This window comes from Flavobacterium branchiarum, from assembly GCF_030409845.1.
Classification (GTDB): Bacteria; Bacteroidota; Bacteroidia; order Flavobacteriales; family Flavobacteriaceae; genus Flavobacterium; species Flavobacterium branchiarum.
Genome location: NZ_JAUFQQ010000005.1, coordinates 288,358 through 346,028, shown reverse-complemented (window position 1 = coordinate 346,028; position 57,671 = coordinate 288,358). Strand labels below are relative to the sequence as shown.

At 32.4% G+C, this 57,671-nt stretch carries 47 protein-coding genes (2 of these 47 only partly in view); 24 read left to right on the top strand and 23 right to left on the bottom strand.

Annotated features, from left to right (window positions below; genetic code table 11):
- A protein-coding gene (locus tag QWY99_RS13525; RefSeq protein ID WP_290266012.1) for an alpha/beta hydrolase crosses the window boundary here: on the top strand, positions 1-84 show its 3' portion. 783 nt of this gene lie to the left of the window's left edge; the window shows 84 of its 867 coding nt (coding positions 784-867); its start codon lies off the left edge, out of view; its stop codon occupies positions 82-84.
- A gap of 165 nt (positions 85-249) precedes the next feature.
- A complete protein-coding gene (locus QWY99_RS13520) occupies positions 250-780 on the top strand; it encodes a hypothetical protein (RefSeq protein WP_290266011.1) in 531 nt (176 codons plus the stop codon).
- Between the two features lie 59 nt (positions 781-839).
- Here QWY99_RS13520 and QWY99_RS13515 read toward each other — a convergent pair whose 3' ends face one another.
- From QWY99_RS13515 to QWY99_RS13505, 3 genes are all read right to left on the bottom strand, one after another.
- The gene (locus tag QWY99_RS13515; RefSeq protein WP_290266009.1) at positions 840-2,531 is read right to left on the bottom strand and encodes a T9SS type A sorting domain-containing protein; all 1,692 of its coding nucleotides are present in this window, start codon (positions 2,529-2,531) and stop codon (positions 840-842) included.
- Between the two features lie 474 nt (positions 2,532-3,005).
- Positions 3,006-3,971 (bottom strand): TerC family protein, encoded by a 966-nt coding sequence (locus tag QWY99_RS13510; RefSeq protein ID WP_290266008.1) that lies wholly within the window; start codon positions 3,969-3,971, stop codon positions 3,006-3,008.
- Positions 3,972-4,597: 626 nt separating this feature from the next.
- Positions 4,598-5,614, bottom strand: coding sequence for a glutamine synthetase beta-grasp domain-containing protein (locus QWY99_RS13505; RefSeq protein ID WP_290266007.1), 1,017 nt, complete (start codon positions 5,612-5,614; stop codon positions 4,598-4,600).
- Positions 5,615-6,021: 407 nt separating this feature from the next.
- On the opposite strand from QWY99_RS13505, the gene QWY99_RS13500 reads away from it, so the two are divergent.
- The 12 genes from QWY99_RS13500 (at position 6,022) to QWY99_RS13445 (ending at position 17,676) form a co-directional block, all read left to right on the top strand.
- The gene (locus QWY99_RS13500; protein ID WP_290266006.1) at positions 6,022-8,211 is read left to right on the top strand and encodes a glutamine synthetase III family protein; all 2,190 of its coding nucleotides are present in this window, start codon (positions 6,022-6,024) and stop codon (positions 8,209-8,211) included.
- A gap of 401 nt (positions 8,212-8,612) precedes the next feature.
- Positions 8,613-9,302 carry a hypothetical protein gene (locus QWY99_RS13495; protein ID WP_290266005.1) on the top strand — a complete coding sequence of 230 codons (690 nt, stop codon included), beginning with the start codon at positions 8,613-8,615 and terminating at the stop codon, positions 9,300-9,302.
- Between the two features lie 119 nt (positions 9,303-9,421).
- Complete coding sequence (locus tag QWY99_RS13490) at positions 9,422-9,907, top strand: hypothetical protein (protein ID WP_290266004.1); 486 nt, start codon at positions 9,422-9,424, stop codon at positions 9,905-9,907.
- Positions 9,908-9,911: 4 nt separating this feature from the next.
- A complete protein-coding gene (locus QWY99_RS13485) occupies positions 9,912-10,649 on the top strand; it encodes a CsgE family curli-type amyloid fiber assembly protein (RefSeq protein WP_290266002.1) in 738 nt (245 codons plus the stop codon).
- Positions 10,650-10,731: 82 nt separating this feature from the next.
- Positions 10,732-11,178: a curli assembly protein CsgF gene (locus QWY99_RS13480; protein ID WP_290266001.1), complete on the top strand. Its 447-nt coding sequence runs from the start codon at positions 10,732-10,734 to the stop codon at positions 11,176-11,178.
- Between the two features lie 74 nt (positions 11,179-11,252).
- Positions 11,253-12,629, top strand: coding sequence for a CsgG/HfaB family protein (locus QWY99_RS13475; RefSeq protein WP_290265999.1), 1,377 nt, complete (start codon positions 11,253-11,255; stop codon positions 12,627-12,629).
- Between the two features lie 82 nt (positions 12,630-12,711).
- Entirely contained in the window at positions 12,712-14,202 is a 1,491-nt protein-coding gene (locus QWY99_RS13470) for a carboxypeptidase regulatory-like domain-containing protein (protein WP_290265998.1), read from the top strand.
- Positions 14,203-14,357: 155 nt separating this feature from the next.
- Positions 14,358-15,536 (top strand): AIR synthase related protein, encoded by a 1,179-nt coding sequence (locus QWY99_RS13465; protein WP_290265996.1) that lies wholly within the window; start codon positions 14,358-14,360, stop codon positions 15,534-15,536.
- A gap of 96 nt (positions 15,537-15,632) precedes the next feature.
- Positions 15,633-15,989, top strand: a complete 357-nt coding sequence (locus QWY99_RS13460; protein ID WP_290265995.1) for a hypothetical protein — start codon at positions 15,633-15,635, stop codon at positions 15,987-15,989.
- Between the two features lie 75 nt (positions 15,990-16,064).
- Positions 16,065-16,697, top strand: coding sequence for a SatD family protein (locus QWY99_RS13455; protein ID WP_290265994.1), 633 nt, complete (start codon positions 16,065-16,067; stop codon positions 16,695-16,697).
- A 1-nt stretch (position 16,698) separates the two neighbouring features.
- Positions 16,699-17,046, top strand: a complete 348-nt coding sequence (locus tag QWY99_RS13450) for a hypothetical protein (RefSeq protein WP_290265993.1) — start codon at positions 16,699-16,701, stop codon at positions 17,044-17,046.
- 33 nt (positions 17,047-17,079) lie between these two features.
- On the top strand, positions 17,080-17,676 hold the full coding sequence (locus QWY99_RS13445; RefSeq protein WP_290265992.1) for a GNAT family N-acetyltransferase: 597 nt from the start codon (positions 17,080-17,082) through the stop codon (positions 17,674-17,676).
- A gap of 153 nt (positions 17,677-17,829) precedes the next feature.
- Here QWY99_RS13445 and QWY99_RS13440 read toward each other — a convergent pair whose 3' ends face one another.
- Entirely contained in the window at positions 17,830-18,450 is a 621-nt protein-coding gene (locus QWY99_RS13440; protein ID WP_290265991.1) for a M949_RS01915 family surface polysaccharide biosynthesis protein, read from the bottom strand.
- Between the two features lie 284 nt (positions 18,451-18,734).
- Here QWY99_RS13440 and QWY99_RS13435 point away from each other — a divergent pair, with 284 nt between their 5' ends.
- Positions 18,735-21,026 (top strand): GH92 family glycosyl hydrolase, encoded by a 2,292-nt coding sequence (locus QWY99_RS13435; RefSeq protein ID WP_290268225.1) that lies wholly within the window; start codon positions 18,735-18,737, stop codon positions 21,024-21,026.
- A 141-nt stretch (positions 21,027-21,167) separates the two neighbouring features.
- Positions 21,168-21,611, top strand: a complete 444-nt coding sequence (locus tag QWY99_RS13430) for a hypothetical protein (protein ID WP_290265990.1) — start codon at positions 21,168-21,170, stop codon at positions 21,609-21,611.
- A gap of 61 nt (positions 21,612-21,672) precedes the next feature.
- Here the strand turns inward: QWY99_RS13430 and QWY99_RS13425 are convergent, their stop codons facing one another.
- The 10 genes from QWY99_RS13425 to QWY99_RS13380 all read right to left on the bottom strand — a co-directional run bounded on the left by QWY99_RS13425 (position 21,673) and on the right by QWY99_RS13380 (position 30,789).
- Positions 21,673-22,887, bottom strand: coding sequence for a peptidylprolyl isomerase (locus QWY99_RS13425; RefSeq protein WP_290265989.1), 1,215 nt, complete (start codon positions 22,885-22,887; stop codon positions 21,673-21,675).
- A gap of 39 nt (positions 22,888-22,926) precedes the next feature.
- Positions 22,927-24,021, bottom strand: a complete 1,095-nt coding sequence (locus QWY99_RS13420; RefSeq protein ID WP_290265988.1) for a peptidylprolyl isomerase — start codon at positions 24,019-24,021, stop codon at positions 22,927-22,929.
- 24 nt (positions 24,022-24,045) lie between these two features.
- Positions 24,046-24,684 carry a gliding motility-associated peptidyl-prolyl isomerase GldI gene (gene gldI, locus QWY99_RS13415; protein WP_290265987.1) on the bottom strand — a complete coding sequence of 213 codons (639 nt, stop codon included), beginning with the start codon at positions 24,682-24,684 and terminating at the stop codon, positions 24,046-24,048.
- 5 nt (positions 24,685-24,689) lie between these two features.
- Complete coding sequence (locus QWY99_RS13410) at positions 24,690-25,694, bottom strand: DHH family phosphoesterase (protein ID WP_290265986.1); 1,005 nt, start codon at positions 25,692-25,694, stop codon at positions 24,690-24,692.
- Between the two features lie 183 nt (positions 25,695-25,877).
- A complete protein-coding gene (locus QWY99_RS13405) occupies positions 25,878-27,113 on the bottom strand; it encodes a voltage-gated chloride channel family protein (RefSeq protein ID WP_290265985.1) in 1,236 nt (411 codons plus the stop codon).
- Positions 27,114-27,158: 45 nt separating this feature from the next.
- The gene (locus QWY99_RS13400) at positions 27,159-27,545 is read right to left on the bottom strand and encodes a RidA family protein (RefSeq protein WP_290265984.1); all 387 of its coding nucleotides are present in this window, start codon (positions 27,543-27,545) and stop codon (positions 27,159-27,161) included.
- A gap of 322 nt (positions 27,546-27,867) precedes the next feature.
- The gene (locus QWY99_RS13395; protein ID WP_290265983.1) at positions 27,868-28,788 is read right to left on the bottom strand and encodes a phytanoyl-CoA dioxygenase family protein; all 921 of its coding nucleotides are present in this window, start codon (positions 28,786-28,788) and stop codon (positions 27,868-27,870) included.
- Between the two features lie 55 nt (positions 28,789-28,843).
- The gene (locus tag QWY99_RS13390; protein ID WP_290265982.1) at positions 28,844-29,395 is read right to left on the bottom strand and encodes a hypothetical protein; all 552 of its coding nucleotides are present in this window, start codon (positions 29,393-29,395) and stop codon (positions 28,844-28,846) included.
- Between the two features lie 178 nt (positions 29,396-29,573).
- Positions 29,574-29,879 (bottom strand): chaperone modulator CbpM, encoded by a 306-nt coding sequence (locus tag QWY99_RS13385; RefSeq protein ID WP_290265981.1) that lies wholly within the window; start codon positions 29,877-29,879, stop codon positions 29,574-29,576.
- On the bottom strand, positions 29,872-30,789 hold the full coding sequence (locus QWY99_RS13380) for a DnaJ C-terminal domain-containing protein (RefSeq protein WP_290265980.1): 918 nt from the start codon (positions 30,787-30,789) through the stop codon (positions 29,872-29,874). The genes QWY99_RS13385 and QWY99_RS13380 overlap by 8 nt, the downstream gene beginning before the upstream one ends.
- A 293-nt stretch (positions 30,790-31,082) precedes the next feature.
- Here QWY99_RS13380 and QWY99_RS13375 point away from each other — a divergent pair, with 293 nt between their 5' ends.
- Complete coding sequence (locus QWY99_RS13375) at positions 31,083-31,805, top strand: hypothetical protein (RefSeq protein ID WP_290265979.1); 723 nt, start codon at positions 31,083-31,085, stop codon at positions 31,803-31,805.
- 89 nt (positions 31,806-31,894) lie between these two features.
- Here QWY99_RS13375 and QWY99_RS13370 read toward each other — a convergent pair whose 3' ends face one another.
- The gene (locus QWY99_RS13370) at positions 31,895-33,148 is read right to left on the bottom strand and encodes an MFS transporter (RefSeq protein ID WP_290265978.1); all 1,254 of its coding nucleotides are present in this window, start codon (positions 33,146-33,148) and stop codon (positions 31,895-31,897) included.
- A gap of 934 nt (positions 33,149-34,082) precedes the next feature.
- Between QWY99_RS13370 and guaA the strand changes: the two genes are divergently transcribed.
- The 4 genes from guaA (at position 34,083) to QWY99_RS13350 (ending at position 40,094) form a co-directional block, all read left to right on the top strand.
- Positions 34,083-35,612, top strand: coding sequence for a glutamine-hydrolyzing GMP synthase (gene guaA / locus QWY99_RS13365; protein WP_290265977.1), 1,530 nt, complete (start codon positions 34,083-34,085; stop codon positions 35,610-35,612).
- A gap of 61 nt (positions 35,613-35,673) precedes the next feature.
- Positions 35,674-37,596: a LysM peptidoglycan-binding domain-containing protein gene (locus QWY99_RS13360; RefSeq protein ID WP_290265976.1), complete on the top strand. Its 1,923-nt coding sequence runs from the start codon at positions 35,674-35,676 to the stop codon at positions 37,594-37,596.
- Between the two features lie 66 nt (positions 37,597-37,662).
- The gene (locus tag QWY99_RS13355) at positions 37,663-39,693 is read left to right on the top strand and encodes a LysM peptidoglycan-binding domain-containing protein (RefSeq protein WP_290265975.1); all 2,031 of its coding nucleotides are present in this window, start codon (positions 37,663-37,665) and stop codon (positions 39,691-39,693) included.
- Entirely contained in the window at positions 39,693-40,094 is a 402-nt protein-coding gene (locus QWY99_RS13350; protein ID WP_290265974.1) for an OsmC family protein, read from the top strand. Before QWY99_RS13355 ends, QWY99_RS13350 begins: the two co-directional genes overlap by 1 nt.
- Before the next feature lie 61 nt (positions 40,095-40,155).
- Here QWY99_RS13350 and QWY99_RS13345 read toward each other — a convergent pair whose 3' ends face one another.
- The 7 genes from QWY99_RS13345 to QWY99_RS13315 all read right to left on the bottom strand — a co-directional run bounded on the left by QWY99_RS13345 (position 40,156) and on the right by QWY99_RS13315 (position 53,667).
- Positions 40,156-42,024 (bottom strand): glycoside hydrolase family 35 protein, encoded by a 1,869-nt coding sequence (locus QWY99_RS13345; protein ID WP_290265973.1) that lies wholly within the window; start codon positions 42,022-42,024, stop codon positions 40,156-40,158.
- A gap of 92 nt (positions 42,025-42,116) precedes the next feature.
- Complete coding sequence (locus QWY99_RS13340) at positions 42,117-43,466, bottom strand: Gfo/Idh/MocA family protein (protein WP_290268223.1); 1,350 nt, start codon at positions 43,464-43,466, stop codon at positions 42,117-42,119.
- Positions 43,467-43,558: 92 nt separating this feature from the next.
- Positions 43,559-44,857: a DUF3472 domain-containing protein gene (locus tag QWY99_RS13335; protein WP_290265972.1), complete on the bottom strand. Its 1,299-nt coding sequence runs from the start codon at positions 44,855-44,857 to the stop codon at positions 43,559-43,561.
- Between the two features lie 140 nt (positions 44,858-44,997).
- Complete coding sequence (locus QWY99_RS13330; RefSeq protein ID WP_290265971.1) at positions 44,998-46,695, bottom strand: RagB/SusD family nutrient uptake outer membrane protein; 1,698 nt, start codon at positions 46,693-46,695, stop codon at positions 44,998-45,000.
- Between the two features lie 12 nt (positions 46,696-46,707).
- On the bottom strand, positions 46,708-49,767 hold the full coding sequence (locus QWY99_RS13325; RefSeq protein WP_290265970.1) for a SusC/RagA family TonB-linked outer membrane protein: 3,060 nt from the start codon (positions 49,765-49,767) through the stop codon (positions 46,708-46,710).
- 775 nt (positions 49,768-50,542) lie between these two features.
- Positions 50,543-51,766: a purple acid phosphatase family protein gene (locus QWY99_RS13320; protein ID WP_290265969.1), complete on the bottom strand. Its 1,224-nt coding sequence runs from the start codon at positions 51,764-51,766 to the stop codon at positions 50,543-50,545.
- A 203-nt stretch (positions 51,767-51,969) separates the two neighbouring features.
- Positions 51,970-53,667 carry a RagB/SusD family nutrient uptake outer membrane protein gene (locus QWY99_RS13315; RefSeq protein WP_290265968.1) on the bottom strand — a complete coding sequence of 566 codons (1,698 nt, stop codon included), beginning with the start codon at positions 53,665-53,667 and terminating at the stop codon, positions 51,970-51,972.
- Between the two features lie 386 nt (positions 53,668-54,053).
- Between QWY99_RS13315 and QWY99_RS13310 the strand changes: the two genes are divergently transcribed.
- Positions 54,054-54,704: a sugar-binding protein gene (locus QWY99_RS13310; RefSeq protein ID WP_290265967.1), complete on the top strand. Its 651-nt coding sequence runs from the start codon at positions 54,054-54,056 to the stop codon at positions 54,702-54,704.
- A 1-nt stretch (position 54,705) separates the two neighbouring features.
- Here QWY99_RS13310 and QWY99_RS13305 read toward each other — a convergent pair whose 3' ends face one another.
- Positions 54,706-55,746, bottom strand: coding sequence for a substrate-binding domain-containing protein (locus QWY99_RS13305; RefSeq protein ID WP_290265966.1), 1,041 nt, complete (start codon positions 55,744-55,746; stop codon positions 54,706-54,708).
- 411 nt (positions 55,747-56,157) lie between these two features.
- Here QWY99_RS13305 and QWY99_RS13300 point away from each other — a divergent pair, with 411 nt between their 5' ends.
- Entirely contained in the window at positions 56,158-57,237 is a 1,080-nt protein-coding gene (locus QWY99_RS13300; protein ID WP_290265965.1) for a GHMP family kinase ATP-binding protein, read from the top strand.
- A 24-nt stretch (positions 57,238-57,261) separates the two neighbouring features.
- A protein-coding gene (locus QWY99_RS13295; RefSeq protein ID WP_290265964.1) for a sugar phosphate nucleotidyltransferase crosses the window boundary here: on the top strand, positions 57,262-57,671 show its beginning. 466 nt of this gene lie beyond the right edge of the window; the window shows 410 of its 876 coding nt (coding positions 1-410); it begins with the start codon at positions 57,262-57,264; its stop codon lies off the right edge, out of view.

The window sequence follows — 57,671 nt, the reverse complement described above, 5'->3', positions numbered from 1 at the left end:
TGGGAATATTGGGAAAATGCATTGCCGTATCATGTATTGTATTTTAACAAAGTCTTGACTAAAAACGGAGTTGTAGTAAATTAAAAAGAATATTCTTTAAAATAATTGAGATTTTTTAAAGTTTTTAACATTGGATTTCAGTGCGTTATATGTTTTTTTGATTTTTTTTATGAATATTTCAATGCGGATTATTTTTTTTGGTTTGATTTTTGGAATACCTTTATATATAAAACATAAAAATAAAAAAACATGAAAAAGATAATTACACTTTTTGCAATTATAGGATTAGTTGCATTTTCAAGTTGCGAAGGACCAGAGGGGCCAATAGGCCCTCCAGGATTTGATGCTCCTCTACCTCAGGCATTTCAAATTAACAATGTTGATTTGGTGAGAAAAACAAACTTTAAATATGAATTTTCTAATGCATTTGCTGCGTATGTAGATGGAGATTTATTTAATGATGAAACTGTTTTGATTTATAGAAAAATTGGTCAAATAAATTCTGCAACTCCAATTTGGCAATTAATACCAAAAACAACTAATTTTGATAATGGTGATGTTGTCGATTACTTTTTTGATTTTAGTAAAGTTGATTTTTTAATTACTGTAATTGGTTCTTTTAATCTTAATGAAGTGCCTGATTTTATTAGAAATCAAACTTTTCGAGTAGTAATAATGCCTTCAGCTTTAATGAAAGCTTCAGTAAATAAAAATAATTACTCTGAAGTTATGTCTGCTTTAAATATTAAAGAAAGTCAAGTTCAAAATATTAATTTCTAAGTGTTAACTTTTAATATTACAACAAAAAAGGGAATCGTAAGATTCCCTTTTTTGTTGGTTTACTTTTTTATAAAAGTTAATTGTATTTTATTACGAATTCTTCTTGTGTCTTGGTATTCAATGATTAAGTAGTATGTTCCAGTAATTAAATTTGCAACATTTAGAGAAATTAAACTTGAATTGATTACAGAAACATTATCAGGTATAATTATACTGCCTGTAGCATTTACTATACTTATTTTAGCATCTGCTAAATTATCTTTAATACTTTCAATATTTAAAATTGATGTTGTTGGATTTGGGTATAATATTGTTAGAGGTTTTTCATTCGTACGCGTTAGATCGAAATTTATTTTGACGGTATTACTCGTATGGTAATTATTATACTCGTAATCAATTAGAATGCGTCTGTAGTATTGTATTTTAGATTGATTGTAATTATAAGGTCTCCGATTCCCATTGTTTGATGGGATATAAAAAGGTGAAAAATCTTTACTATTTGCTCCAAAAATATCTTCCCAGTTTAACCCATCTTCTGAAACTTGCCACTGATTAAAAGATGAAGCATAAATATAATCGCCAACAATGGTATCTGCTGTGTCTCTAATTGCTGTTGTTAATGTTTGATCACAACAAATTATATTTTCTTTGTGATTATTAATAATAGGGACTATACTTACTACATTACTTGAGGAAGAGTTTCTGGTTTTTGATTCATTTAATGGATTTTCAAGGATTAACCTTCTATATTCCATACCTCTAATTGTTTTTGGAGGGGTATAATTTATTTGTGTAGCTCCAGGAATATCTTTCCAACCGTATTGGTAAAAATACTGGTCATTTAAGATATGCCAGGTGAGTGGGTATTTAATTCTAGTTTGCCATTGGTAATTATTTAATAAATTTGTAACTATTTTAGAGTAACGTGTGCCTGGCATATTTTCTATATGAGTTTCGGAGGCTTGGTTTCCTATGATAGTATTGGGAGTTTCTTCATTACTTAAATATTGATTTGAGTTAATTTTATTATCTACATTTAAACCTTTATACTGAGAAAGAAAATTAACAACATAAGTTGCGATTCTTTCACTGTAGATTATTCTTCCATCTTTAAAAGTTGTTTCTATTCTTAATTCCGCAGTGCCTGGGGTGTATAGTCTTGTGTCGTCTGTTATGTATTTATATGGTCTGTAGTTTGTAATTGCCCAATTTTGATGGTCAATGTCTGTGAAATTTATATATTCAGGTAATAAAGGAGTGCCTCCATGTGGTATTATTTGAATGTCATTTTTTGTATTTGGTAGAACTTGCGGAGGCTTTATTCCATCTTTTGTGATACTAATGTTATTGCTTTTGTAAGTTACATTAGTTGCGTTTTTATACTCAGCATATAGATACCCTCCTGAAGTAGTAAAATCGCTCCAGTTTAAAGATATTACAAATTGTCGACTTGCTACTTTTCCTCCTCCAAAAAAAAGTGAACCTCCATTACCACCAGATGGTATATTGCTTCCCAGTGCAGTAGCTTTAACATAATATACATTTATAGTTCCATTGTTTCCTGTGGCAGTAGGAAATTCAACTTTAACCTCTAATGATACGCTTGATGTAGAGGTTGATTCAAGGTTTATAGGTCCTGAGGTGTAGCCTCTGCCATTTACAACTAGAGGGGTAAGGGTTACTTTTTGCCCAAGTATAATAGTTGTATTAAATAAGAATAATAAAATGTAATAAAAGTATTTCTTTTTCATAAGTAAATAAATTAATAATTTGTAGCTAATTTACGAATTTATTTATTATTAAAATAATTTTAAGTATTCTTTTTCTTATTTTTTTAATATTTGAGGTCGTGAAAAGACAAAATGAAATAGTATAAATACCTTTACTATTTAATAGAATTTGATGCTTTATCGTTAATGAAAATCAGTGTTTATCTGTGTTTCGCGATAGCGAATCTGTTCAATCTACGTTCTATTTTTACAGAACTAGGTAAGATAGATTGAGCTTAAAAATTTAAATGAAATTTCACGGTTTTAAAAATCCGCGTTAATCTGTGTTTTCGCAATAGTGAATCCGTTAAATCCGCGTTGCATTCTTTACACAAACAGGCTAAGCAAGACAAGACTTTAGTGGTAATGTGTTTTTGTAACAAAGTAAATCCATGTTTCCGCAATAGCGAATCCATCCATCTGTGTTCTATTTTTATTTAAATAGGTTAAATAAAATCAATCTTCAGGTTCGGAAACTTTTTCTGTTTTTGTACCCGATTGCAAAGAAGCCATAATTCCAATAATCAATGAGAGACCGATAAAAGCAAGTGAGCCCCATTCGGGTATTTCGATATAATCGTGAAGTAACATTTTAACACCTACAAAAGTTAAAATTGCAATTAAGCTATATTCTAAGTGTCTGAATTTTGCCAACATGTTGGCAAGGAAAAAATACATGGAACGCAATCCAAGAATTGCAAAAATATTTGAACTGAATACTAAGAACGGATCAGAGGTAATTGCAAGTATGGCAGGGACGCTATCAACAGCAAATAACACATCCATTACTTCAATTATGATTAACGCAACGAATAGGGGAGTTGCTGCTTTTCCTTTGGCTGTTCTGATGAAAAAATTTCCATTATCAGTTTCAGAAGTGATAGGTACTATTTTACTTAATGTTTTATAGGCAAAAGAGTCCTTTGGATGAAAATCCTCTTCATTTCCTGAGAATAGCATTTTCATTGCAGTAAACAATAAGAAACCTCCAAATAGATAAGTTGTCCAAGTAAATTTATTGATTAGCATTACGCCAAAGAATATCATAATACCTCTAAATACAACTGCGCCTATGATTCCCCAAAACAATACGCGGTGTTGGTATTTTTGTGGAATCTTAAATGAGGAGAAAATGATAGCTATTACAAATATATTATCAATACTTAATGATAGTTCGATTAAATACCCTGTGATGAATTTTATTGCTGCAGCGGAAGGTTTTAATCCGTCCGGATTTCCGATATAGTTGGTGGTGTACAACCAATAAATTACTCCAGAGAATATAAAGGAAACGCTTACCCAGATAAGTGTCCATTTACTGGCTTCTTTGGTACTTATAATATGTGGTGTTTTATTAAATACTCCGAGATCTAGAGCGAGTATACCTATTATACCTATTAAAAATAGAATCCAGACTGTCATAAACTATTTTTTTTGAATGTCTTACAAAGATAGTTGTTTGGCTTTTGACTTAAGATGCGTATTGTCAATATTTTAATTGTGAATTTTGTGAAGAAAGAGAAAAGAGAAAAGAATAAAGAAAAAAGAATAAAGAGTAAAGATTTTGGATTGAGAAGGGAGATGCTAGAATAAAGAGGAAAGAGGAAAGAGAAAAGAGGAAAGAGAAAAGAATAAAGAGAAAAGAATAAAGAGAAAAGAGAAAAGAATAAAGAATAAAGAGAAAAGAAGTTAGAATAAAGATTTTGGATTTAGAAGGAAGATATTTGAAGAAAGAGAAAAGAAGTTAAAATAAAGATTTTGGTATTGAAATGTGAGATGTTTGTATTGAGGTTTAGAAAAAAGATTTGAGAAATGAAACGCTGGGTTGGTGGAGTAAGTACTCTAAAGTATCTTTTTGGAAGTAATAATATTGAGTATTTACTCAATAAGGTTGATTAGTCTCCATGTTTGACATCTTGCTTCTTTCGTCTCACTTCTCACTTCTCACATTTAACAGATGGCATTTCACTAATCATGTTTCGCCTAAAATGAGAAAAGTGCCTACATATATATGAGGCACTTTTGAAATTGTATTATTGGCTAAAAAATTACAAAGCTGATTTAACAGTTTTGATAATTCTTGCAGCGATTTTATATGGGTCACCGTTAGATGCTGGTCTTCTGTCTTCTAGCCAACCTTTCCAACCTTTTTGTACTGTAATTAATGGGATTCTTATTGAAGCTCCTCTATCAGAGATACCGAAAGAGAAATCATGAATAGAAGCAGTTTCGTGTTTACCAGTTAAACGTAAATCGTTATATGCACCATAAACAGCAATGTGTTCAGCGGTAACAGGGCGGAAAGCCTCACAGATTTTTTCGTAAGTAGCTTGGTCTCCACACGTTCTTAAAATTTCGTTAGAGAAATTTGCATGCATTCCAGAACCATTCCAGTCTGTATCACCAAGTGGTTTAGGGTGGTACTCGATATAATAACCGTATTTTTCAGTCAAGCGATCAAGTAAGTATCTAGCAATCCAGATTTCGTCACCTGCTTTTTTTGCACCTTTAGCAAATAATTGAAATTCCCATTGTCCGCAAGCAACCTCTTGGTTGATTCCTTCAAAGTTAAGACCTGCAGCGATACATAAATCAGCATGTTCTTCGACTAATTTTCTACCGTGAGTGTTTTTTCCACCTACAGAGCAGTAGTACATACCTTGTGGAGCAGGATAACCTCCAACAGGGAAACCTAATGGCAATAAAGTTTTAGTGTCCATGATAAAGTATTCTTGTTCGAAACCAAACCAGAAATCATCATTGTCATCATCAATAGTAGCTCTACCGTTAGAAGGGTGAGGTGTTCCATCAGCATACATAACCTCAGACATAACTAAGTATCCATTGATACGTGTTGGATCAGGATAAATTGCAACAGGAACTAATAAACAGTCCGAAGAGCCGCCTTGAGCTTGTTTAGTCGATGATCCGTCAAATGACCAATTACCAAGTTCTTCTAATGTTCCTTTGAAATTTTCGTGTTCTTCAACTTTAGTTTTGCTTCTAAGATTCTGAGTTGGCTCATATCCATCTAACCAAACATACTCTAACTTTATTTTAGCCATAATAATATAAATTAATTTTTTTTGGATTTTTTTGTTGGGTCAAATATATATTTATTTTTTTATTGCTCGAAAAACGGGGGTAGTTTTTATTTAAGCTATTGTTATTTTTTTCAAAAGCTCATTTTTTGATTCCTAAACTTTTAAATAGTCAATTTTATGGGGGTATAAAAAATAATATCGCAATTATGGATAGATTTTTTTTTAAAAGAGTATTGTATAGTGGTTCTTAAATTGTGTCAATAATACTGAAAACAGTGGTGTTTTGTTAAATTGCTTCGAAAAGAGAGGGGTGTAGTTTTAAAAAGTTACGTAAAAGGGACTGAAGGGGGTATAAAAGAGGGGATTTATTATTATATTTGCACTTTATTATAGAGTCTAAATTAATAATAACTTAAAAATTTGTCATCATGTCAACAATACGTTTCCAAGCTTTAAAAGAAGCCTCAACAAGAAAGCCTGTTCAGTTTGAAGAAACCGACAGAAAATCAACCATTTTTGGTTCTAATGTATTTAACGATAAAGCAATGAAGCAGTATTTGACTTCGGATGCATTTAAAGGAGTACAGGGAGCGGTTCAGCATGGAACTAAGATAGACAGAAAATTGGCAGATTATATCGCAATGGGTATGAAAGAGTGGGCTCTTGCAAAAGGAGTTACTCATTATACACACTGGTTTCAGCCATTAACAGGTACGACAGCAGAAAAGCACGATGCCTTTTTTGAAACGTCGTATGATGGAACGGATTCATTTGAGAAATTTGGAGGAGCGCAATTGGTACAACAAGAGCCAGATGCTTCAAGTTTTCCGAATGGAGGAATAAGAAATACATTTGAAGCAAGAGGATATACAGCTTGGGATCCAACATCGCCAGCATTTATTTTTGGAACTACTTTATGTATTCCTACTGTTTTTATTTCATATACAGGAGAAGCATTAGATAATAAGATTCCATTATTAAGAGCACTTTCTGCTATAGATGATGCTGCAACAGATGTTTGTAAATATTTTGATAAGAATGTAAAGAAAGTTACTGCAACTCTTGGATGGGAGCAAGAATATTTTCTTATAGATAAGTCTCTTGCTGAATCTCGTCCTGATCTTATGATGACAGGAAGAACGTTATTAGGACATACATCTGCAAAAGGACAACAATTAGATGACCATTATTTTGGTTCTATTCCAACTCGTGCATTAGTTTATATGAGAGATTTGGAACAAGAATGTATGTTGTTGGGAATACCAGTAAAAACACGTCATAATGAGGTAGCACCAAATCAGTTTGAGTTAGCACCAATTTTTGAAGAGACAAATCTAGCTGTAGATCATAACTGTTTATTGATGGATGTAATGCAAAAAGTGGCCGAACGTCATCACTTTAAAGTATTATTTCATGAAAAACCTTTTAAAGGAGTTAATGGTTCAGGTAAACACAACAACTGGTCGTTGGCAACAGATACTGGGGTTAACTTATTAAGTCCAAGTAAAACTCCGATGAGTAATTTACAGTTTTTAACGTTCTTTATCAATACGATTAAAGCAGTTAATGATTATGAAGAATTACTAAGAGCTGCAATTGCTACAGCAAGTAATGACCACCGTTTAGGGGCTAATGAAGCGCCACCTGCAATTATCTCTGTATTTATTGGAGAGCAATTAACAAAGGTATTAGCAGAATTAGAAGGGGTAACAACTGGGAAATTATCACCAGAAGAAAAAACGGATTTAAAATTAAATGTAGTAGGTAAAATTCCAGATGTACTTTTGGATAATACCGATAGAAACAGAACTTCGCCATTTGCATTTACTGGAAATAAATTTGAATTTAGAGCAGTTGGTTCAACAGCAAACTGTGCTAATTCAATGACTACCCTAAATGCGATTGTTGCAAAACAATTAAAAGACTTTAAAATTGAAGTTGATGCTTTGATTGAGTTAAAGGACATGAAGAAAGACGATGCGATCTTTAATGTGTTAAGAGAGTATATTAAGGTATCTAAAAAAATCCTTTTTGAAGGAGATGGATACAGCGAAGCATGGGAAATTGAAGCTGCTAAAAGAGGATTGAGTAATCATAAAACAACTCCACAGGCATTAAAAGCAAGAGCATCTAAGCAAGCATTGGATTTATTCTCAGAATTGGGAATTATGAATCACGTTGAGGTAGAAGCGCGTTATGAAATAGAATTAGAGGAGTACACTAAGAAGATTCAAATAGAAGGAAGAGTTTTAGGAGATATTTCTAAAAACCATGTTATTCCTACTGCTATTCGCTACCAAAATACATTGATAGAGAATGTAAAAGGATTGAAAGAAATTTTTGGAGATGATTTCCTTACTATTGCTAAAGAGCAAATTGTATTGATAAAACAAATTTCTGGACATATAGAAGGAATCAATTCTAAAGTAGAAGCGATGACTAACGAAAGAAAAAAAGCAAATCATCTTACAGATGCGCAAGAAATGGCCGAGGCTTATTGTAATAATGTAAAACCTTATTTTGAGGATATTAGAAATCATTGTGATAAACTAGAGTTACTTGTAGATAACGAAATTTGGACATTGACTAAATATAGAGAGTTATTGTTTACGAAATAAGAGATAACCCTCATAACTTAAAGGTCTGGTATAATGCCAGACCTTTTTTTATGTTAAAAATCTAATAAGTTTTTTTTAAATACATCTTAAAGGATAAAAACGGAATCTAATATTGCTTTAATAGATTTAGTAATTTTTTTCTTATGGAGATTTAAGATAAAATTAGTAGTTCATCGTTATTGTTTTGCATTTCATCGAAAATGAGTGTAACGTGTTGTAAAATAGGTATTTGTATTTGTTTGGTTAAAATAAAGTTCTTTAAATTTGAATCGTAATTAAGAAATTAAAAACACTTCTATTAATTTTTATTTAACTTATTTACAATTACATTTTTTGAAGTGATTCCCCTTCACAAAACCTACATAATAATTTGTATTAATAACCAATTAAATATATTTATTATGAAAAAAGTAGTTTTAAGCATCTCCGCGATGCTATTTGTAGGTGCTGCAGCAATTGCGCAAGCCAACGTAAGTGATGTAAATCAAGTAGGTTGGATTAATGGAGCTTTGGTAGCTCAGGTAGGTTCTTCAAATGACTCACAAGTAACTCAGCTAGGTTTAGCAAATTTAGCTTTTGTTGGTCAAACAGGAGATTCAAATGAATCGGATGTTGCTCAAGTTGGTATTTTTAACATAGCAGCTGTAAGCCAAAATGGTGATAGTAATAATGCTACTATTGGGCAATTAGGTCTTGGTAATATTGCATTAATTGATCAAATGGGTGATAATAATAGTGCATTAACTGCGCAAGCAGGAGCTTTTAACTATGCGTCAACTACTCAATCTGGAGATAATAACAATGCAACAACATTACAATTTTTCGTAGGTAACTCATCAACTATTGATCAAGATGGAGATGGGAATAATGCTTTTGTTGTACAGTCATACTGGTTTAACACTTCTAATATTTATCAATTAGGAGATGGTAACACAGCGATTACATCTCAACTCGGATATGACAATACATCAAATGTTTACCAAAATGGTCTTGCTAATTATGCGCTTACATTACAATTTGGAAACGATCATATGAGTACTATTTCTCAAGCAGGAATTGCAAATGGAGCTATAGTTTTTCAATCTAACTAAGTCTTTACTTGAAGAAGTGAAATTTAAACTTTACTTGTAATTCAGTTTATACCAGTTTTATAGATTTAGATATAAAACTGGTATAAATTTTTAACTAAAAAATATTTTAAAAATGTATCATGAAACCAATAATGTATTTAATAGTATTTCTATTTACAAGTATTGCTTTCTCGCAGGATATTAATCCAGTTCTAGATTCGTATGCTATAAAAGCCTATGAAAGTAACGCTAACGATAGAAATCAAAATAGTAATCTGTTTGTTCAGAATAATAATATTGTAAATATTATGCAAATCGGGAATTACAATACTTCGAATGTAAGTATCATTAGTAATAATGCCAATGTAGTTCTTAGTCAAATAGGGAATGACAATTATATAAATATGTACAAGAAAGCGCCCGAAATTAATCAATCGGTTGTTCAAACTGGGAATAATAATATGGTGAGTGATTTTTCTTTATACTCCAGTGGGGCCATAAATATGTCGATTATTCAAAACGGAAGTAATCTAAATGTTTTTAATAATGGATCAAATTCTATATCCGAGGGAATGAGAATTACTCAAACTGGAAATTCGGGTACAATTTATATTTTCAATCATTAAGATTATGAAGCAATATATTTTAAATATTATTTTAATTGTAATGATGGTGTTCTTAATGCAAAATACATTTGCGCAAGTGGTTTATACAGAGGTTAAAGCAAAAATTGAAATTGAAAAAATAGAAAATTTACTAGCTATTACTGGAACTGTTGAAAATTTAAAAGCAGAGTTTAAAAACATTTCGTATAAACTGTCGGTTTTAAAAGTAGATAAATCAAATTCTAATAAATCCAACAATGCACAAGATGGTAGAGTTACATTAGAACCAATTCAAAAAATAAATCTTTCAAAAACGCAGGTAAATTTTACCCAAGATGATGAAATAATAATCCTGTTATTGATTTATGATGATAATAATGCTGTAATAGGAAAAGATAAAGTAGTTTTTGGTGGAAAGGACGAATCAAGAATAGCCATTCCAACACCTACAGACGGATTAGAAATGATTGGTATTGTTTCAAACGATACCAAGACTAAGTTGGGCAATGATTTTTACGATTATTTTTATTCAGAATATTCGAAATTAAAAATCAAATCACATAAAATCGTTACGGTTCGAGAAGAATTAACCTTCGGAAGAACAACTAGAATAATGATTGATGTTGATGGAGAAATAATAGATGAATTTATTTCAAGACCAGACGAAGAATTTTTAAAATACATGGCTGAATCATCTTCGGCTAAACTTTTTAAGTATTTTAAAAGTATCGAACGACAAAATAAGTTTATCACACAGTATTAAGTTGTGCATTTAATTAGTTGACTTTAGAATAGATTAATTGAATGTTTTTTGGCAGTTATTTTTAAACCCTAAAAATACCAAAATGAAGACAATAACTTTACTATTTTGTTTACTAGGAATATGTTTTACTTCGGTTGCGCAAGATCTAGCATACAAACCTATCAACCCAGCTTTTGGGGGAGATACCTTTAACTACAATTGGTTGCTTAGTTCGGCGCAAGCACAAAATGACTACAAAGAAGATAAGGCTACCGGATTCGAGCAAAAATCAGATCTACAACGTTTCAAAGAAAATCTAAACAATCAGTTGCTTAACAAACTGTCAAATTCTTTATTTGAAGATCAGTTTGGTACAGGAACTGGGACAGGTTTTGGCACTGGTAACGGTACAGGAGGAAGTATTAAACCAGGATCTTATGTTTTTGGAACCTTGTCTGTAGATGTTTACCCGTCTAATTTAGGACTTGTTGTAGATATCTTGGATATAGAAACAGGAGAGCAAACTCAGGTAATTGTTCCTGGTAATTAACAGGCTCGCATTCTTATCGCTTAGTAATAAGTTTTACATTTTTTATCACTAATTAAGTTAATAAAAAATCACTTATGAATCAAAAATCACTTTTTGGAGTTCTAGTAGTTCTTTTATTCTCAGGCTGTGGTGCTTATTTTAATCAACCAGTTGGAGTGCAAAAAGCTATTTATGGAGAGAATACACCAGCCACCTCGGCATTAACTAATATTCCTAAGCCTAAAGAACAAATTGTTGTTGGGGTTTATAAATTCAAGGATCAAACAGGGCAATATAAAGCCATTGAGCAGGGGAGCACATTTAGCACAGCAGTTACACAAGGAGCTACTTCTATTTTAATAAAAGCGCTTGAGGACTCAAAATGGTTTATTCCAATCGAACGTGAAAACTTGGGGAATTTACTTAATGAAAGAAATATCATTAGGTCTACAAGACAGGAGTATTCTACAAAACCTAATGAAAAAGAAGCCCCATTAACGCCTCTTTTATTTGCTGGTGTTTTGCTAGAAGGAGGTATCATATCCTATGATACAAATATAATAACAGGAGGTTTTGGTGCTCGTTATTTTGGAGCTGGAGCTTCGGTAAGATATAGACAAGATAGAGTTACTGTTTATCTAAGATTAGTTTCTACATCAAATGGTAAAATTTTAAATACCGTTTATGTCTCCAAAACAATTTTATCGCAAAGTGTCGATGCCAATTTATTTCGATATGTAAATCTAAACAGGCTTTTAGAAGTCGAAACAGGTTTTACCCGAAATGAACCCATACAATTGGCAGTAACCGAGGCTATAGAAAAAGCAGTTGAAGGGCTTATAGTGGATGGAATTAAAGATAAACTTTGGGAAGTAGATGCTCCACAAGTTCAAGTGGATAATTTTGTTGCTGGCTATGAAAGTGAAAAAAGCGAAGCCGATTTAGCACAACTTTATGGCAGAAACCTAACAGAGCGAAGAGGGCGCTTCGGGATAGAGCTTGGGGGAGGAGCGACCTATATGCAGGGCGATTATCCTAATCCAGTTGCAAAACCAATGGGAAGAGGTGCTGTTAAATTTTTCTTTACTCCAGCTTTTGATGTTAGTGCTTCTGCAAATGTTTTTAAACTAGGTAATAAAGATAAGTTGGATGTAGGATACGCAACACTAGATGTGAATTTAGAACTATCCATATTACCTCATGATGTATTTACCCCTTTTGTTTTTGGAGGAACAGGAATAGGATTTAATTCCAAGTATAAAAACATGCATACCAAAGTTCAATTTGGTGGAGGAATTGAGTATTTGGTAACAAGTAATCTGGGGATAAAATTGTATGGAGAATACAATGTGAATTTTACAGATATGATAGATTATGTCGATAGCGGGGTCAGGGATGATTTTTATTGGCGTTTTGGTTTAGGAGTGACGTATTACTTCCCAAAGAACTATCATAAGAAAAAGAAAATGTAAATTTTCTTTAGGGAAATATAAAATGCCATTCGAAAATCAAATCGGATAAACGTGATAAAAGTCTAATAAATAAAATCTACAAATGAAAATAGGATTAAGAATTTTAGTTTGTTTTATTCTTTTGATTTCTTGTAGTGAAGAACAATTGAAGGATGGAGCAAGTGGGACTGTAAAAGGTAGGGTTGTAGCATCGGGAACATTTGCACCTATAGAAAATGTACGTGTATCCTCGAGTCCAGCAACAAGTACTGTATTTACAGATAAAGATGGTTATTTTACGCTAGAAGGGGTATTGGTTGGAGATTATTCTTTTCAGGCTCAAAAGGATGGTTACATTGCCCGATTTGAACCAGCAAAAGTTGCAGCCGATGCTAGCGTACAAGTTATATTCGAATTAGAAATTTCTACCGCAAATAATAAACCACCAGATATTCCGGTTTTAACAGCACCAGTTGATAATGCAAAAGAGCAAGCGCTAAGTTTAAATTTAACATGGACAGCTACCGATAAAGAATCGGATACTTTAACCTATACCGTTACTTTAAAAAACGGAACTACCGATGAGGTTAAAACTTATCCTAATCTTAAAACGACGACTTTGGCTATAAAAGATTTAAGTTATAGTACAAAATACTATTGGCAAGTGGCAGTTTCCGACGGGATTAATAAACCAACTAATAGTGTAACCTATTCATTTACAACTTTAGCATTCCCAAATCCGAGATTTTTATATGTTAAAAAAGTAAACAATAACAATGTTATTTACACTGCAGATGAAGCAGGAAACCAGTTACAATTGACCTCCTCAAATGTTAATAGTTTTAGGCCAAGAAAAAACTTAAGTGTAAATAAAATTGCTTACCTTAGTTTCGATGGTTCTCAGAATCAGATATATACGATGAACCCTGATGGCTCGGGAGTTTTTAAAGTTACAAATTATGTACCTGTTGCGGGATTTAATATGGAGTTTGTAAATTATTGCTGGAATACAAACGGAAGCCAGATAATTTATCCAAATTTTGATAAATTATACCGTATCGATTCTGATGGAGGAGGACTTGTTCAATTGTTTCAAACTCCAAACGGAAAATTTATTTCCGAGTGTGATTGGAGTACTGACGGTAGTCAAATTGCGCTCAAAGTGAATGACAGATCAGGATATAATGTAGAAATTTATGTAATAGATATGTCAGGAACAGTTTTATATACAGTGGAATCAGGTTTAAGCGGAGCAGCAAGCGGATTAAATATCTCTGTAGACAATCAAAGAGTTGTTTTTACAAGAGACGTTTCTGGTTTTGAGAATTCAACCTATCGAAGATTGGATTCCCGAATTTTCATGTACACCCGTTCAACCAATGCAGCAGTGGAACTAACAAGTCAAAAACAAAATGGTTTTAATGATTTAGATGTAAAATTTTCGCCAAATGAAGCTGAAGTCATATTTGTAAATACATCCAATGACGGGTTATCGGCTCAAAACATACAAAAAGTAAGTGTCACTAATACAAGTGGTTCCACATCATCAAGAACCACCTTATTTCAAAACGCATCAATGCCCGAATGGAAATAATCGTGGTACGGATCTAGATTTCCAAACACTTTTTTCTAAAAATCCGATGAGACTCTCAAACTTATCGGATTTTTTTATGTTTCAGACAGCCATAAAACGCAACAATTAAAAAAACTGATTATCTTTGCACCACATCAACAACACAAACTAATTTCATGAGTTCAGATTCTAGTAAAAGGTACGCACAAAGAGGAGTTTCGGCTTCTAAAGAAGACGTACACAACGCCATAAAAAATATTGATAAAGGACTGTTTCCACAAGCATTTTGTAAAATTGTCCCAGACTATTTAACCCAAGACGAAGAGTATTGCCTTATTATGCATGCCGATGGTGCAGGTACAAAATCATCTTTGGCTTATATGTATTGGAAAGAAACAGGCGATATATCAGTATGGAAAGGAATTGCACAAGATGCATTAATCATGAACATTGATGATTTATTATGTGTTGGAGCAACTGATAATATTTTACTTTCATCAACAATTGGAAGAAACAAAAACCTGATTCCTGCCGAAGTAATTTCAGCAATTATCAATGGAACTGAAGAGCTGATAAAAGAGTTAGATACTTTTGGAGTAACTATTCATTCAACAGGAGGTGAAACTGCCGATGTTGGAGATATCGTGCGTACCATAATTGTTGATTCAACAGTTACAGCACGTATGAAACGTTCAAAAGTTGTAGATAATGCTAATATCAAAGCAGGAGACGTAATTGTTGGATTAGCTTCATTTGGTCAATCTACATACGAGAAAAGTTATAATGGAGGTATGGGGAGCAACGGATTAACATCGGCACGTCATGATGTATTCGGTAAATACTTAGCTACCAAATATCCAGAAAGTTTTGACGCAGCTGTTCCAGAAGAATTAATTTATTCAGGACAAGTAAAATTGACAGATGCCGTTGAAAATAGCCCGATAGACGCAGGACAATTGGTACTTTCGCCAACAAGAACTTACGCGCCAATTATCAAGAAAATATTAGATAAATATACACCAGAAGAAATTCACGGAATGGTGCATTGTAGTGGAGGAGCACAAACAAAAATTCTTCATTTCGTGCAGAATTTACATATTGTAAAAGACAATCTTTTTCCAGTTCCACCATTGTTTCAGTTAATTCAGGAACAATCTAAAACAGATTGGAAAGAGATGTATCAAGTATTTAATTGCGGACACCGTATGGAATTATACGTTCCCGAAGCGATTGCACAAGATATAATTGAAATTTCAAAATCATTCAATGTTGATGCACAAATCGTAGGAAGAGTACAAGCGGCAGACACCAAGAAACTGACAATAACAAGCGAATACGGTACTTTCGAGTATTAAAAATAAACATCCTATTGTAGAGACGCACTGCTGTGCGTCTTTATTTTCGGAATTCTAGTTTTTAAACTTTCATTTTTTTAACTTTAATATAAAGATATGTACGAATTACTTTTTTGGAAATATTCAGAGGGGGTTTATTTAAACCACCACGAAGTATACGAAGCACTTGTCGAAGAACAAGAAGTTGAAGGTTTAGAGCAACTTCCTGTTACAGTAATCCTAAATAGGATTGGTTCATTGTTTTCTAAATGGGAGAAAGTTGATGACAACAGCTGGAAAAACAAAGAAGGAAAAGGCGCTTTTCAAGTAATCACTACGCCACAAAGTATCAGAATCGATTGTTACGGAACCGAAGGTAAAACAATGGATATTCTAGTAAATGCATTAGAAGAGTTTAAATGTCCACTATACGATCCGCAAGTTCCAGAACGTTATGACGATATGAATGAGTAATTTTTATTTCTTTATAAGTGAAATTTTTAAAATTGTTTCATTATATTTGAAATAAATATCGTAATTTCATAAAAAATGAAACAGTTTATTTTAATGGCAGATGTCATTTCAAGTGGCGAAAAAGACCAAAATCAATTAATGATTGATTTTAAAGACTTGGTTGAGGACATTAATAAATCGTATAAAGAAAAAATTATTTCTCCACTTACAATTACTTTAGGTGATGAATTTCAGGGTATTATAGTTAATTTGGAGGCTTTGGTGGGTATTGTTATATCTTTAGAAGAAAATATAATACATAAAAAGTTCAATTTTAAGCTACGCTATGTGATGTTGGAAGGAGAGATAGAAACTCCAATAAATAAAAAAATAGCATATGAAATGCTTGGAGTAGGGCTGACAGACGCAAGATATAAATTAAATCAACTGAAACTTGAAAAATTACGATTTGGGATTTTTATTGATGACAAATTACAAAATGAAATTTTAAAAAATGCCTTTTTAATTTTTGATGGTATTACTCGTAAATGGAGCTTAATTTCTGATTATGAGTTGGTCTCCAGTTTTATTAAATTTTCAGATTACAAAATAATCGCAGAATTAATGAGTAAAACTAGATCGCAAATTTGGAAGCGTGAAAAAACTTTAAATATAGAATCATACAACTCGGCAAAAAAAATTATTTACCTAATAACAGAAAATAAATAATATGGAATTTTTCAAATTTTTATTAATGTTAGTTTGTGTAGAGTTAATTTTAGGGATTTTCTATTATTTTATTACTCCAGAAGTTAATGGGAATAAAAAAGCTATAGATTATAAATCTTTGCTTAAAGGAGTGGTTGAAAGAATGTTTTTAACGATTTCATTAATTAATAATTATCCACACGCTTTAACTTTATTTGGTACTTTAAAACTGGCTACAAGACTAAAAAGAGATAATGAAGATGATAAAGAAAAAGAGTCAAAGTATAATGATTTTTATTTATTAGGTAATCTAGTATCAATAATAATTTCAATCATGTATGTATTTTTATATAATAAATTCACTTCTTAATTTTATCTATAATAAGATTTCAATTTCAATAAAATGGATTTCAATTTCTCCTCTAATATAGTACTCGAAGATGATTTAGTTTTACTACGTCCGTTGCAAAAAACTGATGTAGATAATTTATTAGAAATTTCTCTTAACGAACCAGAAACTTGGGAGTATTCGTTAATTCGCGCCAACGGAAAAGAAAATCTTGAGAATTATATTGATATTGCTCTAAAAGCAAGAGATAATAAAGTTGAATTTCCATTTATAGTTTTCGATAAAAAGTCAGGAAAATACGCTGGAAGCACTCGTTTTTACGATATGAATATTTCTTTTAAAACGTTGCAATTAGGATATACATGGTACGGTTCTGCTTTTAGAGGAACAGGATTAAACAAACATTGCAAATACTTATTGTTGCAATATGCTTTTGAAACTCTAGGAATGGATCGAGTAGAGTTCCGTGCTGATAATAACAACCAGCGCAGTGTTGCAGCTATGAAAAGTATTGGTTGTAGAGTAGAAGGAGTTTTACGCAATCATATGCCAACTTTTGGTAGTGAAGTACGTCGGGATACTATTATTTTGAGCATTTTACGCGAAGAATGGTTCAGCGAAGTAAAAGATAATCTAAAACAAAAGTTATAATAAATAGTATTTGAGAACTAAACTAAATTCTTTGAATTGGCTTATTTAGGTTATGTAGCTAGTTTTATCAATTTAATTTTTTAATTCAAACAGCATTTCATAACATAGGTTAAATCATTGGAATCTTTTAATCTGTGGCAAAAAGCAAACTCACTATCCATCTTTCAATAAAACATGTTGTTCTTTCCTGATTTTAGCTACTAATTTGTCAATATGAGTTTTTATTTCTTGAGGTAGCAAATTCCAGTTTTTATCTTTCTTAAAACTTCTACAATAGTCTAAGTCACATTCAACAGCACGTATTACATATTTTTTACCTTTGTAAACTGTGATAATTTTAATACGTCTGATGTTATCATCATCCGTTTTAGTGCCATAAACGATTATTGGCTCTATATATCCATCGTTATCTATATCTTGGGTGCTACAATATTTTGTCCAGAACCAAATCGAAGTTTCTTCAACTTCGGCACTATCAACCAAATCATTTATAGTCCATTTTACTAGATAGCCGCCGTGGTCATTTAAGTAACAAATAGCCTCAATTTTGGTATTTAAGGTATCTTTAGATGAAACTACTTTTTGATTCTCATTTAAAGTCAATTCATAAACTCCACCTTTATCTTGATATTCATAAGCTCTAAAAATAGGGAACTTACCTCCATCTAAATCCCTTTCAGTTATTTCGCTTTTACTTAGTATTTTGCTTTGTACTGTTTGCGAAAAGCCAATTATAGAGTAAAAGAAAACGAATAATAAAATGCCTTTTTTCATAAGTAAAAATCCTTTTTGACTACTCAAAGATATTCATTTTTAGTTTTGTTTTAAAAAAGGTAAGCGAATAAAGTATTGTAAATCAGGATTAAATTTAAGTAATAATTTTCATAAAGTAATTTAAAAAAAAAACCAATATTTATTGTAAATTTCTAACCTGAAAGAGTTATTAAATCGTTTTAGTAAAAAACACTCTGCTATTAACCCAAAACCCAAAATCAAATAAAAAAGACCCGATGAAAATTGTAAATCACAAAAGATTCCTTCTCGGATTATCCGTTTTAATGTTTAGTTATGCTCCTAAGATAAGCGGACAGGAAAAAGCGAAGGCACTCAAAGAATTAGTTCAATATGTAGATCCAATGATAGGAACTGCAAAAATGGGACATACTTATCCAGGTGCAACAGTGCCTTTTGGGAGTGTACAATTAAGTCCAGAAACTGACACAATTCCTTATGCAACAAATGGTAAGTACAATAAAGATGTTTATAAATATTGCGCCGGATATCAGTATGAAGATAAAACAATAGTAGGGTTTAGTCATACTCATTTCAGTGGTACTGGTCATTCTGATTTAGGAGACTTTTTAATTATGCCCACAACGGGTAAATTGCAATTAAATCCAGGAACAGCAAGCCGTCCCGAAACAGGATATCGCTCTGTTTTTTCGCATAAAACAGAAAAAGCTGAACCAGCATATTATAGCGTTCTTTTAGAAGATCACAACATTAAAGCCGAGCTTACAGCAACTACAAGAGTTGGAATGCATCAATATACATTTCCAAAATCAGATCAAGCGCATATTATTTTGGATCTTACGGCAGGGATATATAATTATGATAAAAAGAATGTTTGGACATTTGTTCGTGTCGAAAATGACACTTTAATTACGGGTTATCGCCAAACAAATGGTTGGGCTAGAACAAGAACAGTATATTTTGCGATGTCTTTTAGTAAGCCTATTAAAGGTTATGGACAAGCTACACCTGAAAAAAGTGTTTATAAAGGCTTTTGGGGAAGATTTGATCAAACCAAAAACTTTCCTGAAATGGCAGGGGCAAACCTAAAATTATTTTTTGACTTTGATACCAATGAAAATGAAAAGATAAAAATAAAATTTGCTATTTCACCAGTTAGTACCCAAGGAGCATTGGCTAATATGAAGGAAGAAATTCGAGATTGGGATTTTGAAAGAGTTAAAAAAGAAAGCCAAGAAGTTTGGAATAAAGAACTGAATAAAATTCAGGTTCAAACAACCAAAAAAGAGGACATGGTCAATTTCTATACAGCGATGTATCATTCTTTTCTTGGGCCTACAGTATACATGGATACAGACGGTAAATATAAAGGTTTAGATGGGAATGTTCATCAAGCAACTGCGTTTCAGAATTATACAAGCTTTTCATTGTGGGATACTTATAGAGCCTTGCATCCGCTATTTAATATAGTACAGCCAAAAAGAAATTCAGATATGATAAATTCTATGTTAGCGCATTACGACCAAAGTGTACATAAAATGTTGCCAATATGGTCGCATTATGGCAATGAAAACTGGTGTATGATTGGGTACCATAGTGTTTCGGTTATTGCAGATGCAATTGTAAAAGGAAATGCCAATTTTGATGCAGACAAAGCGCTATTAGCAACTGTAAATACTGCCAAAGTTCCATATTATGACGGATTAGAGTATTATATGAAAAAGGGATATGTTCCGGAAGATAAAAATGGATCATCAGTATCAAAAACGTTAGAATATGCTTATGATGACTGGGCGATTGCACAAGCAGCTAAAAAACTTGGAAAAGGAGCTATTTATGATGAGTTTTCTAAAAGAGCAGAGAATTATAAAAATGTATATGATGCCAAAACAGGTTTCATGAGGCCCAAACTTGATGATGGAACATTTAAGAAAGAGTTTGATCCATTAGATACACATGGGCAGGGTTTTATCGAAGGTAATTCTTGGAACTATAGTTTGTATGTGCCTCAAGATCCTGCTGGGATGATAAAAATGATGGATGGAAAAGAAGCATTTACAAGAAGATTAGATTCCCTTTTTTCAATGCACTTGCCAGATAAGTATTTTGAAAATACAGAGGACATCACCAAAGAAGGAATTATCGGGAATTATGTTCACGGAAATGAGCCTTCGCATCATGTGGTTTATTTATACAATTGGACTAATTCTCCTTGGAAAGCACAAGATAAAATTAGAATGATCTTAAAAAAAATGTATCAAAATGGACCTGATGGATTAGGAGGAAACGATGACTTTGGACAAATGAGTGCTTGGTATATTTTTAGCAGTTTAGGGTTTTATCCTGTAGCACCTGGTTCAGTAGAATATAGTTTAGGAAGCCCTTTGGTTGCAAATGCTATTTTTAATCTTGAAAACGGAAAAACATTTGAAGTAGCTACAGTAAATCAATCAGATAAAAATGTGTTTGTTAGTAAAGTACTTTTAAATGGAAAACTACTTACTAGCCCAACCATAAAACATGATGATATTATGAACGGAGGGAAAATTACATTTTATATGAGTAGTAAGCCCAATAAGAAAATTTACCAAAACTAGAAAAGGCACTAAGGTCCTAAGGCGTAAAGACTCAAAGGTTTTGTAGTAGAATATTTTTTTATTACAAATTAATATAGAAATGTAATGTGGTTTGTGAAAAACTTCACGAAATTTGCCTTTTAAATTAATAGAAAGAGAGACATGAAAATAAATCCTAAAAACGGAATAGACAAGTTATTGTTCGGTATGAAACAGAACGATGTTACAGCTATTTATGGCAAACCAGATAGAAATTACAAAGATGAAGATGATAACGTAATTTTTGCTTACAACAAGCTCAAAATGAGATTGACTTTCTATCAGGAAGAAGATTTAAAATTAGGTTATGTTGTAGCATCAAGCCCTGATTTAGAAATTTTTGGTTTCAAAATTATAGGAAGAAAAATTGCTGATGTAAAAAAAGACTTAGCTACCAAAGGAATTACAAAATTCACGCAAGAGGAGTTTGATACTTTCGAAAATTACTTTAACGAAGAGAACTGGATTATTTTCCAAACAGAATTTGAAGAAGTAGTAAAATTTGAAATTGGAGCTATCATCAATAATAAAGATGAATTTGATTGGAAATTTCCAACTAAAAAATAAAGAATGAACATAAAAAAAAACCGACATTTGTCGGTTTTTTTATGCTCTAATCTAAGAGGAATTATTGTTTTGGAGTTGGTTGGTCTTTGTAGATTTCCAATTCAAAAATAAGTGTTGTGTTTGGCGGAATTACTCCTCCAGCGCCTCTTTCACCATAGGCAAGTTTTGATGGAATGAAGAATATTGCTTTCTCTCCATAAGACATAAGGTCTAATCCTTCGATAAACCCAGGAATCATACCGTCTTTTTTTCCAGCCTGAAAAGGAAAAGCTTTATATCCTCCTTGTGCTTCACGATTTGTATCGTGTTTTCCGTAAGTTTTAGCTACTTCTTCGAAACTACTATCGAAAAGAGTTCCGTCTTCAAAATAACCAGCATAATGAAAATAGAAAGTAGAACCAGCGGCTGGTTTTACTCCCGTTCCTTTTTGAACTATTTTATAAGCTAAACCAGATGGAGTAGTTGTAGCAGTTGCTTTTGCAGTATCAAAATATGCTTTTTTAGCTGCGATTACAGTAGCGTATTTTTCTTTATAAAGACGTTCTTGCTCAAGGACAGCTGCTTGTGCTTCTTTTGCTTTTTCGGCATCAAGTAAAGCTTGTTTTTTAGCATCTTCCGCTTTGTTCTCATAGTAAGAAGCGAATACTTTAGGCGCATCAAATTTCTTAGCCATAGCTCCTTTACGAGTAATGGTTACACTAAGCATTACATCATCTTGAAGAATAAGGTTTACAACATCCATTCCTTGTACAACATGACCATATATGGTGTGTTTGTTGTTTAACCAAGGCGTTTCTTTGTGAGTAATAAAGAATTGGCTTCCATTGGTAGTTGGACCAGAATTAGCCATTGCAAGAATACCACCTTTATCAAATCTAAGATCTGATACAAATTCATCTTTAAAAGCATATCCAGGACCTCCAGAACCGTTTCCGTCTGGATCTCCACCCTGAATCATGAAGTCATTAATTACTCTATGGAATTTTAAACCATTAAAAAATGGTTTTCCTTTTAATCTTTCAACTGTTACATATGGGTTTGTTCCTTCTGCTAATGATATAAAATTAGCTACAGTAACAGGCGTTTTTATGTATTCAAGTTCTAATACAATATTTCCTTTTTTTGTTGTAATCGTAGCAAAAATACCTTCGTTTACAGCAGGTTTTGTTGCAACTTTTGTAATTGTTTTTTTCTTGCCTTGAACTGGCTTTTTAGTTGTTTGCGCTTGTAGGTTTAAAATACCTAAGCAAAATAAAAATAGAATTTTTAATTTCATCTGATTCTAATTTAAAATCGGTTAATTGCTAAAATAAATTTATTGTTGTGGAGCTGTTTCTAATAACTGAACCTCAAATATGATGTTTGCATTTGGTGGAATTACTCCTCCAGCACCAGTATGACCATAAGCTAAATGCGAAGGAATGAAAAGTACTGCTTTATCCCCAAAAGAAAGTTTCTCAATACCTTCGATAAAACCTGGAATCATACCTTCTTTAGCACCTGTTTGAAATGGAATTGGATTGTATTGTTTTGCTTCAGCTCTTGCTGCATCCAATTTTCCAAAAGTTTGAGCTACACTTTCTATACTTGTATCGAATAATGTTCCGTCTTCAAGAAAACCAGCGTAGTTGATAAAAACTTGTGTACCATTAGCAGGTTTTTTACCATTTCCTTTTTCAGTGATAACATATTCTAATCCTGAAGTTGTTTTTGTTGCTTTAGTTTTTAAATCAGCATAATAAGCTATTTTTTCATCACGTACAGCTTTAAATTTTGATTCAAATTCACTTTTTTGTTTTGCCTCAGCAGAAAAATAATCATGAAATACTTTTACAGCGTCAAATTTCTTTGCTGCAGCACCATTTCTGATGATAGTTACTTTCTTGATGTAATCATCTTGTTTAATTTGGTTTACCACTTCCATTCCTTTGCCTACAACCTGACCAAAAATAGTATGTTTGCCTTCTAACCAAGGAGTTTCAACATGAGTGATAAAAAACTGACTGCTGTTTGTAGCTGGTCCGTTATTAGCCATTGCCAAAACACCGCCTTTGTCAAATTTTAGATCATTAAATTCATCTTTAAATTTATATCCAGTATCTCCAGAACCTGTTCCTAGTGGGTCTCCAGTTTGGATCATAAAATCTTCGATAACTCTATGGAATTTTAATCCGTTAAAAAAAGGTTTGTTTTTTAAGTTTGGATTGGTAACAAATTCATTTTTACCTTCTGCAAGTGTTACAAAATTTGCAACAGTTATAGGTGCTTTTTGGTAATTTAATTCAACAATGATATTTCCCTTGTCAGTTTCAATTTCTGCATATAAACCATCAGGCAAATTGCTATGTTCATCTTTACAAGAATAAAGTGTTGTAATTGCAAGTAATAATAATAAGAGGCTTTTTTTCATTTTAAAAATATTAATTGTTTTTTATTAATTTAATGAGTCTTTTTTTACCGCAGGAGTTGTAGGTTTTGGTGCTTCGGTCTTTGTTGATCTTGCTTCCATTTGTTTTCTATAGGCAGTTTCTGGAACAAAATTGTGTAAAGTAACAGTACAGATTAAAGGCTGGTTAACTCCAATTCGTTTCTCATCACCATGATAACCATAAGCCATATGTGATGGAAATAAGAAATTTACAGTCTCATTTTTGTGCATTAATTTGATACCATCACGTAATCCCATTATGATTTCTTGCTTATCTACAAAATAAGTTTGAGGTCTTAATTCCATTTCGCTATAAATAATATTCCCTTTTAGATCTTTTATTTCATAGTCAAAAAAAGCAACATCTCCTTTTTTAGGAGTTATTGTATCAGTAGTATTTTGATTTTCATAAGCATACCAGTACCCTTTTGAAGAAGCAATATATTTTATTTTAGGATTGTTTTTGATAACAGCCTTAATTTGATCTTCTTCGGTAGCTACAAGTTTTTTATTTCGTTCAATAGACTTTTTCATGAAAGTACCCGAAGAAATAGAAATAGGTCTTCTGGCATCTTCTTGTTGCTTACAGCTCGAAACTAAAACGGCTAAAACAATAGCGGAAACAAATATCTTAGGATAGTTCATAGTTGTTATATTTTTAGTTTGGTTACTAAATCTTCAAATTTTTTCAACGTCTCTTCCATTGAATCTAACGATTTTCCTCCGGCAGCATTGCTGTGTCCGCCACCATTGAAATGGGCTCTTGCAAATTCGTTTACATCGAAACCACCTTGCGAACGGAAAGAAATTTTGATTATTTTTTCATCTTTATTTTCAATAAATATAGCTGTAAAAACGATTCCTTTCATGCTTAGGCCGTAATTTACGATTCCTTCAGTATCGCCTTTTACATAATTAAACTCATCTAATTCAGCTTGAGTTAATGACATATACGAAGTTTTATGCTCGTCTAAAATCTTCATGTTTTGCAATGCTCTTCCAAGTAATTGCAAGCGACTGTAAGAACTATTGTCAAAAAGTAAAATTGGAATCTGTGTGTTTTCAACACCTAAATCAATTAGTTCGGCAATAATACGGTGTGTGTTACCAGTCGTTCCAGGAAAACGGAAAGAACCAGAATCGGTTAATATTCCTGTGTAAATACAAGTTCCGATTGTTTTGTCTAAATCTTCTTTTTTATCTAAAAATGAAATGAAATTGTAAACCATCTCACAAGTAGATCCAAACGAAGTATCAGAATACATATAAGCGGCATAATCATCTGGTTTTTGATGATGATCTATCATGATAAACGGAGCTTTTAGTTTAGCTAAAGTATGCTCCATTTCTCCAGTACGGTGAAAAGCATTAAAATCTAGAGTGAATACAATTGCTGCTTCTTCTAGAATTTTAGTGCAGTTGTCGGTATCTTTTTCGAATATTTTTACTGTTTCAGAACCTGGTAACCACGCAAGGAAATCAGGAAAATCATTTGGAGCAATTACAACAGGCTCATGATTATTTTTTAATAAAAAGTGGTATAAGGCTAAGGTTGAACCCATAGCATCCCCATCGGGACCTCGGTGTGGAATTATGGCAATCTTTTTTGGAGTTGCTAATAACAACTTTATGGCTTGGATGTCTTGTATTTTCATGTGTGCGAATTTACATTTTTTTACTGTAAACTTGAAAACATTTTAGAGATTAACATGCTTTTATAAAATCGGACTTTCTAGTATCGACTTTCTGTTAATGGAATGTTTTTTAGTAGTTATTTTTGCAGGGAAATAAATGAATTTAATCTGATTTTTAGATAATAAATGAGGGAACAATTATAATTAAAACCATTTTTGATATAATTTATGCTTAGGACCTTTTACAATTTGAGATTTGTAAATACCTATAGAGCCTGAGGATAGGTAAGCAATAATGCATGCAATGGCAATAAATAAACCGCTTTCTATACCAAATAATTCAATCCCCATTATCGTACAGGCAATAGGAGTGTGGGTTGCTCCAGAGAAAACAGCAACAAATCCCATTCCAGCAAGGAGAGCAATTGGCATAGGAATTATAAGAGATAAAGCACTGCCAAGAGTTGCACCAACAAAAAAGAGAGGAGTCACTTCTCCACCTTTAAAACCGGCTCCAAGTGTAAATCCTGTAAAAAGTATTTTAAGTAAGAAATCATACCAGGCATTTGTATTTGTAAAAGAAGCTACGATTGTAGGAACTCCTAGACCAGAAAATTTGGTAAGCCCAAAGCCTAGAATTGTGATTGCTAATAGGATACCACCAATAAAAGGACGAAGCGGAGGGTGTTTTATAGTTCTAGTGAATAGTGAACTCCAAAAATGGGTACTTCGAGAAAATAACAAAGCTGCAAATCCAAATAATACACCACAAATTAAAGTGTAAAATAGGTTTGTCATACTGATTTCTGGAATTAGCGGAATATTATAATGGGTGTGTTTTACTTGCCAAATTTCAACAGTAAAATAAGCTGTATAAGCCACAATAAATGATAATAAAATACTTTTTAAGTTGATTTTGCTAAAATATACGACCTCAAGTGCAAAAATGGCACCTGCTAACGGTGTTCCAAAAACAGAAGCAAAACCAGCGCTGATTCCTAAAATGATTAATGTTTTTCTTTCTGAATTATCAAGTTTAAAGATTCTGGTAAATTGATCTGCAATTGCACCTCCCATTTGTACAGCGGTGCCTTCACGACCAGCCGAACCTCCAAATAAATGAGTAAGTATAGTTCCGAAAAAGACTAAAGGAGCCATTTTTAACGGAATCACTTGTTTCGGATTTTCGTATTCTTCGAGTAATAAATTGTTGCCTTTTACAACCTCTTTTCCTAGGTAATAATAGCTATAGCCTATTAATAATCCACCAAGAGGTAAAAGCCAAATAATCCATTCATGTTGGATTCTGTACTGGGTAACAAAATCTAAAGTAATTAAAAAAAACGCCGAAGCTGAACCCGATAAAACACCTATCAAAGCGCAAATGAAAATCCATTTGAGAGAGATAAGTATTGTTTTTTTTAAATTTTGTAAATTCATTTAATAGGGTGGCAGTGGCGTTTTTTTAAATTATATAAGATAGATTTATTCTACAATTACGGCAGTAAATTCAATTTCTACTAGATATTCTGGAGCAACGAGTTTGCTAATTTCGTAAAAACCAGTTGTTGGTTTTATATCCTTAAAAAAGGTTGAATGCGCTCCAGCTACAGATTCAAAAGTTGAGATATCGGTTGTGAAAATTCGTGTTCTAATTACGTCTTTCATTCCAATTCCTAAGTCTTCTAATACTTTTTCTACTCTTTCCAGGATATTCAAAGTTTGCGCATAAGCATCATCGGCTTTAACTTTTTCACCATCTACAATAGCGACAGTTCCAGAAACTTCTACGATATTACCAATGCGTACTGCACGACAATATCCCATTTTGTCTTCCCATGGAGATCCTGTCAGGATGTTTTCTCTTTTCATTCTAAGGTTGTTTTGTGTGTTTTTAAATTGCTTTTAGTGGTTTTTAAGAGCAATTCTTAGTTAGATTAATAGTGGTGCAATTTATGAAAAATGCAGACGAAAACCCTAAAAAGGATTTATTAATTTCCTTAAAAAGAAGTAGTTTTTGTGATAAAATTCAAAGGTATTAAAGAGACTTTGGGGGCTGTTTTTAAGTAAACGTATCTTTAAATAACGAGCTTTATGACTAGTTTTTGTGACAGATTTAAAGCATTAGAATCATTTTGAAGTTTTATAAATCTACTTGTGATTTATAAAATGATGTTTTTATGAGTTTAAAGAACTATTTCCATATCTCATGGTCATTATAATCATTAGGGAAATACGTAAGATATTGAACCATTCGAGGGGTTGTTCCTTTGTTAGGACTTGCGCAATGTGGTAGGGTGTTTTGCCAAATGATAAAGTCGCCTGCATTTGCAACTATTGGCACAGGTTGTGTTATTTTTATTATTTCTTCTCTTGGGTTTATATCCGATTTGAGATTGTCCAGCCATGAATCTATTTTTTTATGGAATCCTGGTACACAGTGAAAAGCACCATCATTTGGTCCGCAATCGGTTAGATATAGTAATCCTTGAAAACCAAAGCTGATTGGTTGGCTTAAACTGACATCCCAATGAAGAGTACTTCCTAAAAAACTAAATTTACTAGTCTCTGGTGGATTAAAGCTTACTTTATCGATTGTTTTGTATATCTCGGTAGTGTTGTATAGTTGTTCGTATGCTTTTTTTATTCTTGGCGAAAATCTATTTCTGTTTAGTGTTTCATGATCAGAGAAATTGACCATGAGTCCTTTATGGTGTTCGTGTGTTTTATACCAAGATTCTTTTTTATCTGGATCCATTTTTAAGAAATCCCAAATAGCACGTTGCGTGTCTTCACAGTCTTCTTTCGAAATTACATTTTTTACAATTATATAGCCATTGGTATTCCAAAATTCGAGATCATCATTGGATAAAACTTTTTCATTACCATGTTCTGAGGCTTCAGCTGTGACTTTTGTTCTATCGTTTACCCAGTTTTTAAAAGTTTCAAAATCAGGTTTTTCAAAATAAAGAAACTGTAAAGTATCTTCCATACCAATGCCTAACTGATATAATATTTTAATTTCTTCATTCCAACTTTGATTTTCATCAGAACTAGAGCTTATGTTTGGGTTTAATGCACGCTCCCATAGTTTTTTAAGAATGATCCAAGGCATATTTTAATTGTGGTTGTGGTTCGATAATTTAGTGTAATAAATTAAGAGAGCTTTTTTATTGAATCATTTCAAGGGGTATTTGATCAAAATAAATTTGTAATGTAAAATCACCAGTTACAATACCGTTTGCAAGTAGTAAGTGCCCATTAGGTGTATTGTCCCATTTTGCATTTGTCGAAATATTATGCCCATTTCCATTATGATTTATTAACGAAACTCCTTCAATTAATACTGGGTTTCCGTTTTTGTCAACGATTTCTTGTCCAGGAATTAAGGAACTGGCTTTTGTGAATTTTCCAGTTGAAAGCAAGAAAATAAGGTTTGTATCGCAAATTAAATATGGCACATCATTACTAGGAACAAAAATAGAGACCTTTTTTTCAGAATGGCTTTGGTGTTTGTTATCAATACTAAAAGACACTTTGGCAATTTTAGATGATAATTTAATTTTGCCTTTATTTAATTTCACTGAAATTGCAGATACTATGTCACCTTTTGTAAAATTGTACATGGGCTTTAATCCAGTAGGAACAGCGATGAGAGAGTTGTTTTCTAAAGCATTACTATTTAAGTTAATATCAATCAATGGGGCAGTATCGGTTTTCATGCTTTATTTTTTAGAAAGTTTAACTGTATTTTTTTTGAAAAAAGGCTCTCAAAAATAACTTATTACAAAATGATGTTACCACGTATAAACACCTGTTTTTATAGTTTGTCTCTTTTATTTTTTTATTTGTTTATGATGTTTAGATTTTAATGTTTTTTTAATGATTATTACAATCAAATTATTCAACTTGATATTGTTCAAAAAGCCGAAGTTTATTTTGTGTTGCAATGAGGTTTTTTTGAAGGATTTCGATTTTGTTTAATAAATGGGCAATAGCATCAATTCCTTCTAAATTAATTTTCAGGTCATAATGCAGTCGAATCATTTTTTCTATTGAAGGCAATTGTTCAGGCTGTAAATATTGTTCCTCTTCCAAAACAATAATTTCTATGAGGCCATAATTATTCAGTTGTGTTATAAAGGTATCTTCAATTTCGTTATAGAGACAAAATTGTTTTATTTGTATTAAGTTTTTGTTATTCATGATTTCTTAATTTTGACAATTCGTTGAATAATTCTTTTTCTTTTTCAGATAGTTTTGTTGGAATCTTTATGGTGTAGGTGATATATAAATCTCCAAATTGATTTTCTTTTTTATATACAGGAAACCCTTTTCCTTTTAATTTAACTTTGGTTCCGGGTTGTGTTTCTGGTGGGACTTTTATTTTTACTTTTCCATCAAGAGTATTTACCAAAACTTCTCCACCTAATACTGCGGTATATAAATCAAGATCAACATCGGCATATAGATTGTTTCCTTCTCTTTTAAATTCAGAATTGTTTTCAATCACAAACGTGATATATAAATCACCATTAGGGCCTCCGTTAGCGCCAGGACCTCCATGTCCAGGGATTTTTATAATCTGTCCATTTTCTACACCAGCAGGAATTGTAATTCGGATATTTTTGCCATTTACAACTAAACTTTGCTTGTGTGTTTTGTAGGCCGAAGTAAGGTCTAATTGCAGTTCGGCATTAAAATCAGCCCCTCTATATTTAACTTGACTTCTGCCGCTTCTTCTGGATCCATACATAGAATTGAAGAAGTCTGAAAAATCACTTTCAGAGAAATCACCTTCAGAAAAACCTGAGAAATCTTGATTTGCTTGTTGTTGTCTTGAGTATTGTTGTTGGTTAGGATCGTATCCTGCTTTTTCAAACTCATCAGCATGCTTCCAGTCTTTACCGTATTTATCGTATTTTTTTCGATTTTCGGGATTGCTTAAGACTTCGTTAGCTTCGTTTATTTCTTTGAATTTTTGCTCAGCCTCTTTATCATTCGGATTTAAATCAGGATGATATTTACGGGCTAATTTTCGATATGCTTTTTTGATTTCGGCTTCAGTAGCCGATTTTGTAATACCTAATGTTTTATAGTAGTCGATATAATCCATTCTTTTGAGTTTTTAATAAAGGTAAATTAAAACATTGAAGTTAAGAATAAGTTGTTAATTATCAAAATTCTATATTTTATTTGTTAAGTTTTTATAAGGAACCTTTTTTGGTGTTATTAATATAAAAGTAGTAGGTTGTAATTTTTTGGCAGGTTTTTTGCATCCAAAAATTAGCCTAATATATTGTTATAAATCTCTTAAAGTTGTAGAGCCCAACTTAATTATGCTATTTTTGCTATATTCCTAATGATTTTGAAAAAATCTAAAAATTGATTCCATAATACTATACCTAAATGAAACAGCTTTTATTTTTTATATTATTAATTACAACTCTTTCGGTATCTGCTCAAGCAGAATTTGCAACTAAGTTTAAACCAATTCCTCCTGCGAATTTTGGTATTAAGCCTAAGAAAACGCCACTACCAGGAACAATTATTCCGCCAATGGATATACCTGGGATTAAAGCGCCAAATGTTTTTAATAGTACAAGTATAGCACCTGCCCAATCACAATTAAATTCTTCGTATCAAATAGGGAAAACAACAAGTAGTTTTACGATGACCCCTTCAAATGAATTTGCGAATCCTGGGGATAGATATGTGCCAGGAATGGAAAAAGATTTGGATAAAACATTGAAAGATCAAGGTCTAAAAGAAGGTAGAGGAACTTTGCTTAAGCAAAATATTTCGTTTGGAGATTTTAAAACTAAATCAGATTATTTTATAATTAGACTTAGAGATTTTGGAGCTATTGATGGCGATTTAGTAAAAGTATCCTCTAATGATAAGGTAATACAATCTCAAGTCTTATTAGACAGTAATTTTAGAGATATTAGAGTTGTTTTGGATGCGGGATTCAATAAAATGGAGTTTGAGGCATTAAATATTGGTACTCTTGGGGGGAATACAGCCGAAATACAAATATTAGATGATAAAAAAAATGTTGTTATACATGATTATTGGAATAATCTTGCAGCAGGTTTTAAGGCATCAATTGTTGTTACCAAAGAAGAATAGCTTTTTAATGGTTCAAGTATTAAGGTATACAAGTCACTAAGCTTAAATGTTAGTGACTTGTATGTTTATGTTTCTTTAGGTTAATCGTTTTATTTATTTACCAAGCTTACTTTTCCTTGACCTGTTTCTTTTAATAGAAAACTAATTAAAATAGCAATAGAGATTCCGATAATCCAGAATAAGCCTGCGTGTTGAAAATGAGTTAATTTATCAGCTGTCGTATCTAATGATTGTCCAAATAAATGACTGAATATTGGACTTAAAATTGTTGTTACTCCAAAGGTTATGAAATTAATTGCTCCTGTAGCACTTCCTTTTACATTATCAGGATTGGCCTCTTTGATTATTGAATAAGGAATCATTGCTGCTCCAGAGCCTACACCTAATAAAAACATGCTAAATTTGACATGAATCATATCAGGAAAATATAATAATTGGATTAGAGTTAGAATCATCATTAAAGCGCCTAACATCAAAACTGGTTTTCGTTTTTTTATTTTGTCTGTTATATAGCCTAATAAAGGGCAACCAAATACCCATCCGAAAGCGACCATCGCGCTTGCAGTTGTTGCTGTATGAAAATCTAGTTCGCGATCTTTTTGGAAAAAAGCCACAGCCCATGTCATTGCAAATATTGTGGTTGGGGCAAATAATAAACCAGAAATAATGCCACAAAGCCAAGATTGAGGATTACTAAAAACGATTTTATAAGGGCTCAATAAACCTTGTTTTTTAATATTTGTTTCTGCTTTCTCTTCTGTTTTATCTTGAGGAGTTACATACCAAAGTCCAAAGGCAACAGCAATTGTTGCAAGTCCAATCCATAACCAGAAAGCGTTAATGTCCATTCCTTTTTCAACCCATGGGCCTACAATGAATTGTCCTGCTGACCCACCTAACATTCCTAAGCACTGCGTGAATCCAATTGCAGTTGCAAGTGATTTAGCTGAAAATCCTTTACTAGCGAGATATACACAACCAGGAAAAGCAAAGGCACATCCGGCTCCTTGAAGTAATCGTCCGATGATACCCGAATATTGGCTTGAAATCAAAAAGAACAAGCAGCCTAAGCCTAAAATAAAAGTACCTGCAAATAGCGATGATTTAGCTCCAAAGCGATCTAATGCGATTCCAGCCACTAAGCTACAAGTAGAATAAGTATAATAATAGGTTCCTATAATAGCTATTAACTTAATTTCGGTTACATCAAAATTTCCTGAAAGTTCTGGAATCATTGCCGCTGGAGCTGAACGTATCACATAATCTAGGAAATAAAAGAGTAGGCCAAATCCCCATGCAAGGATATAGTATTTAGTATATGATTTGTTGTCTTGTGTATTCATTTGTTTTTTAAATTAAGAATTTTTATAAATTCTTATTAAATAGTTATGTTAGATTTTAAGCTGATTTGGTTATCCCAATAGCTTGTTTTTATTCTGTTTCTGGAGTCATTAAGGCTTTTAATTGCAAAAACTGTTAAGTAATATAGAATAGCATTATAAAAATGCTTTCGCTAATAGCTTTTATGACTTCTTGTAGTTTGATAATATTAATAGGAACAACATTGATAAATCACCATTACGACACTTTGCAATGATTTTTTTCTAGGAATGTTCAAGGACTACGCTAATAGGCTTAAGTATTGTATTTGCCTTCGAGTTGTGATTGTCTTTTTCTTTTGTTTTTTGTGTATAACAATATTAAAGTCATTTAAACTATTGCCAGTAATTGAGAATTCAAGTTTTACTCCAACTCTGGCTAACATCTCTGCTAATTGCTTAGCAACTATTTTACTCATGGATTATATCTTTTGATTGATAATTTTATGGTATAATATTGGGTTTGTGGTTTTGGTTTTGATGTTTAAATGGTAGTTGTTTTTATATTGGGACTGGTTATAACAATATAAAATTTTTTATGTGCAAATTGTCATTTCAAACTTGTTTAAGTGCTAGAAAAATACATTTCGGAATGTAAGAAATGTTGTTGATTTGGTTTTCTTCTGCAAAATTAATAAAAAAGAAGGACGCTTTGTTCTTTTTTTTGAGGATTTAATTTTTTGAAGACCGTTAAAGTTGTAAAGAACAAAGTAGCTAATGATAAAAACAAGAAAGATTTAAAGGAGTAAAGTAAGACAATAGGTAATTATTAAGTTTTTAGGTTGTGTTTCTCTGATTTACTGAGCTTTTAGTGAAAATAGTGGCCGATAATGAAAAAAATATTATTTTTTTCATTGCTCTGATTTTTCAATTCGGAATATAAAAAGTACTTTTGCGCATGCAACACAACGTACTTATTTTAGATTTCGGATCGCAATATACTCAGCTTATTGCGCGTAGAGTTCGCGAATTAAATATATTCTGCGAAATCTTCCCTTATAATCATTTCCCGAGTGATTTATCAAGTTATAAAGCAGTAATTTTAGGAGGAAGCCCTTTTTCTGTTCGTGCAGAAGATGCTCCACATCCTGATTTATCTCAAATTCGTGGTAAACTTCCAATGTTGGCAGTTTGTTACGGAGCACAATACCTAGCACATTTTAGTGGAGGAGAAGTAGCTGCTTCAAATACCAGAGAATATGGTAGAGCTAATCTATCTTATATTAAGGAAAACGAAGTTTTCTTTGAAGGTGTTTCAGAAAACAGTCAAGTTTGGATGAGTCATAGTGATAGTATCAAAGCTTTGCCTACAAATGGAGTAAAATTAGCAAGTACGCACGACGTAGAATATGCTGCTTACAAAATTGAAGGCGAAACTACATATGCTATTCAATATCACCCAGAAGTTTTCCATTCAACAGATGGATCAAAGATGCTTGAGAACTTTTTAGTTAAAATTGCTGAAGTTCCTCAAAACTTTACACCAAATGCCTTTGTTGAAGAAATGGTGGCAGAATTGAAAGAAAAATTAGGTGACGATAAAGTAGTTTTAGGATTATCAGGAGGAGTAGATTCTACTGTAGCGGCTGTATTGTTAAACCAAGCAATCGGTAAAAACCTATACTGTATATTTGTAAATAACGGTTTACTTCGTAAAAACGAATTCCAAAACGTATTGGATCAATACAAAGGAATGGGATTAAACGTTAAAGGAGTAGATGCTGGAGATCGTTTCTTGTCTCAATTGGCAGGAATTAGTGACCCAGAAACCAAACGTAAAACTATTGGCCGTGTATTTATTGAAGTTTTTGATGATGAATCACACCTTATCGAAGATGTAAAATGGTTGGCACAAGGAACAATTTATCCCGATGTTATTGAGTCGGTTTCGGTAAAAGGACCTTCGGCAACTATTAAGTCGCACCATAACGTAGGTGGATTACCAGATTACATGAAATTGAAAATTGTAGAGCCACTTCGTATGCTTTTTAAAGATGAAGTACGTAGAGTAGGTGCCTCTTTAGGTATAGATCCAGAGTTATTAGGAAGACACCCTTTTCCAGGACCAGGATTATCAATTAGAATTCTTGGAGATATTACTCCTGAAAAAGTACAAATTTTGCAAGATGTTGATGCCGTATTTATTGACGGATTAAAATCTTGGGGATTGTACGATAAAGTTTGGCAGGCTGGAGCAATTTTGCTTCCTGTAAATAGTGTAGGTGTAATGGGGGATGAGCGTACTTACGAAAAAGTAGTAGCGCTTAGAGCCGTAGAATCTACTGATGGTATGACTGCCGACTGGGTACATTTACCTTATGAATTCTTGATGAAAGTCTCTAATGATATCATTAATAAAGTAAAAGGAGTAAATAGAGTTGTTTACGATATTAGCTCAAAACCACCCGCAACAATTGAGTGGGAATAATAAAACTTTTATGATTAAGTCGTTACATTTGTAACGACTTAATTGTTTAAAATAACTATATATGAGAGACTTTTTAACGGTTTTATTTGTATTCCTACTAGTATTTAACAAAGCGTTCGGACAAGAGTCTATTATAGAGCACAAGATCGAAAAAGGTGAAACTGCTTATTTCATTGCCCAGAAATATAAAGTTTCGTTAGAAGAGATTTACAAATTAAACCCCGAATCACAAAGCGGATTAAAGGATAGTCAGATTATCCGTATTCCAGTACATGCTCCAATTAAGGAGAAAGAAACCAAAGAACTTACACACACAGTTGCTGCCAAAGAAACATTGTTTGGATTGTCAAAACAATACAATGTAAGTGTCGAAGCGATTCAAAATGAAAATGCTTCAATCCTTGCCGATGGATTAAAAATGGGACAGGAACTTATTATCCCACAAGATAACAACAATAAAGTAAAAAATGCTTCTGCAAATTCAGTTACTTCATCTAAAGCATTGCATCAGGTGATGGCTAAAGAATCTTTATTTAGTATTGCTAGACAATACAATGTTTCGGTTCAGGATTTAGAAACTTTAAATAAGGATATCTTATTAAATGGTTTACAAATAGGACAAACTATTGTGATTCCAAACAAAAGAAAAACAATCGATGGTCGAGTACGTATTATTAATGGAGAGACTATTTTTCATATTGTAGCTCCAAAAGAAACCAAGTATTCGATTGCTAAAAAATATGAAATTACAATTGATCAGCTTGAAGCTCAGAATCCTGAAATTGTAAACGGATTAATTGAGGGCAATAAGCTGGCTATTAATATTAAAGAAATTACACCAACCAACGACAACGAAGAGTTGATGCTTGCTTTGGCAGAAAAACAAGTTGTAGTAGAAAAGACGAAAGCTAAGACAATCCAATTAGAAGATTTAAAAGACAGATTGGTAGTTCAGAAAGAAATGAACCAAAAAGTAATTAAAATCAACGATCTTAATGTTGATCTTAAAGGCATGGATGGTTTAAAAGGTAATTCGGTAGAAAAACTAAGACTGGTTTTAGAAGCTAATAAAAATGTTCAGGAAGTCTTAATGTCAAAATTAGATTCACTGGTTGTAATTATGACCGATGATTTATATGATTTAAAGAAGACGGATATCTTGAATATGAAAGAATCTAAGCGCTTAGAGAAGAAATCTTATGAAAGCATTGCCATTACTAATGAGTTGTCATCTCAACTAAAAAAAGAATTAGCAGAGAATAGAAAGTCTTATGCAGGTTTAATGAATAAAGTAGAGCGAATTGCTGTTGAAGAAAATCAAGAATACAAAAGGAAGGTTCGTGAGAACATTAAAAATAAAACCGGAGAGCCCTTATTGCAAAGTCTTTCTTTAGAAAAAATCCAGTCTTATAAAATTGGTCAGGAGAAAAATGATGCTCAGAATCAGAAATTGATTGCTAAAATTGATTCATTAGATACTCAGAAAAAAATAGAAGTAAAACGACGTATTAGTAAAGCTTCGTTTTACGGATCCGAAGCCCGCGAATTTGATGATAGATTGGCATTGGTTAAATTAAAAAGATACCAAGATAAAGTTATTCATAATCAATTGGATACTGAAACTCCAATCGTCACGTTATCATTAGATGAAATAAAGCAGAAAATAAAAGAAGATCCGCTTTATAATAATGAAGAGGTGAAGATTGAAGTTTTTGATAACCTTAAAGCAGTTCCTAATGGATATTATTTGGTTTTAGGTATCTTTACAGACGCTACGCAAAGAGATCAGTTTATTATGAAGTTAATAGATACAGGTGATTTTAATGCTAGTTTTTTCTATAATCTAAACAGTCAATCGTATTATGTTTATTCTGATGGTTTTGTAAACATAGAAGAAGCTTTATATAAGTACAAACAAAAAGAAAATACACCACTTTATAAAAACTGGAGTATTGCTAAATTAGAATTATACATTAGCAAATAATTAACAGGTATGACGAATCTTGTTTTATACAGAAATACTACCTTGTTTAAAATTTTTTATCTCATTATGAAATACATTTCAATACTAATTACAACCGTTTTTTTGATGTCTTATTCTGTTTTTTCACAGGATAAAATTAGTAAACACACTGTTGCCAAGGGCGAAACAATAAACCAGATTGCACAAAAATATAAGGTGACTCCTTATGATATTTATAAGCTTAACCCAGATGCACAAAGAGGTTTAAAACCAGATAGTGTTTTGTTGATTCCTAATAACTCAGGAAAAACTGCAAGTTCAGAAAAAGTTGTAGCAACAACTGTTGCTCCTAAAAAAGTAAATGGTTCTACTACACATGAAGTTGTTGCTAAAGAAACACTTTTTGGTATTGAAAAGAAATATAATGTTTCTGATGAAGCATTAAAAAAAGCAAATCCATTTCTTGAAAAAGATGGCTTACAAATAGGACAAACGCTTGTTATTCCTTCAGGAAATAAAAATGCTAAAGAGACAGCAAAAGAAGCTAAAGCAATACCTGCTACTAAGTTAGTTCCAGCAAAACAAGATCAATATGTTTATCATGATGTTTTGTCAAAAGAAACTAAATATTCGATTGCAAAACAATACGGAATTACAGTTGAAGAATTGGAAAAACGCAATCCAGAGGTTATTCCAAACTTACCAGAGGGTTATCGCTTAACTATAAAAGGTACAGCTCCAAAAACTGTTGTAACTACAAGTCCTGCCGTTAAAAATGAAGTAAAATCTCCAGTAATTGAAACAGCTAAGAAAGTTTCGTATGCAGATTATCAGGTGAGACCAAAAGAGACATTGTATAGTTTGTCTAAAACATTTGGTTTGTCGCAAGATGAATTAATAAAATTGAATCCGGTTTTAACTGGAGGAGTTCAAGAAGGGATGATTTTAAAAGTTCCTGCTGGAATTATGCCTACGCCAGAAATTAAATCTGAAACTAGACCAGAAATTAAAGAAGAGGTTAAAGATATTGTTACTTTATCTAAAAAGAAAGGTTCTAATGAACGTAAGAAAATAGCATTATTGTTACCATTTAATTTGTCTAAAATTCAAAGCGATACGACTGGTACTGCTAATCGTTTGAAGAAAGATAAATTTTTAAACATGACTTTAGATTTTTATTCTGGAGCCTTAATGGCAATAGATTCAGCTAAAGTTTTAGGACTACCAATAGATGTTTCAATCTTTGATTCTCAGGAAACCAAAAATGGTTCTAATATAGCTTCAATTATCCAAAATAATAGATTGCAAGAAGCAGATGCGATTGTTGGACCATTTTATCAAGCTAATGCAGAGGCAACAGCCAAATTAGTTAATGAAAGTAATGTTCCGGTAATTTCTCCTTTGTCTAAAGATAAAGGGAATGCTTTTGATAATTTATATCAGACAATCCCGTCTAATGACATTACAAGAAATGCCATGTTTGATTATATGCGCTCTAAAGGAGGAAATATAATTGCAGTTGTTGATAAGAAAAAAGAATCGGTTAGACAGTATATCCAACAAAACCAAAAAGGAGTAATTTTTGCTCCAGTTACAGAAACAGGCGATTTTAATCCAGCAGGTTTAAAGATTCAGTTTGTTTCTAATAGAATGAATTATGTTGTGATGGAAACGGCTAATACTGCCATGATTAAAGCTACCATAAAAGTGATGATTGGCGCTATGGCATCATATCAAGTGCAGTTGGTGATTTTAGAGCCAAATAGTACGTTGGATACGGATGAAATTAATTTTGAAAACTTAACGAAGTTGAAATTAATGTACCCATCTGTAACTCGTGAAAATGAATCTCCAGGAGCCCTTATTTTTGAAAAAGAGTATAGAATCAAAAATAAAATTAATCCTAACACTTATGCGACAAGAGGTTTTGATGTAACTTTTGATACTATGATGCGTTTGTCTCAAGGGAAAACCTATGAGGAAACTGCAAATGAAATCGCTACGGAACAAATTGACAATAAATTTCAATTTTACAAAAAAGAAGAGGGTGGATATGCTAACAAAGGTGTTTACATCTTATATTACGATAGTGACTTAACAATAAAAGAAGCAAACTAATGACATCAAAAGTAACCTATTTAGGTGATTTAAGAACTAAATCAATACATGTGCAATCAGGAAGTGAAATCATATCTGATGCACCTTTAGATAACAACGGAAAAGGAGAAGCTTTTTCTCCAACAGATACGGTTGCAAATGCTTTAGCAAGTTGCATGATGACTATCATGGGAATTAAAGCGCGTGATATGAATCTTGATATTGCTAATTCTACCGCTGAAGTTACTAAAATAATGAGTGGAGAACCTAGAAGAATAGGAGCAATCGAGATTGTTTTTGAGATGGAAGGAACGCATGATGAAAAAAGTAAAACGATCTTAGTGAGAGCTGGTATGACTTGCCCAGTTTTCTTGAGTTTACATCCTGAAATCGAAAAACGAATTACTTTTAACTGGAAGTAATTTTGTAATAAATGCATATTAAAAAAGCCATCAAAGAATATTCTTTGATGGCTTTTTTAGTTTAATTTGGAATACCTTTTTCAGGTTTTAGGTCTTCTAGAATAGGAGTATCTAATGTTTTTACTTCTTTTTGAATGGTTTCATTTTTTTGTTCAAAAACGGTAATATTGTTTTTACCTTTTTTAAGCCAGCATCCTGGTACGTATAGAGTTTGTTGGGGGCCAACACTCCAGTAGCGGCCAATATTAATTCCGTTTATAAATACAATTCCTTTGCCCCAATCGCGCATATCTAAAAATGTATCTCCTGTTTTACTAAGTTTAAAAGTACCTTGGTATAAAGTTGGACGATTTGTCTTTGCAGTATTTTTGTATGCTATCAAATCTGGTTCAGAAGTCATAGGTAATTTATACATTTCCCAATCGCCCGTAATTGTTTCCCCATTAATGATAACTGGACTTATAATTCCCTTATTATTGGCATTAATTTGTGCTCCGTAATTTATACGTCCCATGTTTTCAACAACGATATCTAGGGTAGCATTAAATGGAACTTCGATTTCGCAATCGTACTTTTTATAATAACGATTTAACTCAGCCACTTTTTTTCCATTGACATATACTATTGCGTAGTCGCGTAATCCATTTAATTCTAATTTTCCGCTGATAGGTTGTGTGAATTTTTTGCTATACCAAACGTAACCGTCTCCTTGGTTTAATTGTTCGAATGTTAATGGTTTGTCTTCTATTACAGGAGTTATTTTTGATTTTAAATCAGCCAAATCTACTGCTTTAGTCAGCTTTATGTTCGAAATAGTTATTACAGGTATTTTAGCAGGAATGTTTGGAGTTTCGGCTGTTTTTAATAATTCTCTAAGCGCTTCATATTTAGGAGTTGCCCAACCAGCTTCACTAATAGGTGCATCATAATCATAAGATGTCATATCGGGCTGAATATCGTGTTCCTTGTCGTAATTTGCACCCGAAGTAAAACCAAAATTAGTACCACCATGAATCATATAATAATTAAATGAAACTTGGTTATCAAGGTATTTTTTTGTCAAACGTGCTGTTTGTTCCGCTTTTTGAGTAGGAAATGGTTCTGCCCAATGATCTAACCAACCAGGATAAAATTCTGCCACCATATAAGGGCCTTGATTATTGTTGAATTGATTGACTACTGTTTTTAGCTTATCAATGTCACTTTCTCCATTAGCTGTTGGTAAAGCTCCTGGTAATGCACCACCTTCAAACAACCAACTTCCATCAGAAGTAAAGAAAGGAACTTCAAAACCAATGTCCTTTAATTGTTGAAATACCGCTGCACTATATTTTTTATGCTCTTCAAGAGGTATGTCTTTTCGTTGTGCTACATAAGAACCAAATTCGTTCTCTCCTTGTACCATAATAATTGGGCCTCCTTTAGTAATTTGTAAATCTTTAACTTGATTATACAATTCAGTAAAATAGGCTTTGGTTGCAGTTAGATATTCTTTATTATTACCGCGAATAACCATATTAGGAACATTCTGTAAAAACCATGGATATCCTCCAAATTCCCATTCGGCACATACATAAGGCCCTGGACGTAAGATTACGAATAAGCCTTCTTCTTGTGCTATTTTAATGTATTCGGCTACGTTTTTATTACCGGTTTTAAAATCCCAAACGCCAGGAGTTATTTCGTGGTAGTTCCAAAACACATAGGTTGCTACCGCATTTAATCCCATAGCTTTCATCATTTTTAGACGATGACGCCAGTATTGTTGTGGAATGCGAGAATAATGCATTTCACCCGAGTGGATTTGCACAGGTTTACCATTCAATAGAAAATTTCCATCGCTTATGGCAAAAGTTTGTTTTGGTTGAGCAAATAGGGGAGTTGCTATGAATAAAGAAAATAAGAGGGCTAAATAGAATGTTTTTTTCATTTTGCTTTGCTTAAAAGTGATAGGTATAACAAACAAGAGGGCACTTTATATAGGTGCCCTCTTGTAACAATTTAACTAACTTCAAAAAAGAATTACTTAGAAAATTCTAAACCTTTTAATTTATTCCATCCACCACGTGTGAAATCAGGGATTTCTACTGGAGATGAATTATTGTCAAGAGAAATTTCTGTTAATGGAGCTAAACAAGACCATTCAGCTAAATCATATACATCCATGTCAAGAGGTAATCCGTTTTGTAGGCAGTAAATCAAACGGTAATCCATTACGAAATCCATTCCACCGTGTCCACCAACTTGTTTTGCTTTTTCTTCGATTCCAACAACAATTGGGTGTTTGTATTTTTGCATTAATGCTTTTTTTACATCTTCTGGCATAAATCTGTGTGCACTTAAGTTTTCATGATCTGGTTTAATATCAGAGCTAATAGATTTAGCATCTAATGCATAACCTTCTACAGGATATTTATTAGCAAAACCTTTGGTTCCGCTAAGTTGGTACATACGGCTGTATGGACGTGGAGATGTTACGTCATGTTGAATTTGGATTGTTTTACCTTTTTCTGTACGAATCATTGTCATTGTATGATCTCCATTTCTAAAGTCTTTTACGTCAACTCCAGATTTTTCTTTAATGTAAGCAGGGTTCCCAACTGCTTTTGTATCCATAGAAACTAAGTAGTTCATTTTGTCACCACGGTGAATGTTCAATGCTTGACAAGCCGGTCCCATACCATGTGTTGCGTAAATGTCACCACGGTGTTTTTTGTTGTAATCCATACGCCAGTTATTCCAGTATTCACCCCAAAATGGTTGAAGCCCGTGAATATAAGCTCCTTCAGCATGAAGAATTTCTCCAAACAAACCTTGTTGAGCCATGTTTAATGTAGTAAGTTCAAAGAAGTCATACACACAGTTTTCTAACATCATACAGTGTTTACGAGTTTTTTCTGAAGTATCGATAAGATCCCAGATTTCTTTCATATTCATTGCACCAGGAACTTCAATAGCAACATGCTTACCATCTTTCATTGCTTGAGTACCAATGTTAGCGTGGTTTTTCCAATCTGTAGCAATGTATACTAAGTCTACATTAGGTAATGCAGTAACTTTTTTCCATGCATTAGCATCTCCATAAAATTCTTGTGCTTTTGGAAGCCCTCTTTTAGTTAGAATTTCATTTGCTTTAGCTGTATTTTCCTGAGTCATGTCACATAAAGCAACAATTTCTACTCCTGGAATATGTGTCATACGTTCTACTGCTCCAGGACCACGCATTCCGAGTCCGATAAAAGCAACACGAACGTTTGGAATTGGTGCTGTCGCTAAACGTAAAACATCTTTTTGTCCTTTTGCACGAGGAGGAGTAGGTGTCTTAATCATTTGAGCGGAAGAAGTAGCATATCCTAAAAAGAAGCAGGACATTACAATAAATTTAAAGATACTAGTTTTCATGTTGAATTGATTTAATTTAAAATTGTAGACAATTTTTTTAGGATTGTTTTAGTGTTGTTTTTTTATGGCAAAGTACTAAAATTTATACTTGGCATTTTATGATTTAATGGTTTTGTGAACTTGGTTTTTGCTTTTGTATATTGATTAAAGAAACCGCCATCTTTTAAAAAGAAAAAACCTTTTTCGACACCACCAGAATAATCCATTCTATATCCTTTTCTACCAGTATTATCTACGGTAAAAGTGGCAGCGCCTACTTCTTTCCAAACGCCTTTATCATCACAATACCATTGATTGTTAAATAAAACTTTGCGGGATTTATTTCCTTGTTGTGGAACGAAATTTTCTAAGAAAGAATGAAATCTTTTTAGGTAGGTGTTAGTTTGTGGTCGATTAAAACTAGCAATTAACATCCATTTTTTTTGTTCAGGCGCATAAAAGTAAGCAGTGTATGTAGTTGAGTTGTCGTTTTGAGGAACTCCATTCAGCAAGAATTTATAAGTGTTTCCAGCTTTCCAGTTGTATTTTAAATAGCTTTGTCCACCAGAACCTTCATTTCCAAACTCACCAGTTTTTACATTTTCACCTTTTTTAAGCATTTTAATTTTATGCGATTCAGGAATGCTTTTAGGGTCATCAGTTACAAAAGGACTCCAAACAGAAAATAATACGCGACGTTCCGTTTCAGAGTTTACTTGAATTCCAAAATAACCTTCGCCAAAACCATTTGCCATATAATAAGACCCTATTTTGTCTTCGTTTACAGGAACAGTGATTTCATTGTAGTACCATTGCACATTTACTTTTTCAGGAACCTCGTAATTTAAATGCACCGAAGGACCTCTGCGACCCCAATGGAAAAAATTATCATCATTATTTGGTACGTAGGCTACCTTTCCTTGAAGCGCTGTTCCACTAATGAATAATTTAGAAATAGAAGGAAAGCTATTTTGTGTTTTAGAAAATCCTTTTATTTTTAAAGCTACATATCCTGTGTCAACAATTTTCCATTCACCTATTACAATAGGCTTTTTATTAGATTGGTCAAATTCGATTTTTTTGAATTCTTTATTAATGCCAAATTCTAATGTAGATTTTCCTTGAACAGATACATTTTCATCTGTAGAAATTCGGACTAATCCCGGAGTTGAAACTCTAAAATAAACCGTAAAATATTCTTTAGGGTTAGTCCAGTTTTCTATTCCATTATCGGTTACAGTATTGTTTTTCTCAAGAGTATTAGAACTGAAAGCATTGCCACCTAGAGGCAAAATAATTTCGTTTTTTGATTCTTGTGCTAATACATTCGTACTTAAAAATACCAATGTTAGGAAAGAGAAAATAATTTTAAAATATTTCATTTAGCCTGATTTTAGCTGTTATTAATTCTTTGAATTTAACTTCTCCAGAATCCCCCTTGTTAGCAAAGGGGGAATTCTAAAGAAAGTCCAATTTAATAACTAACCATTAAATTCAAAAATTAGTTTTTTCAAAATCTTGTTTATGGATTTTGAGTTAAAGTCCCTGGATAAGCATTTATTTCCGATTGAGGAATATATTGTACTACTCTTAGACTTGTTGCTGGATAATCTATCATCGGAGAGTGAGGTCCTGGATAATGACGAGTCATTGTTTGTCCATTTCTGTACACATCGTAACCACGGTGCGCTTCAAATGCAAGTTCTAATTGACGCTCTTCATCAATAAGTTGCGCTGCATTTGTACTAGTTAATGAAGTATATCCTCCACCTACAATTGCTCTTTCTCTAATTTTATTTAAATTAGTAACAGCATTTTGATAATCTCCTTTTTTAGCATAAGCTTCTGCCATATTCAAATACAGTTCGGCTAATCTTGAAATAGTAGGCGAATGTAAGTGCGAGCTATTGTCTTGCAAAGAAGCTTTTGTGATGTAGTACATCGGGTATACACGATTTAATAACATCATATAATCTTTTTCACCTACATATGTTTTACCTCCATAAACAATTGAATAACTATTTTCTGCAGCATTTACAGGTGTAAGGTTGTAGTTTACATCAGCAATAGTTATATAATAGCTACCATTTGGATTAGTTTTAAGTGGTTGTTGCACATAGTTATAGTCAGTTTGAACTCCTGCAGCATTAAATACATCTGTAATAAAACGAAATGCATCTGTTTTATTATTGGATTTGTCTAATGCGTATTGAGGATCGACAAAAGCCCATCTTGCATCTTTCTTAAGTCCAGATTTACGTAATAAGTCCAGGTATTTTGCGCTTGCATACATTTCTCCCCAGCCTTGCCCTTGTATATTAGCATACATACCACCAATACCATAATAATGATCTGAACCTGAGTATTCTGATGCTACTCTTTTAACAGCAAATATAGTTTCAGTTTGTCCGCTTGCATCAGGAGCAAAAGTATTGTATTTCATAAAGTCATTTCTACCAAGTAAATTGTAACGACCGCTAGCAATTACTTTGTTAGCATATTCAATAGACAAATCAGCATATTGTTGATTTGGTATTTCATATGTACCACTCATGTATAAATACACTCTAGAAAGCATTGCTTGTGCAGCTTCTTTGGTTGCATAAGATGCTTTTCTGTTTTCAGTCATTAAAGCTTCTCCTTTTTTAAGGTCGCTTATTGCTTGCTCATAGCCCGCTTTAACAGTAGCTCTATCAGGAAGATTAATGTTAACCAAATCAGCTGGTAATCCATTTACAATTGGCACACCTAAGTTTGTTTCTGGTGATTGGGCATAAGGTCTACCATATGTTTTAACAAGATAGAAATATAGCATTCCTCTTAAGTAATAGGCTTCTCCTAATTGTTGATCCATTTTAGGGCTTTCTCCTTCAGAAATCATTTTCATTAAATCACTTGATTGTGAGATAACTTTGTAGCTATTATTCCAAAAAGTAGATAATCTATCGTTAATTGGTGTATGTTGATAAGAGATAAAAGTGAAGAAAGGATCAGTAGATGCTCCTCTAATCATGATATTATCTCCTGGATATTCACCTACACGATGCATAACATCTGACCAATTCTTAAGTTGTGCGTAACATCCGTTAAGAAGTACTTCAACAGCAGCTTCTTTATCCTTCATGATTTTGTCTTTTGTGTATGAACCATATGGTTCACGCTCCAACTCACATGAAGTTAGAAAAATAAGAGTAATAAATAATAAGAATATTTTTTTCATGGTTTTGAGTTTTTAAAGAGTAAGATTAAAACCTAATACAAATCGGCGAGTTTGAGGATATACAGAGGTAGAAACTCCTGTAATCATATTGTTTCTCGGCGGTATCTCTGGGTCAACACCTGAGAAATCGGTTAATGTAAAAAGGTTTTCTCCTGTTACAAATATTCTCAAATTTGATATATTCAAGCGTTCAATAGATACATTATATCCAAATGATACACTTCTTAATTTTAGGTATGACGCATCTTCTAAGAAACGTGTTGACGCTTTGTTTGATTGACTTTTGTTACCATAAATAGCTTGTGGATGAGTAGCAATATCGCCTGGTTTTTCCCAACGGCTCCATCCGCTTTGAAGATTCATTTGGTTACGGTCTGTATAAGCTCCATCTGAATCAAACTCTGCACGAGCATAGTTATAAATCTCACCACCTACAGAGTATGTGAATGTTGCTCCAAAGTCGAAATTTTTATAATTTAAAGTAGTCGAAAATCCTCCGAAATAAGACGGAGTGTATGATCCCGCTGCAATAGGATTTTTCGATGCTTCGCCGTAGCTTGAAGTTAAAACGCGTTCTCCTGTTTTTGTGTCAGTTTTATACCATTGTGGTTGTCCGTTATCAGAATTTACTCCTGCCCATTCAGGAAGGTACCAAGTATCTACATCCATTCCGGGTTTTAATAATTTAGATGCTGAACCAGAAATACCAGTTCCATCACCAACAATAATTTCTTGTTTTGTTCCGTAAAGATTTGTTACTTTATTTTTATTTGTTCCGATGTTCACATCTACATTCCATTTCCAGTTTTCATTTTTAATAATATCTACATTAAGAGACGCTTCGAAACCTTTATTATTAACAGCTCCAACATTTCTCCAAATACTAGTCACCCCAATTACTCCAGGTAACGGAACTTGATATAATAAATCAGATGTGTCTTTATCGTAATAATCTAATGTTAAATTAATTCTGTTTAAAAAGCTTACATCTAAACCAAAGCCTGTTGTAAAAGTTTTTTCCCAACTTAAATCTGGGTTTCCTAATTGAGAGATAATTGCACCTGGGTTTTCATTATATCCAGTCGATACAGAATATAATGGCAAGTGAGGATATAAGCTTGTTGGTCTGTTACCTACAGAACCATAACTTGCTCTAAGTTTTAAGTTATTGATATAATCCGCTTTAAAGAATTTTTCTTTGTGAATATTCCAACCACCACTTATAGAAAAGAAATTTCCATATCTAGCATTCTCTCCAAAATTAGAAGCTCCATCTCGACGAATAGAAAATTGCGCCATATACCTATCATCATAAGTATAATTGATATTGGTTAACAAAGATTGTACAGCCCATTCTGACCTTCCTCCACGAACTTTTTCTGGAACAGTTGCAGCATCTGGAACAATAAATCCAGGAGGTATTCCAGTTGCAATACCTTCCGTATTTTTACCTTTATACTCATCCCATTCGTAAGCAGCAATAGCATTTATAGAGTGTGCTCCAAATGTTTTATTAGCAGCTAATAATTGATTTGTATAGAATCGATTATAGCTGTTTGTGTTATTTTGAATTCTTCCTTTAACTGCTAATCCTCCAGATGATCTAGGATCAGTATAGTACATTGAATTAGAGTTTGAAAACGTATAGTTATTTGTAGAAGTAAATGTTAACCAGCTATTTATCTTTGCATCAAAGCTTAGGTTTGTTCTTGCGCTATATGCTTCAGATTCTCCATAATTCCATTGCAAATCATATAAATAGTTAGAACCTGTTGTATTTACCCAAGTTGGATTAGGTTGGTTTCCTACTAAAGTTCCATCAGGAAGATAAGGACTATCCCAAGGCATATTGGCATACATAGCACCTACAGAATGTTGTTGATCAAATGTTTCGTTACGCGTAATATTAGCTTGAGGACGTATCGTTAACCAATTATTTACTTTGTAACTAAATTTAAGAAGTAAGTTATAACGTGTGTAGTCATATCCTTTTATTGCACCAGTTTCATCATATACTCCAAGAGAAACATAGCTTTTAAAAACATCGCTACCACCATTAATTGATAGGTTAAAGTCTCTAGCAATACCCGTGTTTGTAGCTTTTTTCCACCAGTCGAAATTTTTATTTCTCAATTCTGGAGTCCACCACCATGCAGTATTAAAAAGTTGCTTGTTTGAGAAAGAATCATATAGGTCATATAATTCTGCTCCGTTCATAATATCAAAATTCCCTGTATTTAAAGTTGTAGCTGCGGTTTTGATAGAAGCATTAATAGTTGCTTTACCACTTTTACCACTTTTTGTAGTAACAATAATTACACCGTTTGCTCCCTGAGAACCATATACAGCAGTAGATGCGGCATCTTTAAGAACCGTTAAAGTTTCGATATCAGCTGGATTCACATTTCCTGAACCGCTACCTACAATAACACCATCAACAACCCATAGAGGGTCAGTGCTACCGTTAACTGTAGTTTTTCCACGAATTACTATTTTACCAACATCACCAGGTTGCCCGCTACCAGAACTTACGTATACTCCAGTTGCTTTACCAGAAAGTAAATTTTCTACCGATGGAGTAGTAGCGTCAATTAGTTTTTTATTATTAATGGTTTGTAAAGCACCAGTAAGACTTTCTTTTTTAATTTTACTGTAACCTACAATAACCACTTCGTCCATTACTTGTCCTACTTCTTTAAGAGTAACAACAATAGGCCCTTTTCCGATTGTCACTTCTTCATCTTGCATTCCCATATAAGAAATAACCAATATAGTTTGGTTATCTTCAACTTCAATGGCAAACTCACCATTGTAATCTGTCTGCACCCCAATGGTAGTTCCTTTAATTAGGACGTTTACTCCCGGAAGAGGTAGTCCAGTAGCATCGGTTACTTTTCCTTTTACTATTTTTTTTACAAGTGCTAAATCAATTGTCTTTAAACTAGTTGATTTTGATGGAGCAGCTGTTGAAATTTGAAAAGTCAAAGCGAACAATGACAGAATTGTTAATTTGATTTCCTTCCTAGATGGCGACCATAAGTCTCTAGGCTTTTTTTTAATTAATAATTTCATACTCTTAAAAATGGTGTTTGGTTAATAATTTGTGTTGTGTTGTTTTAACTGGTATTCATTTTTATTATAATCGATTTAAGGTGGTATTGCCTTAAATGAAATTCTTATTCTATTATATTTTTTACAATCAATTATGTTGAAGAAATCATTTTTTCAAGCTTAAAATCACGCACTTTTTCTTATTTATTTAGAGGTTGTTTTTTAACATAAATTGTGTTTTATTTTTTAAGATATGACGAAACTATATATTTAAATTTTATTAAACAAGGAAAAGTGCTAAAAATGTGCTCGAACACACAATATTTGTGTTCTCGAGCACATTTTTTTTATTGAAAATGTTTTTTTAGTAATAAAATTCTAGTTTATTATTAAAAAAAATGAAAGTTTATAGTTTAAGTAAAACAAGAATTTTGCAGATAATTATTATTAGATAAATGAATAAGGAAAAAGATTGCAGAAAAAGTTGTCAAATTACTATAAAATATTTCAATTGAATATTGGATGTTTTTGTTGTAGAACTGTTAATAAAACAAGGATATAGCATTAATCTTGTCCTTAAGAGTTAGGTGTTTAATGTGTTTTTTTGATTAAATCGATGAATTAAAAAAACCTTCAAAGAGTTGTATCGTTTGAAGGTTTGTATTGTTTGAAATTAGAGAGGTTCATCTTTTTATTCGAAGTAAAATGGCAAAAAAGAAACGATTCCTAGTCTTGATAATATAGTAATTAGTAAACTCGAAATATAGTTGAGATTTCAAGGTGTTATTTTGAAATTCTATCTTTTACTATTAAGTGTAAATAATCCAATTTCTTTTCCCGAATCATTTAGCATTTGTAGATTTAAAACTTTGGAGGTGGCATCAATTCGTATTAAAGTTCTATTTCCTGTTTCTGGTCCGCCACCAATTACATAATGATAAGAGTGCTCATTATTTGGTTCAAACATTCCGTATTCGTGGGTATGTCCAGCAACAAATAAATCGATTTTATATTTCTCGAATAAAGGTCCAAATAACCTGCGACATTCAGTTGTTCCATGTTCTTCATCCGAGTGATAATGGGGGATATGCATCATTACTACGCGAAATGGAGCGTTCTTAAAAGCTTTAGATTTCATTTGTTTCTCTAACCAAATAGCTTGTTCTTCACGATACGAATCATAATTAACAGTACCACCATATACGGGGTGGGAATCTTTTTTGTCCTCACCCGTATCTAAAACAATTGTAAAAACGGGTCCCATTTTAAAACTATAATACTCTTTCTTGTCATAATTGTAATAATAGTCTAATAGATTTCTAGAATATTTACCTCTTGTCTCATGGTTTCCTCTTACGAACATAAAAGGTTTTTCTGTTGAAAATAAACTGCATGGATTCAGTAAGTGATTGATGATTTGGTTTTCATCAGTTTGATAGTCAAACATATCTCCATTCAAAAAAACAAAATCATAGGGCTTGTTCTGATTGAGTTGTAATAGTTCCTTAAAAGATTCTGGACGATCGTGAATATCATTTAAAACTAACCAACTGACTTCTTTTGGTTTAGGATTGAGAGTTTTAAAGGAATAGGTTTCACTATTTATTGTATCTCCAAAAGTAATTTTATAAGGTCGGAAATCTACAATTTGTTTCGAGAAAACTTTGTAGAAATAGTTGGTATTTGGTTTAAGGTTTGCTAGCGTTACAGTATTAATTCTAGAATTGGTATTCATCATGCCGTGTGTACATTGTTCGGCTTTTGTTCCTAGTTTTTCGGTTTCACCATATTCTATCCAATTCAAACAAAATTGGTTGGTAAGCCACATAATTGTAATGCCATCAATTGTAGGAGCTTGAAGATAGGGCTTTGTTAAAAAGGTATGGGCAGTGTCTAATGGTTCTGAGTCTTGATTTGATGCAAATGCAGATAGAGGCAATCCAGTCGCAACAACAGAACCCGAAAGACCTACTATTGCTTTTGTTAGGAAAGACCGACGAGAGTTTTTTTCTTCTTTCATAAAAAGATAAAAATTTGGTTATTTATAGTTTAAAAGAGAGGTTGTTTGGTATTAATAGTGACGAAACTATCAATTATATTTTATTAAACAAAGAAAAGCATTGTAAAATGTGTTCGTGCACATTACTTTGGTTTGAATATTTCCTCTTAACTAATTTATGAATTAAGAGGAATTTTATTAAAAATAGCTACAGTTATGTATAATTATGGATTTTGAGTTAAAGTTCCTTCGTAAGCATTAATTTCTGATTGAGGAATATATTGCACTACTCTTAAGCTTGTTGCAGGGATATCGTCCATTGACTCATGAGGACCAGGATAGTGGCGTGTCATTGTTTGTCCATTTCTGTATACATCATAGCCACGTTGAGCTTCAAAAGCAAGTTCTAATTGGCGCTCTTCATCAATAAGTTGTGCAGCATTTGTTTTATTTAAAGAGGTATAGCTACCGCCTACAATTGATCTTTCTCTAATTGTATTTAAGTTTGTTAGTGCATTATGATAATCTCCTTTTTTTGCATAAGCTTCAGCCATGTTTAAATACATTTCAGCTAATCTTGAGATAATAGGAGAGTGTAAGTGAGAGTTATTGTCTTGTAATGAGCATTTTGTAATGTAGTACATTGGATAAACACGGTTTAATAACATCATATAATCTTTTTCACCCACATATGTTTTTCCTTCATAAGTAATAGAGTAGCTATTTTCACTAGTATCAACTGCAGTAAGATTATAATTTGTATTAGCTATAGTAATGTAATAAGATCCGTTAGAATTTGTTTTAAGTGGTTGTTGTACATAGTTGTATCCAGTTTGTTGACCTGCAGTATTAAAAACATCTACAACAAAACGGAAAGCGGTTGTTTTATTATTGGAGCCATCTAATGTGTATTGAGGATCAATAAAAGCCCATCTAGCATCTTTCTTTAAACCAGATTTACGCAATAAGTCTAGGTATTTTGCGCTAGCATACATTTCTCCCCAACCTTGTCCTTGTATGTTGGCATACATACCACCAATGCTATTATAGTAGTCACTACCTGAATATTCTGACGCTACACGCTTAATGGCAAAAATAGTTTCAGTTTGTCCGCTTGCGTCAGGAGCAAAAGTATTGTATTTCATAAAATTAGCTCTGCTAAGTAAATTGTAGCGGCCACTAGAAATTACTTTATTAGCGTATTCAATAGATAAATCAGCATATTCTTGATTAGGAGTTTCATAAGTGCCACTCATGTACAAATAAATTCTTGATAACATTGCTTGTGCAGCTTGTTTGGTGGCATAAGCGGCGGTTCTGTTTTCATTCATTAAAGCTTCCCCTTTTTTAAGATCGTTTATGGCTTGCTCATACGTTGCTTTAACAGTAGCTCTGTCAGGTAGGTTAATATTGTTGACATCTTCAGGCATTCCATTTATAATTGGTACCCCTAAATTAGTTTCTGGAGATTGAGAATAAGGCCTACCATAAATGCGACATAAATAAAAATAGATAGTTCCTCTTAAATAATACATTTCGCCTAATTTTTGATCCATCTTAAGATTTTCCCCCTCTGAAACCATTTTCATTAAATCACTTGATTGTGAAATAATTTTATAACTGTTGTTCCAAAATGCAGATAAACTTCCATTATTAGGAATGTGTTGATATGAAATGAATGAGAATGAAACTCCTGTTGAAGTTCCTCTAATCATTATATTGTCACTAGGATATTCCCCCGCAGAATGCATTATATCCGACCAATTCTTGAGTTGAGCATAACATCCGTTTAGAAGTACTTCGACAGCGGCTTCTCGATCCTTCATGATTTTATCTTTTGTGTAAGAGTCGTTTGGTTCTCTTTCTAAATCGCATGAAACTAGAAAACTGATAATAATAAATAGTGTGAATATTTTTTTCATGATTTAAGTTTAATGATTAAGATTTAAAGCAAATTCATTTGCTTAATGATAGTTGTGATTTTTTGGGGGAGGATTTCAAAATTTAAATACTTAAGGGGTTTTATTTCATAGGCTCAAATTGGTTAGTTAGTAATTATTGGATATGAATTGGTCTTTCAGTTATAATATATAATTCAAAAATTAGACTGTAATTATTATTGTGATTATTTTGTAGTATAAGTATTTTGTTTGAATTTATATTAATATGTTTTAACTTATAAAATGATAATTTTAACGAAACTAACTATAAAAGAATTATTAAGCAAGAAATAATGGGATAATGTGTTCGTGCACATTATATTTGTAAAAGGGTAATAATTATATAAAAGGCATTATTTAAAAATAATATGAATCAAGAAATTAAGAACTACGAAGTAAATTCGATACCAAAAAATGAATTGATTATTTCAGGAAAGGGAGATTCTCATTTATGGAATAAGGCAACTGCTCTAGATGATTTTATTTCACCTTGGGATTCTAAATTGCCTGCTCGAATTGCGTTTAAAGCACTATGGGATTTGGAGCAATTGTTTTTTTGTTTTACAGTTTACGATACCGAAATTCATATCGAAAAGAAAGATAACAGTAAGGAAAGTATTGGGAACTCAGATAGGGTAGAGCTATTTTTTAGACCTGATAATACGCTAAATCCATATTATTGTCTAGAAATAGATGCTACTGCCAGAATTATGGATTTTATAGCTTATCCCAATAAGAATTTTAATTTTGATTGGTCTTGGCCAAAAGAGGAGTTGTTAGTTAAATCATCAATAAATAAGGATTGTTTTATTGTGGAAGGAGCAATAAGTATTGCTTCTTTAAAACAGTTTAATTTAATCAAGAATAACCAAATTGAGGCAGGTGTTTTTAGAGCAAAATACGTTAAAGGCGACAGCGATAGTTATGAGCCTACTTGGATTACTTGGGTGAATCCTGTTACTGAAACACCCAATTTTCATATTCTATCTTCGTTTGGAGTCTTAACTTTGAAAGAATAAATTATTCTAAATAAAAATCTGCATTTTCAGAATTAATAATATCGATAGGTAGGAGGGTAACAGCTGGAGTTTCTTTGTGAAAAAGAAAATGATCTACAAGGTAAGTTATACCTAGATAGGCTTGTCTTTTTTGGTTCTGATGAATTAAAAAATCGATAACGCCTAGATTTAGGTTGTTTACATTTTCATCAATTAAATCATAACCAATAATTCGGATTCTTTTATGCTTAACCTCACCAATTGTTTTGGCTATTTGATAGGCTTTGGATGTGGTAATAAAAACACCAGATAAATCAGGATTCTCAGCAATAAAGTTTTTTAGATTGATTTCGACATTTGGGCTTTTTAATTTTAAGGTAGTAATCTTGTAATCTATATTTTCCTTTTCATTAAAATAATTTCTAAAACCTCTTTCTTTTTCCTGCATGTGAATTGCATTCTTATAGGTTTCATCAATGTGTATAATTGCAATATGGCCTTTGTCTAGAATAGTATTTAATAATTTAGCTGCTACACGACCACTTCTAAATAAATCTTGTCCAACAAAATTCTTAATCAATGTAGATTCAACCTGATTATTAAATGTATTTATAAGAATATCTAAGGAATCATATTTTTTAATGGCTTCTATTGTTTCTTTATGGAATAATGGAGCAAGTAAAACGGCATCTGGTGCTTTTTCAATAATTACTTCATTGATATTTGTAAATGATTTCGTTTTTTCGGGATTAAAAAAAAGCGTTTCTACAAGTATGTTGTATGCTTTAAATTCTTGTATTGCATCATTAATTCCTTTAATACAAGGAGACCAATAAGGATCGATTTCAGGATCAGGTAGAGCTATGCAAATGCGATAGATCTTATTATTCTTAAGATTTCGGGCTATAAGATTAGGCTCGTAATTAATTACATTTAAAACTTCATTTACTTTTTCTAGTGCCAACGGAGAAACTTTTCCTCTTTTGTGTAACACTCTGTCTACAGTACCTTTTGAAACTCCTGCTAATTTAGCAATATCTTTAATTGTATACTTTTTATCCATAAGAAGGCAAATATATATAAAAACTTTGTGTTTGTTTTTTTTCTGATTTATTTAAAAAAAGAAAAGTTTTTTATTTGTGATGAAGTTTTTGAATAAACAATTAACTACATAATAAGTCAATATGTGAAATTAGTTAAATAATAAAGCAAAAGTATAAAATTAGATATTCTTATTTCAAATATCGTAAATATCTTAATAATTTTAAGGAAGATATTAATCAATTTTCATAAGTATATTAATAAGTGTGCTCGATAACATTATTTAAGTGTGTTCGAGCACATTTTTTGTTTTTTCTTTGCTTTATTAAAATTTAATATCTAGTTTCGTAAAGTTAAAAATTAAATACAAGCCTGTTTCATAAACTAATTACAATGTAATTAAAGAATTACATTGTTTTAATATATTTTAAAAGTGAAGAAAATCATATCATTAGCACCAGGGCGAACTTGCCTTTTTGGTGATCATCAAGATTATTTAGGATTACCCGTTATAGCATGTGCTATAAATAGAAATATAGAATTAACGGCAGTACAAAATGACACTTCAGTTTTTAAATTAGACATGGTCGATATTGATCAAGTCAGAATTATCGATATCAATGCGACTTTTGTAGAATTAGAACCACGTGATTATTTTGCTTCTTCATTACGAGTTTTAAGAAGACATGGTTGTGTGCCTACTGTTGGTTACGATATTACGATAACAGGAAATATTCCTATTAACTCAGGAACTTCGAGTTCATCTGCATTATTAATGGCTTGGATTAATTTCCTTATAAACGCATATGGTGTTGATTGTGAAGTTACACCAGAATTTATTGCTCAAATGGGCTACGCTTCAGAAGTTTTGGAGCATGGGGAACCAGGTGGTATGATGGATCATTTTAGTATAGGAGTAGGGAATATTGTCTATATCAATACAAGTGTTCCATTTTCATATAATATAATTGGCACAGAATTAAAAGGGCTAATTACTGGAGTTTCAGGAGTTCCAAAAGAAACAATAGGATTAATAGGGGAGTTAAAAGGCAATGCTTTATTGGCAATCGATATTGTAAAACGAAATTTTAGAAGCTTTGATTTACATAAAACTGAAATTGTAGATATTGATAAATTCAGTAATTATCTACCAGATAGATTAATTCCGTTTTTTGAAGCAGCTATAAAAAATCACCATTATACAAGAGAAGCGCTAAAAGAATTTGAAAAACCAACGCTGGATCTAGTTAGAATAGGTGAATTAATGAATATGCATCATGCAGTTTTAAGAGATTTATTGAAGATAACTGTGCCTAAAATTGATGCCATGATCGATGCTGCATTACGTGCGGGAGCTTATGGAGCCAAAATTGTTGGTTCAGGAGGAGGAGGAAGTATTGTTGTAATAGCAGATCCAAAAAAAGAAGACGAAGTTGTAGCAGCAATATTGGCTGCTGGAGCAAAGGAAGCCTATACTGTAACTGTAGATCCAGGAGCAAGAATAATACAATAATATTAAAATTTTAAAGAATAAAACATGCATGACAATTTAATTATTTTAGCAGGCGGTGCATCTTCTCGAATGAAAAAGGAAGTTGTATTGAATAATTTAACCGAAGACGAAATAGCTCAAGCAAATGAGCGAAGTAAAGGACTTATTGGGGTTGGTCCAAACGGAAGACCTTTGTTAGATTATCTTTTGCTAAATGCAAAAAAAGCAGGATATAAAAATATTATAATCATAATAGGAGAGCAAGGAGAATTGTTTAAAGAATTTTATGGCAATCAAGATAAGAATAATGATTTCCATGGTTTGAATATTTCATTTGCAGTTCAATACATTCCAAAAGATAGAGTAAAACCATTTGGTACAGCCGATGCTTTATTTCAAGCAGTAGAACAATATCCTGAAATGAACTCAAAAAGTTACACAGTTTGTAATAGTGA

Excerpts from the sequence above, each read along its gene's own strand:
- QWY99_RS13495 (WP_290266005.1), top strand. The coding sequence starts at position 8,613 with ATGAAAAAAGTAGTTTTAAGCATCTCCGCGATGCTATTTGTAGGTGCT.
- QWY99_RS13520 (WP_290266011.1), top strand. The coding sequence starts at position 250 with ATGAAAAAGATAATTACACTTTTTGCAATTATAGGATTAGTTGCATTT.
- QWY99_RS13420 (WP_290265988.1), bottom strand. The coding sequence starts at position 24,021 with ATGAAAAAAAGCCTCTTATTATTATTACTTGCAATTACAACACTTTAT.
- QWY99_RS13360 (WP_290265976.1), top strand. The coding sequence starts at position 35,674 with ATGAGAGACTTTTTAACGGTTTTATTTGTATTCCTACTAGTATTTAAC.
- QWY99_RS13445 (WP_290265992.1), top strand. The coding sequence starts at position 17,080 with ATGGATTTCAATTTCTCCTCTAATATAGTACTCGAAGATGATTTAGTT.
- QWY99_RS13390 (WP_290265982.1), bottom strand. The coding sequence starts at position 29,395 with ATGAAAACCGATACTGCCCCATTGATTGATATTAACTTAAATAGTAAT.
- QWY99_RS13505 (WP_290266007.1), bottom strand. The coding sequence starts at position 5,614 with ATGGCTAAAATAAAGTTAGAGTATGTTTGGTTAGATGGATATGAGCCA.
- QWY99_RS13310 (WP_290265967.1), top strand. The coding sequence starts at position 54,054 with ATGAATCAAGAAATTAAGAACTACGAAGTAAATTCGATACCAAAAAAT.
- QWY99_RS13455 (WP_290265994.1), top strand. The coding sequence starts at position 16,065 with ATGAAACAGTTTATTTTAATGGCAGATGTCATTTCAAGTGGCGAAAAA.
- QWY99_RS13485 (WP_290266002.1), top strand. The coding sequence starts at position 9,912 with ATGAAGCAATATATTTTAAATATTATTTTAATTGTAATGATGGTGTTC.
- QWY99_RS13345 (WP_290265973.1), bottom strand. The coding sequence starts at position 42,024 with ATGAAAAAAACATTCTATTTAGCCCTCTTATTTTCTTTATTCATAGCA.
- QWY99_RS13340 (WP_290268223.1), bottom strand. The coding sequence starts at position 43,466 with ATGTCCTGCTTCTTTTTAGGATATGCTACTTCTTCCGCTCAAATGATT.
- gldI (WP_290265987.1), bottom strand. The coding sequence starts at position 24,684 with ATGAACTATCCTAAGATATTTGTTTCCGCTATTGTTTTAGCCGTTTTA.
- guaA (WP_290265977.1), top strand. The coding sequence starts at position 34,083 with ATGCAACACAACGTACTTATTTTAGATTTCGGATCGCAATATACTCAG.
- QWY99_RS13315 (WP_290265968.1), bottom strand. The coding sequence starts at position 53,667 with ATGAAAAAAATATTCACACTATTTATTATTATCAGTTTTCTAGTTTCA.
- QWY99_RS13480 (WP_290266001.1), top strand. The coding sequence starts at position 10,732 with ATGAAGACAATAACTTTACTATTTTGTTTACTAGGAATATGTTTTACT.
- QWY99_RS13385 (WP_290265981.1), bottom strand. The coding sequence starts at position 29,879 with ATGAATAACAAAAACTTAATACAAATAAAACAATTTTGTCTCTATAAC.
- QWY99_RS13350 (WP_290265974.1), top strand. The coding sequence starts at position 39,693 with ATGACATCAAAAGTAACCTATTTAGGTGATTTAAGAACTAAATCAATA.
- QWY99_RS13375 (WP_290265979.1), top strand. The coding sequence starts at position 31,083 with ATGAAACAGCTTTTATTTTTTATATTATTAATTACAACTCTTTCGGTA.
- QWY99_RS13320 (WP_290265969.1), bottom strand. The coding sequence starts at position 51,766 with ATGAAAGAAGAAAAAAACTCTCGTCGGTCTTTCCTAACAAAAGCAATA.
- QWY99_RS13465 (WP_290265996.1), top strand. The coding sequence starts at position 14,358 with ATGAGTTCAGATTCTAGTAAAAGGTACGCACAAAGAGGAGTTTCGGCT.
- QWY99_RS13500 (WP_290266006.1), top strand. The coding sequence starts at position 6,022 with ATGTCAACAATACGTTTCCAAGCTTTAAAAGAAGCCTCAACAAGAAAG.
- QWY99_RS13395 (WP_290265983.1), bottom strand. The coding sequence starts at position 28,788 with ATGCCTTGGATCATTCTTAAAAAACTATGGGAGCGTGCATTAAACCCA.
- QWY99_RS13410 (WP_290265986.1), bottom strand. The coding sequence starts at position 25,694 with ATGAAAATACAAGACATCCAAGCCATAAAGTTGTTATTAGCAACTCCA.
- QWY99_RS13355 (WP_290265975.1), top strand. The coding sequence starts at position 37,663 with ATGAAATACATTTCAATACTAATTACAACCGTTTTTTTGATGTCTTAT.
- QWY99_RS13400 (WP_290265984.1), bottom strand. The coding sequence starts at position 27,545 with ATGAAAAGAGAAAACATCCTGACAGGATCTCCATGGGAAGACAAAATG.
- QWY99_RS13450 (WP_290265993.1), top strand. The coding sequence starts at position 16,699 with ATGGAATTTTTCAAATTTTTATTAATGTTAGTTTGTGTAGAGTTAATT.
- QWY99_RS13370 (WP_290265978.1), bottom strand. The coding sequence starts at position 33,148 with ATGAATACACAAGACAACAAATCATATACTAAATACTATATCCTTGCA.
- QWY99_RS13460 (WP_290265995.1), top strand. The coding sequence starts at position 15,633 with ATGTACGAATTACTTTTTTGGAAATATTCAGAGGGGGTTTATTTAAAC.
- QWY99_RS13490 (WP_290266004.1), top strand. The coding sequence starts at position 9,422 with ATGAAACCAATAATGTATTTAATAGTATTTCTATTTACAAGTATTGCT.
- QWY99_RS13325 (WP_290265970.1), bottom strand. The coding sequence starts at position 49,767 with ATGAAATTATTAATTAAAAAAAAGCCTAGAGACTTATGGTCGCCATCT.
- QWY99_RS13435 (WP_290268225.1), top strand. The coding sequence starts at position 18,735 with ATGTTTAGTTATGCTCCTAAGATAAGCGGACAGGAAAAAGCGAAGGCA.
- QWY99_RS13475 (WP_290265999.1), top strand. The coding sequence starts at position 11,253 with ATGAATCAAAAATCACTTTTTGGAGTTCTAGTAGTTCTTTTATTCTCA.
- QWY99_RS13335 (WP_290265972.1), bottom strand. The coding sequence starts at position 44,857 with ATGAAATATTTTAAAATTATTTTCTCTTTCCTAACATTGGTATTTTTA.
- QWY99_RS13430 (WP_290265990.1), top strand. The coding sequence starts at position 21,168 with ATGAAAATAAATCCTAAAAACGGAATAGACAAGTTATTGTTCGGTATG.
- QWY99_RS13380 (WP_290265980.1), bottom strand. The coding sequence starts at position 30,789 with ATGGATTATATCGACTACTATAAAACATTAGGTATTACAAAATCGGCT.
- QWY99_RS13330 (WP_290265971.1), bottom strand. The coding sequence starts at position 46,695 with ATGAAAAAAATATTCTTATTATTTATTACTCTTATTTTTCTAACTTCA.
- QWY99_RS13510 (WP_290266008.1), bottom strand. The coding sequence starts at position 3,971 with ATGACAGTCTGGATTCTATTTTTAATAGGTATAATAGGTATACTCGCT.
- QWY99_RS13440 (WP_290265991.1), bottom strand. The coding sequence starts at position 18,450 with ATGAAAAAAGGCATTTTATTATTCGTTTTCTTTTACTCTATAATTGGC.
- QWY99_RS13305 (WP_290265966.1), bottom strand. The coding sequence starts at position 55,746 with ATGGATAAAAAGTATACAATTAAAGATATTGCTAAATTAGCAGGAGTT.
- QWY99_RS13405 (WP_290265985.1), bottom strand. The coding sequence starts at position 27,113 with ATGAATTTACAAAATTTAAAAAAAACAATACTTATCTCTCTCAAATGG.
- QWY99_RS13425 (WP_290265989.1), bottom strand. The coding sequence starts at position 22,887 with ATGAAATTAAAAATTCTATTTTTATTTTGCTTAGGTATTTTAAACCTA.
- QWY99_RS13470 (WP_290265998.1), top strand. The coding sequence starts at position 12,712 with ATGAAAATAGGATTAAGAATTTTAGTTTGTTTTATTCTTTTGATTTCT.
- QWY99_RS13515 (WP_290266009.1), bottom strand. The coding sequence starts at position 2,531 with ATGAAAAAGAAATACTTTTATTACATTTTATTATTCTTATTTAATACA.